At 45.2% G+C, this 57,671-nt stretch carries 45 protein-coding genes and 1 tRNA gene (1 of these 46 cut by a window edge); 21 read left to right on the forward strand and 25 right to left on the reverse strand.

All coding sequences use genetic code 11. The features are described 5' to 3' along the window. Positions 1-242: 242 nt before the first annotated feature. Positions 243-668, reverse strand: coding sequence for a hypothetical protein (locus J7I42_RS14550; protein WP_209139552.1), 426 nt, complete (start codon positions 666-668; stop codon positions 243-245). A 183-nt stretch (positions 669-851) separates the two neighbouring features. Between J7I42_RS14550 and J7I42_RS14555 the strand changes: the two genes are divergently transcribed. Then, entirely contained in the window at positions 852-1,769 is a 918-nt protein-coding gene (locus tag J7I42_RS14555; RefSeq protein ID WP_209139553.1) for an alpha/beta hydrolase, read from the forward strand. Between the two features lie 175 nt (positions 1,770-1,944). On the opposite strand, the gene J7I42_RS14560 is transcribed toward J7I42_RS14555, so the two are convergent. The 3 genes from J7I42_RS14560 to J7I42_RS14570 all read right to left on the reverse strand — a co-directional run bounded on the left by J7I42_RS14560 (position 1,945) and on the right by J7I42_RS14570 (position 6,191). Next, complete coding sequence (locus J7I42_RS14560; RefSeq protein ID WP_209139554.1) at positions 1,945-3,270, reverse strand: aspartate kinase; 1,326 nt, start codon at positions 3,268-3,270, stop codon at positions 1,945-1,947. A 222-nt stretch (positions 3,271-3,492) separates the two neighbouring features. Beyond that, a complete protein-coding gene (locus J7I42_RS14565; protein WP_209139555.1) occupies positions 3,493-4,572 on the reverse strand; it encodes an Ldh family oxidoreductase in 1,080 nt (359 codons plus the stop codon). A 215-nt stretch (positions 4,573-4,787) separates the two neighbouring features. Continuing rightward, the gene (locus J7I42_RS14570; protein WP_209139604.1) at positions 4,788-6,191 is read right to left on the reverse strand and encodes a Gfo/Idh/MocA family protein; all 1,404 of its coding nucleotides are present in this window, start codon (positions 6,189-6,191) and stop codon (positions 4,788-4,790) included. Positions 6,192-6,504: 313 nt separating this feature from the next. Between J7I42_RS14570 and J7I42_RS14575 the strand changes: the two genes are divergently transcribed. From J7I42_RS14575 to J7I42_RS14585, 3 genes are all read left to right on the forward strand, one after another. Further along, positions 6,505-7,818, forward strand: coding sequence for a hypothetical protein (locus tag J7I42_RS14575; RefSeq protein ID WP_209139556.1), 1,314 nt, complete (start codon positions 6,505-6,507; stop codon positions 7,816-7,818). A 152-nt stretch (positions 7,819-7,970) separates the two neighbouring features. Beyond that, the gene (locus J7I42_RS14580; RefSeq protein WP_209139557.1) at positions 7,971-8,198 is read left to right on the forward strand and encodes a DUF433 domain-containing protein; all 228 of its coding nucleotides are present in this window, start codon (positions 7,971-7,973) and stop codon (positions 8,196-8,198) included. Beyond that, entirely contained in the window at positions 8,195-8,539 is a 345-nt protein-coding gene (locus J7I42_RS14585) for a DUF5615 family PIN-like protein (RefSeq protein WP_209139558.1), read from the forward strand. The genes J7I42_RS14580 and J7I42_RS14585 overlap by 4 nt, the downstream gene beginning before the upstream one ends. A 92-nt stretch (positions 8,540-8,631) precedes the next feature. Here the strand turns inward: J7I42_RS14585 and J7I42_RS14590 are convergent, their stop codons facing one another. Next, positions 8,632-9,069 carry a single-stranded DNA-binding protein gene (locus tag J7I42_RS14590; protein ID WP_209139559.1) on the reverse strand — a complete coding sequence of 146 codons (438 nt, stop codon included), beginning with the start codon at positions 9,067-9,069 and terminating at the stop codon, positions 8,632-8,634. Between the two features lie 138 nt (positions 9,070-9,207). Further along, positions 9,208-11,811, reverse strand: coding sequence for a M14 metallopeptidase family protein (locus tag J7I42_RS14595; protein WP_209139560.1), 2,604 nt, complete (start codon positions 11,809-11,811; stop codon positions 9,208-9,210). A gap of 173 nt (positions 11,812-11,984) precedes the next feature. Here J7I42_RS14595 and mnmA point away from each other — a divergent pair, with 173 nt between their 5' ends. From mnmA to J7I42_RS14610, 3 genes are all read left to right on the forward strand, one after another. Next, positions 11,985-13,088: a tRNA 2-thiouridine(34) synthase MnmA gene (gene mnmA / locus J7I42_RS14600; protein WP_209139561.1), complete on the forward strand. Its 1,104-nt coding sequence runs from the start codon at positions 11,985-11,987 to the stop codon at positions 13,086-13,088. A 138-nt stretch (positions 13,089-13,226) separates the two neighbouring features. Beyond that, positions 13,227-14,000, forward strand: a complete 774-nt coding sequence (locus J7I42_RS14605) for a hypothetical protein (protein WP_209139562.1) — start codon at positions 13,227-13,229, stop codon at positions 13,998-14,000. Positions 14,001-14,037: 37 nt separating this feature from the next. Continuing rightward, positions 14,038-16,029 carry a S8 family peptidase gene (locus J7I42_RS14610; RefSeq protein ID WP_209139563.1) on the forward strand — a complete coding sequence of 664 codons (1,992 nt, stop codon included), beginning with the start codon at positions 14,038-14,040 and terminating at the stop codon, positions 16,027-16,029. A gap of 4 nt (positions 16,030-16,033) precedes the next feature. On the opposite strand, the gene J7I42_RS14615 is transcribed toward J7I42_RS14610, so the two are convergent. Then, positions 16,034-17,269, reverse strand: a complete 1,236-nt coding sequence (locus J7I42_RS14615) for an RsmB/NOP family class I SAM-dependent RNA methyltransferase (protein WP_209139564.1) — start codon at positions 17,267-17,269, stop codon at positions 16,034-16,036. Positions 17,270-17,487: 218 nt separating this feature from the next. Between J7I42_RS14615 and J7I42_RS14620 the strand changes: the two genes are divergently transcribed. Together J7I42_RS14620 and J7I42_RS14625 are read left to right on the forward strand one after the other, a co-directional pair. Further along, on the forward strand, positions 17,488-20,559 hold the full coding sequence (locus tag J7I42_RS14620) for a ligand-binding sensor domain-containing protein (RefSeq protein ID WP_209139565.1): 3,072 nt from the start codon (positions 17,488-17,490) through the stop codon (positions 20,557-20,559). A 78-nt stretch (positions 20,560-20,637) separates the two neighbouring features. Further along, positions 20,638-21,264 (forward strand): response regulator transcription factor, encoded by a 627-nt coding sequence (locus tag J7I42_RS14625; RefSeq protein ID WP_209139566.1) that lies wholly within the window; start codon positions 20,638-20,640, stop codon positions 21,262-21,264. Between the two features lie 364 nt (positions 21,265-21,628). Here J7I42_RS14625 and odhB read toward each other — a convergent pair whose 3' ends face one another. Together odhB and J7I42_RS14635 are read right to left on the reverse strand one after the other, a co-directional pair. Beyond that, entirely contained in the window at positions 21,629-22,876 is a 1,248-nt protein-coding gene (gene odhB, locus J7I42_RS14630; protein ID WP_209139567.1) for a 2-oxoglutarate dehydrogenase complex dihydrolipoyllysine-residue succinyltransferase, read from the reverse strand. Positions 22,877-22,933: 57 nt separating this feature from the next. Next, positions 22,934-25,684 (reverse strand): 2-oxoglutarate dehydrogenase E1 component, encoded by a 2,751-nt coding sequence (locus tag J7I42_RS14635; protein WP_209139568.1) that lies wholly within the window; start codon positions 25,682-25,684, stop codon positions 22,934-22,936. Between the two features lie 311 nt (positions 25,685-25,995). Between J7I42_RS14635 and rpsT the strand changes: the two genes are divergently transcribed. Both rpsT and J7I42_RS14645 read left to right on the forward strand, forming a co-directional pair. Then, entirely contained in the window at positions 25,996-26,253 is a 258-nt protein-coding gene (rpsT, locus tag J7I42_RS14640; RefSeq protein ID WP_209139569.1) for a 30S ribosomal protein S20, read from the forward strand. 492 nt (positions 26,254-26,745) lie between these two features. Next, positions 26,746-28,479 carry a M14 family metallopeptidase gene (locus tag J7I42_RS14645; RefSeq protein ID WP_209139570.1) on the forward strand — a complete coding sequence of 578 codons (1,734 nt, stop codon included), beginning with the start codon at positions 26,746-26,748 and terminating at the stop codon, positions 28,477-28,479. 128 nt (positions 28,480-28,607) lie between these two features. Here the strand turns inward: J7I42_RS14645 and J7I42_RS14650 are convergent, their stop codons facing one another. Then, positions 28,608-29,378 (reverse strand): AMP nucleosidase, encoded by a 771-nt coding sequence (locus J7I42_RS14650; protein ID WP_209139571.1) that lies wholly within the window; start codon positions 29,376-29,378, stop codon positions 28,608-28,610. 78 nt (positions 29,379-29,456) lie between these two features. Here J7I42_RS14650 and J7I42_RS14655 point away from each other — a divergent pair, with 78 nt between their 5' ends. Both J7I42_RS14655 and J7I42_RS14660 read left to right on the forward strand, forming a co-directional pair. Continuing rightward, a complete protein-coding gene (locus tag J7I42_RS14655) occupies positions 29,457-29,897 on the forward strand; it encodes a type I restriction enzyme HsdR N-terminal domain-containing protein (protein ID WP_209139572.1) in 441 nt (146 codons plus the stop codon). Between the two features lie 52 nt (positions 29,898-29,949). Next, positions 29,950-32,244, forward strand: a complete 2,295-nt coding sequence (locus tag J7I42_RS14660) for a DUF2339 domain-containing protein (protein WP_209139573.1) — start codon at positions 29,950-29,952, stop codon at positions 32,242-32,244. A 75-nt stretch (positions 32,245-32,319) separates the two neighbouring features. On the opposite strand, the gene J7I42_RS14665 is transcribed toward J7I42_RS14660, so the two are convergent. The 7 genes from J7I42_RS14665 to J7I42_RS14695 form a co-directional block, all read right to left on the reverse strand. Continuing rightward, entirely contained in the window at positions 32,320-32,505 is a 186-nt protein-coding gene (locus J7I42_RS14665; protein ID WP_209139574.1) for a hypothetical protein, read from the reverse strand. A gap of 42 nt (positions 32,506-32,547) precedes the next feature. Next, positions 32,548-33,102: a DUF6934 family protein gene (locus J7I42_RS14670; protein WP_209139575.1), complete on the reverse strand. Its 555-nt coding sequence runs from the start codon at positions 33,100-33,102 to the stop codon at positions 32,548-32,550. A gap of 134 nt (positions 33,103-33,236) precedes the next feature. After that, positions 33,237-34,646, reverse strand: coding sequence for a Glu/Leu/Phe/Val family dehydrogenase (locus J7I42_RS14675; protein ID WP_209139576.1), 1,410 nt, complete (start codon positions 34,644-34,646; stop codon positions 33,237-33,239). Positions 34,647-34,802: 156 nt separating this feature from the next. Then, positions 34,803-35,021, reverse strand: a complete 219-nt coding sequence (locus J7I42_RS14680; protein ID WP_209139577.1) for a CcmD family protein — start codon at positions 35,019-35,021, stop codon at positions 34,803-34,805. Between the two features lie 8 nt (positions 35,022-35,029). Then, a complete protein-coding gene (ccsA, locus tag J7I42_RS14685; RefSeq protein ID WP_209139578.1) occupies positions 35,030-35,728 on the reverse strand; it encodes a cytochrome c biogenesis protein CcsA in 699 nt (232 codons plus the stop codon). Between the two features lie 208 nt (positions 35,729-35,936). Then, positions 35,937-36,587 (reverse strand): heme exporter protein CcmB, encoded by a 651-nt coding sequence (locus J7I42_RS14690; protein ID WP_209139579.1) that lies wholly within the window; start codon positions 36,585-36,587, stop codon positions 35,937-35,939. A gap of 56 nt (positions 36,588-36,643) precedes the next feature. Next, a complete protein-coding gene (locus tag J7I42_RS14695) occupies positions 36,644-37,213 on the reverse strand; it encodes a thymidine kinase (protein ID WP_209139580.1) in 570 nt (189 codons plus the stop codon). Positions 37,214-37,306: 93 nt separating this feature from the next. On the opposite strand from J7I42_RS14695, the gene J7I42_RS14700 reads away from it, so the two are divergent. Further along, positions 37,307-38,122 carry a hypothetical protein gene (locus J7I42_RS14700; protein ID WP_209139581.1) on the forward strand — a complete coding sequence of 272 codons (816 nt, stop codon included), beginning with the start codon at positions 37,307-37,309 and terminating at the stop codon, positions 38,120-38,122. Here the strand turns inward: J7I42_RS14700 and J7I42_RS14705 are convergent. Beyond that, positions 38,095-39,489 carry a 3-deoxy-D-manno-octulosonic acid transferase gene (locus J7I42_RS14705; protein WP_209139582.1) on the reverse strand — a complete coding sequence of 465 codons (1,395 nt, stop codon included), beginning with the start codon at positions 39,487-39,489 and terminating at the stop codon, positions 38,095-38,097. The two genes, J7I42_RS14700 and J7I42_RS14705, sit on opposite strands and share 28 nt — an antisense overlap. 249 nt (positions 39,490-39,738) lie before the next feature. Here J7I42_RS14705 and J7I42_RS14710 point away from each other — a divergent pair, with 249 nt between their 5' ends. The 7 genes from J7I42_RS14710 to J7I42_RS14740 all read left to right on the forward strand — a co-directional run bounded on the left by J7I42_RS14710 (position 39,739) and on the right by J7I42_RS14740 (position 49,688). Next, complete coding sequence (locus tag J7I42_RS14710; RefSeq protein WP_209139583.1) at positions 39,739-40,875, forward strand: DegT/DnrJ/EryC1/StrS family aminotransferase; 1,137 nt, start codon at positions 39,739-39,741, stop codon at positions 40,873-40,875. Between the two features lie 36 nt (positions 40,876-40,911). Then, positions 40,912-42,240 (forward strand): UDP-glucose dehydrogenase family protein, encoded by a 1,329-nt coding sequence (locus J7I42_RS14715; protein ID WP_209139584.1) that lies wholly within the window; start codon positions 40,912-40,914, stop codon positions 42,238-42,240. A gap of 14 nt (positions 42,241-42,254) precedes the next feature. After that, positions 42,255-43,238, forward strand: coding sequence for a UDP-glucuronic acid decarboxylase family protein (locus J7I42_RS14720; protein WP_209139585.1), 984 nt, complete (start codon positions 42,255-42,257; stop codon positions 43,236-43,238). Positions 43,239-43,302: 64 nt separating this feature from the next. Further along, positions 43,303-44,376 (forward strand): dTDP-glucose 4,6-dehydratase, encoded by a 1,074-nt coding sequence (gene rfbB / locus J7I42_RS14725; protein ID WP_209139586.1) that lies wholly within the window; start codon positions 43,303-43,305, stop codon positions 44,374-44,376. 34 nt (positions 44,377-44,410) lie between these two features. Then, complete coding sequence (gene rfbC, locus J7I42_RS14730; RefSeq protein ID WP_209139587.1) at positions 44,411-44,971, forward strand: dTDP-4-dehydrorhamnose 3,5-epimerase; 561 nt, start codon at positions 44,411-44,413, stop codon at positions 44,969-44,971. A 9-nt stretch (positions 44,972-44,980) separates the two neighbouring features. Continuing rightward, positions 44,981-45,856 (forward strand): dTDP-4-dehydrorhamnose reductase, encoded by an 876-nt coding sequence (gene rfbD / locus J7I42_RS14735; RefSeq protein ID WP_209139588.1) that lies wholly within the window; start codon positions 44,981-44,983, stop codon positions 45,854-45,856. A 373-nt stretch (positions 45,857-46,229) separates the two neighbouring features. Beyond that, entirely contained in the window at positions 46,230-49,688 is a 3,459-nt protein-coding gene (locus J7I42_RS14740) for a T9SS type A sorting domain-containing protein (RefSeq protein WP_209139589.1), read from the forward strand. A gap of 171 nt (positions 49,689-49,859) precedes the next feature. On the opposite strand, the gene J7I42_RS14745 is transcribed toward J7I42_RS14740, so the two are convergent. The 7 genes from J7I42_RS14745 to J7I42_RS14775 form a co-directional block, all read right to left on the reverse strand. After that, positions 49,860-50,540, reverse strand: coding sequence for a TapB family protein (locus tag J7I42_RS14745; protein ID WP_209139590.1), 681 nt, complete (start codon positions 50,538-50,540; stop codon positions 49,860-49,862). Between the two features lie 275 nt (positions 50,541-50,815). After that, the gene (locus J7I42_RS14750; RefSeq protein WP_209139591.1) at positions 50,816-51,343 is read right to left on the reverse strand and encodes a Spy/CpxP family protein refolding chaperone; all 528 of its coding nucleotides are present in this window, start codon (positions 51,341-51,343) and stop codon (positions 50,816-50,818) included. Next, entirely contained in the window at positions 51,340-51,684 is a 345-nt protein-coding gene (locus J7I42_RS14755) for a hypothetical protein (RefSeq protein WP_209139592.1), read from the reverse strand. Before J7I42_RS14755 ends, J7I42_RS14750 begins: the two co-directional genes overlap by 4 nt. 64 nt (positions 51,685-51,748) lie before the next feature. Next, positions 51,749-52,333: an RNA polymerase sigma factor gene (locus tag J7I42_RS14760; protein ID WP_209139593.1), complete on the reverse strand. Its 585-nt coding sequence runs from the start codon at positions 52,331-52,333 to the stop codon at positions 51,749-51,751. Positions 52,334-52,994: 661 nt separating this feature from the next. Next, positions 52,995-53,065: transfer RNA gene (locus J7I42_RS14765), tRNA-Gln, on the reverse strand. Between the two features lie 262 nt (positions 53,066-53,327). Beyond that, positions 53,328-54,734 (reverse strand): SusD/RagB family nutrient-binding outer membrane lipoprotein, encoded by a 1,407-nt coding sequence (locus J7I42_RS14770; RefSeq protein WP_209139594.1) that lies wholly within the window; start codon positions 54,732-54,734, stop codon positions 53,328-53,330. Positions 54,735-54,767: 33 nt separating this feature from the next. Beyond that, on the reverse strand, positions 54,768-57,671 hold the 3' portion of the coding sequence (locus tag J7I42_RS14775; protein WP_209139595.1) for a SusC/RagA family TonB-linked outer membrane protein. Its footprint extends 162 nt past the window's final position; 2,904 of the gene's 3,066 nt are visible here — the last part of the coding sequence; the start codon falls outside the window, past its right edge; it ends in the stop codon at positions 54,768-54,770.

Consider the following 57,671-nt stretch of genomic DNA (forward strand, 5'->3'; position numbering starts at 1 on the left):
GGGAGCCTCAGCGTGTAGCACATAAACACTCATGATAGGGGTGGGGTATTGATTTGATTAAACTGGAATGAAACACAGGGAGTAATATTGACATTATAAACCCACCCCCTGCCTCCCGCAAGGCGCGAGAATTCCTTAAAACAAGCGTTTACTAAACAACATTGACAGCCTTCTGGCTTTCTCCCATTGCCCATTGGCCATTGCCCATTGCCCATTGCCTTTCACTGCGGTCTGCCTTAATCTCACCGCTTAAACTTACAGGTATACGTGCGGCTGCCACTGCTGAGGTTGGCCTTGAAACGATCGGTACCGGTGAACTGCATGTCATCAAAGAATTCCGAGATCACGTCCTGGTTTTGAAAATTAATAACACTGATGGCAAGCCTTTGATAATGCTGGTCATCCTGGTAGTCGTGCCTGATGTCCCAACTACCTATGTATTCTTCACCATCGTTATTGGTATACGTGACGTCGCCATTGGGTTCAAATACAAAACGGCCGCTGTTGAATGCAGGTCTGTACCCACTGCCTAGCCCAAAACTGTTTACGTCATATAATTCCCAGGTGCCACCGGTTATGCGCTTCTCGTACGATTTTAAAAAGTCTTTGCTGCAGGCTGAAAGGAGGAGAAATGTAAGCGGAATGAATGTAGTATAAATTTTATTCATATCTCAGGATTGTTGGTTCACTAACAAAGTTGGAGGTATTGCCAGCCACAGAAAACAAACCGGGTGACCATTTAACTTAATATTCAGCCAATTCCGGCTTTGGAAAGAGAATTTGCCCATCGGGGAAAGAATGGCTGGCAATTTTTAAATCAAAAAAGTAAATTTGATTATAAGTAGCTATGTATGAAAAAACTACTATTTCTTTCTGTAACCTTAATTTGCTTTGTCTTGATCACTTGTGCGCAAACCGTTATACCGCTGTATCCCGATTCGGTCCCTAATTCAAAGCCGGTACCTGATGAAGAAAAAGCTGATACGAATGCTTCGGGCAGGATCATGATCAGTAAGATCAGCCGGCCCACGATCACTGTTTATCTTCCTCCAAAAGAAAAAGCCAATGGTGCTGCCGTGATTGTAATACCAGGTGGAGGCTATCGGATGGTGGCTGCAGTGCATGAAGGTAGTGAAGTGGCCAAACGGTTTAACGACATGGGCGTAACCGCTTTTGTTTTAAAGTACCGGTTGCCCAGCGATGTAACTATGGTGAATAAAGAGATTGGTCCGGTACAGGATGCCCAGCGGGCTATTCAACTGGTGCGCGACCGGGCAAAAGAATGGGAGATCGATAAGAACCGCGTTGGGATCATCGGTTTTTCAGCAGGTGGTCACCTGGCGTCTACGGCCGGAACCCATTTTAATCATGTGTACATCGATGCGGGTAAGAAAACCAATCTGCGTCCCGATTTTATGATCCTGGTTTATCCGGTGATCAGTTTTGCTGATACGATTTGCCATATGGGCTCGCGGGATAACTTAATAGGGAAAGACCCTTCGCCCGAAAAGAAAGAAGAATACTCCAATGAATTGCAGGTGACTAAAAAAACACCGCCCACTTACCTGGTGCATGCCGAAGACGACAGCACCGTAAAAGTGCAGAATATGTTGTTGTTTGCTACCGCCCTGCAAAAAAATAAAGTGCCTTTTGATTTTTACCTGTATGAAAAAGGCGGTCATGGTTTTGGATTGACCAACAAAACAAGTGACGTGAAATGGATGGACCTGGTGCAGGAATGGATGGGAAAGAGTGGATGGTTGAAGTAGAGGTAAGTTGATCAGTTTGATCATTAATAAGTTATTTAGTTTGTGAGTTATTAGGTTTTTAAAACAAAAAAGCCTGTGCTATCGAAAGATAGCACAGGCTTTTATAATTAGTAAGACTGTTTAAAATTCGCAATAATGGCGCAAGCGACCGCTTGTGCCAGGTAGTGTATACTCACTATTCCAACCCAAACAACCCTTTGTTCAACAATTGCAGGGTTTGTGTTTTGTAAGAAGAAGGCACGAGCATAGACACGTTGTGTTTGCTGCCGCCATAGCTTACCATACGCACGGGGATGGGTGTTAAGGCGTCGAACAATTTGCTTAGAATGTCTTTGGTTTGTGCAATTTCATTTCCAACAACAGAAATGATGGTGTGATCATTTTCCACGCTGATGGTGCCAAATGGTTCCAGCTCTTTAACGATAGAAGTTAAATTACTGCCACTGTCGATAGTTACAGATACAGCTACTTCAGAAGTGGTGATCATATCGATAGAGGTGCGGTATTTTTCAAACACTTCGAAGATCTTTCTCAGGAAGCCATAAGCCAGCAGCATACGGCTGCTCTTTATGTTGATAGTAATGATGCCATCTTTTGCTGCAACGGCTTTCACGCCTACAGAACCTGCTTCCTGGGTGATAGTAGTACCCAGTGCTTCAGGCGCCATGGTATTCAACAGTTTTACGGGGACCTTCTGTTGTTGGGCAGGCCAAATACAGGTAGGGTGTAAGATCTTGGCGCCGAAGTAAGCCAGCTCAGCAGCTTCTTCAAAGCTTAGTTGTTCAACAGGTACTGTTTTTTTAACGATACGGGGATCGTTGTTGTGCATACCGTCGATGTCAGTCCAGATCTCACAAACAGAAGCATTTGCTGCTGCAGCTATCAAAGAAGCGGTATAGTCACTGCCACCACGTTTCAGGTTGTCAACCTCACCGCGTGAATTGCGGCAGATATAACCCTGGGTGATGAATAATTTTTTATCGGTGTTCTGTTGCAGAATGCGATTCAATTTTACCTTGATAGTGCTCAGCTGTGGTTCATCCTGTGCATCGATGGTCATGAACTCCAATGCTGGCAACAGCATGTGGTCAATGCCTTTTTCTTCGAGGTATACGCTGAATAATTTAGTAGACAGTAATTCTCCCTGTGCCAGGATGTCCTTGCTAAGGGCTTCACTGAATGATATTTTTAATATGATGTTCAGGAACTCGAAGTGCTCAGATACAATGCTCTTTGCCTTAACATAGAGCTTGTCCGTCTTCACCAGTTCCTTTATAAATGACTGATAATGTGCTTCCAATGTATCGATCAATTGCTTGGCCTGCTCGCGGTTTCCGGAGGCCATTGCATCGCCAATAGCTACTAATGAATTGGTGGTGCCGCTTAATGCGCTCAACACTACAATTCTTGGCTCGCTAACGTCTTTGGTGATCAGTTGCGCTACCTGGTGCATCCGCTCGGGTTTGCCTACTGAGGTACCGCCAAACTTCATGATTTTCATCTGAGATATATTATTTAGGGCTGCAAAGATAAGGCACAGAAATTTGTTTGGGGCCTGTATTTGCACGGTTCTGCGGCTTCTACAGGACGCTCCGGGATGGTTGGGGGCAGGACCTGAGCGAAGCGAAGGTCCCGTTTGTCGTCTGCCGTCTGCCTCGCCCGCCAAAGCCTTGGCGTAGGCGATCCCTGCCTTTCACCACTGCCCATTGCCCATTGTCTTTTCCTACAACGTAACACCAAATTTCTCACCAACTGCTTTCAAATCAGCTACTACCACATCGAGAATAGGGATCCCTTCCTTCATCCGGATGGCTTCCATTTCGCGTTCGGGGTCGCCGGGAATGATCACTTTTTCTTCCCCTTCAACGGTTTTGGCGCTGCGGAAACGACGGATCCAGTTGTCCATATGTTGTTTGAAATCGGCGGCGGGACGGAAAGCATCTACCCGCATGGCGCCAAAAAAGTGACCGATGCCTTTACCTGGCATACCGGTAGGCATGGGCACATAGGCAGGGAAGGGAGGCACCCAGGGACCATAGTTGGCACCACTTAAAACAGCGGAGAAAATATCTACCACGGCACCCAATGCATAACCCTTATGACTGCCATGTTCACGGTCGCCACCCAGTGGCAGCAAGGCGCCGCCGGTCTTTAATTCATGGGCGTTGGTAGAAGGCTGGCCCTCTTTGTCCTGGATCCAACCCAGGGGAGCTTCCAGATTTTTGCGTTGCAGGATCTCCAGCTTGCCATTGGCCGCAGTGGTGGTGGCCAGGTCGGCCACGAAAGCAGGCTCTTCGCCAGCCGGAATGCTTACACAAATGGGGTTGGTACCCAGCAGCCGTTCGGTAGAGAATGTAGGCGCTACAAGCGGACTGGCATTGGTCATGGCCATCCCGATCATCTCATATTCAAGGGCCATCATGGCATGATAGCCGGCTATGCCAAAGTGATTGCTGTTTTGCACACTTACCCAGCCAGTTCCTACTTTTTTTGCTTTCTCAATGGCTACCTGCATGGCAAAGGGAGCCACCACCAATCCTAATCCGCTATCGCCATCTACTACAGCCGTGGAAGGCGTTTCATGTATAATGCGGATATTAGGGGTGGCGTTCACCCGTTTTGCTTCCCACAAACGAACATACCCGCTAAGGCGGGCAACTCCGTGTGAGTCAATACCCCGCAGATCGGCGTTTAACAATACTTCCGTGGCCAGTGCGGCCTGTTCTGAAGGGCAACCTATGTGTTGAAATATCTTTTCGGTAAAATTGAATAACTGTTGGTACGAGTATATTATTTCTGCCATGCTGCAAAGAAACAAAGTTTCTCCCTTCCGTGAATCGGCAAACGTGAAACGGCAAATAGCTCGCGAGCTTTGAAATTAATAAACGACCTTGCTTCACCCGATCTCTCTGCCCTCAGCCTCGCCTGCTGCGCTGAGGTGTTTTCCTGCCGCGATGAAGTTCTGCCGTTTGCCTTCTGCCTTTTCCCATTGCCAATTTGCCATTGCCCTTCAATTACTCACGCTTTCAGCCTCATATTTACCGGGTCCCAATAAATGATCCTTTTCTGAAAATAGCTGTCATTGGCAGCCAGGCAAGGGGCAGCGGCCCGGAAAGCGAATTCTGGTCCTTCATTGGCCTGGGTGCCATTGCGGATGGCATCGAAAAAATTGGTGAAATGATCGAGGTGTTCACTATAGCCATCGTGCACTTTATATTTTACCGGTGCTTTTTCAGGTCGTTTTTGATCATCAGACGACCAGCGGTCGCTGTATTGTTTTTTCAATTCTTCCTGCATAGCGGTAGGGAAGGTGTTCAGGGAATCGTACCCGCCAATACCCGGCGCTTTGGACAATAGGCTGTGGGTAATGGTAAAACCATTGCCATCCAGCTCAATCATCCCTTCGGTACCATACAGCCGGATGTTACTTTTATTGCCACCACCACTGATGAAATTCACCCGCAACATTACCTGAAAGGCCGGATGTGTTTTGGTTTGCGGATAATCCATAATGGCTGTCATTACATCAGGTACATCCCGGCCGTCTTTCCAATAAGAGAGTTGTCCGCTCGATACAATACGGGTAGGGCCATAAGAATCGGTGATCATATGAATGCCTGAGATGAGGTGCACAAACAGATCACCTGCCATCCCGGTACCAAATGCTTTATAATTGCGCCACCAGAAAAACTTCTTGGGATCGAAAGCTGTTTGCGGCATCCCGGTCAAATAGCGGCGCCAGTCAACCGTTTGCGCCGAAGCATCGGTTGGGATGGTGTATTCCCAGGCGCCAATAGCGCTTTGCCGGTCGTAGGTGGCTTCTACGCAATTAAGCGCGCCTATTTCGCCTGCATTGTATAATTCTTTTGCTTTGATATAGGCAATGCTGCTTACGCGCTGACTGCCCACCTGCATTACTTTTTTGCTCAATCGCTGCGCACCTATCAACGGCAGACCTTCCCATAATTTATGCACCATGGGTTTCTCGCAATACACGTGTTTTTGTTTGCGAAAGGCATCGGTAGCAATACGGGCATGCCAGTGATCGCTGGTAGCAATGATCACTGCATCGATGTCTTTTTTATTAAGTAGTTCGCGATAGTCTTGTGTAGTGTATAAACTGCTGCCATGCAATTCTTTCATTCTTTCCAACCGGCCGGTGTACAGGTCACAGGCGCCGGCGAGTTCAACACCCGGTACTTTCAGGGCCGTTTGCAGATCGTTGTGGCCCATAATACCCGTACCAATAAGGCCTATTCGAATGGTGTCATTAGGACTGATAGGCCGTTGGTATCGGATGATACGTTCTTCCAGTTGTTCGGGATTGGCAACAGAAGCAAAGGGACCAGCAGCCAGCATGGCGCTGGTGGCAGTTAACTGCTTTAAGAATTTTCGGCGGGTTGATGCGTAATCTTTTGACATAGAGTTAAGGTTAACGAGTTGAAAAGTTAACGAGTTAATTAGTTGAAGGTTGAACAGGTGAAAGGGGCAAAATGAAATACAGGTCAGCTTGGAGGATATTCTGCAGGATATTGAAATGTTGGCGTATTGCCGGGCTGGCTGCGTGGTACAAAAACCAAACCACAAACAAAAAATCCCGGCTTGGACTTAATAAATTAATAACTGCACGTTTCTTGCTGAATACCCGCCAGTAAGCATTTTTAATCGCGTACTGGTTGCTGAAGTTACAGATTATTAAAGATTTTTTTTCAGCAGGTAAAGTATATTTACAATTATGATTGGTAGGGCCGTACTTCTTTGTTTACTGATTTTTTTACAATATGTTTCTGATGCGCAACCGCGCCGTGAAGACATTTATAGCGATTTTGTGCTATATAAAAAACGGCAACTACTGTTAAAAGACCTGCACGAGAATGTAGTGGCCAAAGCTTTTTTAGCGCCCCTCGACAGCAATACAGAATATAAGTATGAAGCCGCCTGCCGCGCCATAGTTCAGTTCATGCTCGACAACGATACTACGCAGCAGGGTATTACTCAATTATTTGTTCAGTACGATTCCTTACAATACGATACCAAACGCGCCCTGCTCGAAACCGTGTATGGCGTATATCCCGAACAGTATATTCAAAGCATTCAACTGCTGCTGGCAAAAGAGACCAACCCCATGTTGTTTGCCATTGCAGCAGCTTACAGTTTACGGTACGATAGCGCTGTAGTAAATGCCGCCACCATCAAAAAAAGGATCAGGGAACAGTTTCCCAATTACAGCAGCAATACCCTGCTGGCCGAGCTGGATAAATACCTGAACAATTATACGCACTATAAACCGCCAACTACCAATGACCTTATTGAGCTATTCAGGTATCAGCAGGTGGTAAAGAAAAAAGTGATCTACTCTTTTCAGCGGCATAGCCGCGATTATGGCGGACTGGCCATTATTCAAAATGCAGACGGCAGTTTTATGCGAACGGCCGAAGGACGGTTACTGGTATTTGAACAGTTAGCCCGCTCTGCCTCCGGTCTGCCGTATTTTATCCCTGATGGCAATACACCACAGGGTGTATATAGCATTCAGGGCACCGCTGTAACTTATAATAAATTGATTGGCCCAACGCCCAATCTGCAACTGATCATGCCTTATGAGCGTAAATGGCCTGCTTATTTTCATGCGGGCGACAGTACGGTATGGACGCCGTCCAGCGATATGTTATGGGCCTACCTGCAATTATTACCACCGACCATGCGTACGAGTGCTGCGGTTACAGAAGCCTTTTATGCGGGTAAGCTTGGGCGTAATTCTATAATAGCGCATGGCACTACTATAGATCCTGAGTATTTTAAAAACAAACCCTGGTATCCGTTAACACCAACCATGGGCTGTTTGTGCGCCAAAGAATTGTGGAATGTATCGAACGGGCGATTGCTGGTAAGCGATCAGTTTAACCTGGTAAGCGCTTTTACTTCCACAATGGGCAATAAAGGCTATTTGTATGTTATTGATATAGATGATCAGAAGAAAACGGTGAGCAGGTTGGAGGTGGAGAAGTTGGTTAAGGAGTTTGAGGCGAAACAGGTGGTTCACAATTGAAAGATCGCTGTTCACAGTACAAGAACTACTGCACAGTTTACAACTTCATTATTAAGAACTAATATATTGTAAGTGTTGATGAGTAAATAATTTTCTCTAACTTTATAAAGGCCAGATGTTATAAAAATTATTAACTTGTGTTTTAATATTTTATGGACTACAAAGATTATATAGAATCGAATGCAGCGATAATGTTGGGTAAACCCATCGTTAAGGGAACCCGAATTACTGTCGCCCTTGTTTTGAAAAAAATGTCAGAAGGGGCTACTGCAGAAGATTTAATTGCGGCCTATCCACAGCTTACTTTCGCATCAATCAGCGCCGTTTTAGCATATGCCTCAGATATGGCAGCAAATGAAACAATAATACCAGCTGCATGATTTTAGCAGATGAGAACATTCATGGTTTTATAATTAAAACTTTGCGCGAAGCAGGCTTTGAAGTTCTTTCTGTTCAGGAAACAACAAGAGGTATTAAGGATGAAAGTGTAATTCAAATTGCACTACAAAATAATTACTTGCTTTTAACAGAAGATAAAGATTTCGGTGAATGGGTGTTTGCCCATCATATAAAAGATTTAAGTGTATTATTCCTGCGATATTCGTTTCATGAATACCAGGAAATTTCCAAGGTAATTGTGCATCTTTTGAAAACTCAAACTTTGGAACGTCCTTTCTTTGCAACTATTACAACAAAAAAAATCAGGATAAGGAAGTTATAGATAAACTCGTTATTTTATTGGCAACAGAGCTAATGCCTTTCAAAAAAAAGCCCCTTGCAAAGCAAAGGGCTCTCAATTTCATCAACCTACAACTAAAACGGCAGATCATCAACCGGCTCATTAAAACCACCGCCACCAGAAGGCGCTTGGGCTTTTGGTGCAGCAGGGGCTGAGTATGAATTATCGCCACCACCAAATCCGCCACCGCCTTCAGGGCGACCACCTAATAATTGTATAGTAAGCACCCGCAAAGTAAGCGAAGCGCCATATGTTCCATCTTGTTTTGTAAAAGTTCTTACCTCAGGGTTCCCTTCCACATATACCTGGGTGCCTTTGCGCAGGTAAGGCGCAATACCCGTACGGTCACTCCAGTAAGCACAATCCACCCAAATGGTCTTGTCTTTCTGGTTACCCTGGGCATCACGGAATCTTTCAGTGTGTGCTACCGTAAAATTCATTACAGTTTTCCCATTCACATTGTTGGTAACACAATCTTTACCCAGGTTGCCGATTACTTGTAACTTAATCATACTTAATAAATTTAGCGTCGTACTTAAATATTGTTTTGTCTGGCAATTTACGGCTTCCCCCAATAGTGGCAACGTTCTGTTTTTGAGGTGGGGAAAAGTTGTCAATGGACGCCTAAAGCATTGCGTAACAGGTACGAGCTATTCATTGCGCCCCGAACCCGGTTCAATTATGCGCCCAAAGAAAATGGCATTCATAAATAACCGGGTGCCGCCCAGCCAAAAAGCCCTGAAATTAGGATTGTCGGCAATGGAGATCACTCGGCCATTGCCCACGGTATTCACCAGCACCGCCGCTGAATTTTTTATGGCATCATAATTTTCTTTTGTCACAAAGCCACTTTGTAAGGGTCTGTCACCATACACAAATGGGTTGGAATAAGGGTTTTTATTTCGCTCAGGGTAAACGGCATTGGCCTTGAACAGGTCAACAAACGGATAGTTGTAACCGTACGCAAGCGGGTGGCTCAGGTCGGTAGCTGCCCTGAAGATGGCGCCATTCATTTTTTGCGCACCGGTGCGGTACTCGCGTTCTGTATAAGCGATCTGTTTGGCGGTATCTTCTTTTGGCTTCTTGAACGTAATATTGGTGAACCCATTTTGTGCAGCCCATTGTACCGCTTCTTCTGTAACAATTAAAGTGCCGCCGGCTTGTATCCAGCTGCGAAGCTTTTCTTTGTCGAGGTTGTTGTACGGGGTGCCATACGTGGCGCCTACCATGATCAGGGTATTGTATTTACTCAGATCGCAGCGGTTAAAGGTAGGCACTTCCAAATGAGTGGATGGGATGTTGAACTGCTGATCGAGCAGATACCAGATCTCGCCGGCATCGGTAGCATTTACGCCAGTACCGGTTATCATAGCAATGGAGGGTTGAGCTACGGGCCGCATTTTCCAGCTGCCCAGATCGCTGCCGCTGATGGCATTGCCCGTTTGCAATGCATAAGCGGTAATACCATTGGGTTCTACCGCATTTTTGATCAACTCGTATAATTTGTCGGCATCCATGGTTTGGCTTTTTACCGGAATGCAGATGGTGCCATAATTAAATTTGTGGGTACCGTTGTTAACGGGTATTTCAAAAATGCCGGCGGAAGCACGGGTAATAACGCCTGCTTCCTGCAAGGCATACAAAGCACGGGGTGCATAATGTTCATCCCATTCAAACAGGTAGGCGTAATTGCTTTTGCCACCCGCTACACTGCCGGTGGGCGCAACAGGTTTATCAACCCTGGTTCCCATAAGGGAGTTGGTAAAGCGGGTAGCGTTCAATTCTGCATAAGGTAATCCAAAGGCCAGTGGCAGGGTCCAGGCGGTGATGTCGTAAAACAGACTGTCTTTGTAAGAAAGCGTTTTATCAAAAATGGCCCTGATCACTTTGTACTGGTTTTGATTGGCAGGCACTACATAGGCATTTCCTTTTTCAAAGGAATAACCATCAGCTTGCAGCGGGTTGTTCAGTTCGTATACGTCTATTTGTTGACGGCGAAGCATCTCCACAAACAGGTTGGTTTTACTTTTATCGCGCGTGCTTCCAAATACATACCCTCTTACCGGCGCTGTGGCGGCTTCTGCTAAGACATTCTTATAGAAATCGCGCTGGTAATTGAGGAATTCTTTTCGTAATGCTTTGGCGCCTTCGAGTGTTGAGAGGGTAGTGGTGAACTGGTTTTTGATGGTAAAAGGAAAACGCAGAATGCCATTCTCCGTTTTTTGCGCATGACCGCGTGAAGAAGCCTGTTCAAACAAAATACCAATGGCCCCGTTGATATCAGGAAAGGTAGAACCTTTTCCATAATAGAAATCATCGTAATTCTCTTTGGTAAAATATAACGAACCAATACGATCGAGGAATGCCGCATGATATTTGGCGAGTTTACCAGTAAGCTCCTGATTGCCGGCAGGTGTTAACGGATTAACCCGCGATGGTACACCGGGTTGAAAAAAGAAAGTGGCATTGCTGCCCTGTTCGTGGTGATCGGTTAAGATATTTGGTCGCCATTTATAGAACCATTGCAGGCGGTTCCTGCTTTCTACATGTACCAGTGGCAGCCAGTCGCGGTTCAGATCGAACCAGTAATGGTTGAACCGGCCGCCCGGCCATACTTCGTTGAATTCCCGGCTATCCGGGTCGGTAACCAGGTTCTTGCTTTTATGCTGGTTCACCCAGGTGGAAAAGCGTTGCAATCCATCGGGGTTAAAAGAAGGGTCAAAAAGGATCACCACATTTTGCAGCAGGTCATCTATTTGTTTTCCCTGGGCTGCCGCCAGGTAATAAGCGCTAACCAGTGCGGCATTGGCCCCGCTCGATTCATTGCCATGAATGGAGTGACCAATATATACAACAACAGGCATGTTTTCGATGTCAACGCCGGCCGACCGTTGCGGATCGCTTAACTGAACGTGCTGTTCACGGATGGCTTCCAATCGCTGATGGTTTTGGGGCGACGTAATGATCAGCAACACCTGCGGACGGCTTTCATAAGTAAAGCCCATCATTTCCAGCTTTATCCGGTCGGGAGCCGCCTTGGCAAGGGCCTGCATATAATTCACCAGGCGATCGTGGGTAACATGCCACTCGCCCGGTTCATGATAAATAATGTCTTTGGGTTTGGGAATAGCGGGGTTATATGTTACACTGTCGGGTAAATAATAATTGAGGTCCTGGGCCGGCGAGAAATGGAAAAAGAGCAGCAAACAGGATACAATCGCCGCTACGCGACTGTACAGATCGGGTTTTCTCATAATTTTTTTGGTTGTTAATGTTGCAATGGGAAGATAACACAAAAGAGACTAAAAAAACCTTTAAATCAACAATCTAAGGGCTTTTGTGTTATTACCTCTGAAAGCCTGCCAGGCGGCGTAATTCCCCCCTTTGGGCTATTAATTGTATATTTGCAAGCTAATTTTTTAAGGTTATGAGCCGGAAAGGAAAAGTTTTAGTGGCGATGAGTGGCGGTATCGATAGTACCGTTACTGCCCTGATGCTCAACGATCAGGGATATGAAGTGGTAGGTATTACCATGAAAACATGGGATTATGCCACCAGTGGCGGCGGTAAAAAAGAGACCGGCTGTTGTAATATCGATTCTTTCAACGACGCCCGCATGGCTGCCGTGCAGCATGGGTTCCCCCACTATATTCTCGACATTCGCGACGAGTTTGGTGATTTTGTGATCGAGAACTTTGTTGATGAATACCTGGCTGGCCGCACACCCAATCCCTGCGTAATGTGCAATACCCATATTAAATGGCGCGCCCTGTTAAAAAGGGCCGATGCACTGGGCTGCGATTTTATTGCCACTGGTCATTACGCAAATGTACATCAACATGATAATGGCCGCTTTTACATCAGCAAAGGGCAGGATGAGACCAAGGACCAGAGCTATGTACTGTGGGGCCTGCAACAAGACCTGCTGAGCCGTACGTTATTACCCCTGGGCACTTATCATAAAACGGCCATTCGCCAAATGGCGCTTGACTATGGTTATCCCGAACTGGCCAAAAAGAGCGAGAGCTATGAAATTTGCTTTGTTCCAGATAATGATTACCGTGGCTTTTTGAAAAGAAAAGTGGAAGGACTGGAAGAGCAGGTAGCGGGCGGTAATTTTATTGATAAAACAGGCAAAGTGTTGGGTAAACATAAAGGCTATCCATTTTATACCATTGGTCAGCGTAAAGGCCTGGATATCACTTTTGGAAAACCAGTATATGTAACCAACATCATTCCTGAGACCAATACGGTGATGCTGGGGGATGAAGATGACCTGAACCGCCAGGATATGGTGGTCAGCAAAATAAACTGGATAAAATACGAGGGAATAACGGATGGTATGGAAGCACTTACCAAGATCCGTTATAAAGATCAGGGCGCTATGGCCAGCTTGTACAACCATCCCAACGGGGTGCAGGTACAGTTCTCCCATTATGCCAAGGGTATTGCCCCCGGTCAGAGCGCGGTATTTTATGAAGGAGATGATGTGATCGGCGGCGGTGTGATACAGCGCGGACAAATAGCCTGATTTACAGGCAATAAATAAGTTTTAATATACGTTACAAACCATCCCGGTTCAATCGGGGTGGTTTTTTAATTTCATGGCTGCAACAAAAGCGCCCCTATTTTTGTCCAGTAACAAACTCGCTGTTTTACAAATCGTTGTATGAAGAAATGTTTTATCTCATTAATCTCCGCCGGTATCCTGTTTGGATGCATCTGGTTAAGCAGTTGCGATAAAAAAAATGATGATCTTACCTCTGATGCAGTAACGGATTATCTGAAGCTGGAAACAGGTAAATACATATTATACCGGTACGATTCTCTCCGGTTTACAGATTATAACAGACGGGACACGATGGTCACCTACCAGGCCAAGGATGTGGTACAGGGACCAATTACCGATAACCTGGGCCGTCCCGGCTGGCGGATTGTACGCTATCTCCGCGATTGGAACAGTACCAAAGAAGTTGACTGGGTAGGCATACTCACTTACGTAGTAACCCCTTCTGACCAGAATATTGAAATGAAGGAAGGCAACTTCCGGTATATAAAACTTATAAAACCAATAAAGGACGGCGCCAGCTGGCATGGCAATGGCTTTTTACCTGATAAACCTTATGCTGAGTTTTACGAATTCAGTAATGACCAGGATATACAAAACTGGGATTATACCTATAGTGATGTAGGCGCTTCTTTAACCATCAATAATAAGAATTACGACAGCACCATTGCTGTTACGCAGATAGCCGATTCATCCAACCTGCCTATTACGGGTGATGCGGCAGCTTCTAAAAGCCTGTGGGTGGAGAAATATGCCCGGGGTATTGGCCTGGTGTATAAAGAAGTAGCGGTGTGGGAATTCCAGCCCGGAAACAACGGCCAAACGGCTTACCGGCAGGGTTTTGGCATCACCATGAGCATCCTCGATCATAATTAATAACAATAGAGGGCGGTACCATAAACAGTCACCTTCCATGAAAAGAATAGCTACGCTGGTACTAATACTGATAGCCACTACCGGGATTGCACAAGTTAAAATGTCCCGGTACCTTGTGGAGTTAACTGATAAAAAAGGAACGCCTTATACGCTTTCGGACCCCTCGGCTTATTTATCTGCCAAATCAATTACCCGGCGCATTAATCAGACAAGGCCCTTCGATTCTACCGATCTGCCGGTGAACCCGGCTTACATTCAGGCCCTTCGCAATGTCCCTTATGTTATTAGAGTAATAAACAATAGCAAATGGCTGAATCAGGTGCTGGTACAAATAGACACTACTAGCTGGATCACAATAAACTCGGCGCTGGCGGGCATCAATGCGTTGCCTTTTGTAAAAAAGGCGAGCAGCGTTGGGAAACGTGAAAGCACCAATAGCATTTCCAATATACTGACCAATAATTCTGTACAGGCGCCGGTGGCTGTTAACCAGGAATACGGACCAACCGGCAGTACTACTGCTTTTAATTATGGCAGTATGTACAACCAGATCCATATTCATAATGCCGACTTTATGCATAACCTTGGCTTTTCAGGCCGGGGGATGACCATTGCCGTCATTGATGGCGGGTTCAGGAATTACCTGAATAATCCCGTGTTTGACAGCGTGCGGTTGCAGGGCCGCATTCTGGGTACCTGGGATTATGTAACAAACGAAGCAAGTGTAAATGAAGACATACCTCATGGCGCCAACGTTTTATCCCTGCTGGCTTCAAACTGGCCGGGCGTATTGGTAGGTACAGCGCCTCATGCCAGTTACTACTTGTTAAGGACTGAAAATGATACTACCGAGTACCCGGTGGAAGAACAGAACTGGGCCGTGGCAGCCGAATTTGCTGATAGTGCCGGAGTCGATATGATCTCTACTTCCCTGGGGTATAATCATTTTGACGATGCCAGCTATGATCACTCCTATGCACAACGCAATGGCAATACTTCCATGATCACCCGGGCCGCTGACCTGGCTGCTAAAAAAGGCATCCTGGTGGTGGTGGCTGCCGGCAACGACGGTAGATTATCCGACGACACAAAATATATCTCCTGCCCGGCAGATGCAGATAGTGTGCTCACTATTGGTTCCATTGATGTAAATGGGAACATTGCAAGTTCAAGCAGCTGGGGACCCAATGGCGCCGGGTTATTAAAACCCAACGTAGTGGCCGTGGGTGAAAATGCGGTGATAACGAATTATATTACTGGTTTGCCCTATTCCGGCAGCGGAACTTCCTACGCCTGCCCCAATATGGCTGGGATGGTTGCCTGTTTGTGGCAGATGTTCCCTGAGTTATCAAATATGCAGGTCATCAATGCCGTGCAACAAAGCGCCAGTAAAAGCGCCAATCCCGATTTCAGGTTTGGCTATGGTATCCCGAACTTTAAAAAAGCCATCCCCCTGCTTACCAAACAGTTTGCCAGCGCCAGTGTGGAATTTAATAACTGCATTGTTTCCGTAAGCTGGAAAAGCAAGGATGATACCAGCTCCGTATATACCCTGCAAAGAAAATTACCAGGTGAAACAGGGTATAGCACGCTCAGTCAGATCAATGCTGCCTCCGGGGCGTTTACTACCAAAAGTTATAACTATAATGATACTTTAAAGACCGCCGGTGCCGGCCCCATGCAATACCGAATACTGCAAACTATGCGGTCTGTTGATACTACCATTGAAATAGCCAACCTGCAGCAAAACAATACGGCTGTTTGTTTCCCCGATAACACCCTGATGGTTATGCCCAGTCCTTTCGATCAGCAATTGCTGGTGGTGTTAAATACACCCGAGGCGATCCCAAACATGGGTATAAAAATTACCGATATGATGGGGCGTGTTATGTTTACCCAAAAAGCCAATAAGCCAGCTGGTTATTTCAGTACCTCCGTTATAACCACCGGTTGGAATACGGGGATTTATGAAGTGACTTTATACAACAATGATAAAAGAATGTATGGGCGCAAGGTGTTGAAGAAATAATTGCTTATCTTTTCTGAAAGACGGCACCAAACAAGGTATCGGCCTTTTGATCATAACCAGTCAGCAACGCTGTTTTTAATAACGAGAGGGATTGCTGTTGCTGGATAAATTCCACTACTTCTTCGTTTTCTTTTTTAAATACCGAACAGGTACAATACAACAAAAAGCCGCCGGGTTTTATATGCTGAATGGCCTGCTGTACGATCTTTTTTTGCAGGGAGCTGTACCGCTCAATTTGTTGGGGTTCGAAATAATACAACTGCTCCGGTGTGCGGCCCCAGGTGCCCGAACCACTACAGGGAACGTCGGTGATCACAAGGTCGAATACTTGCCCGCCGGAGCCTTGGTTGCCCTCCGAAGCTTTAGCGAAGGAGGGGCGAAGGAGGGATGTATTTTTAATGACGTTTGAGGCGGAGAGGTCTGCTACAAACGTATGATAATTCCTGATACCTGCTGTAGCAAAACGTTTCTCCAAATTGATGAGAATAGATTTGCGAACATCCGAAACAGTGAGGTCAATGCGGGGGAAGATATCACTGGCCAGAATGGACTTACCGCCACTGGCCGCGCAGGCATCCCACACCCTGAGCGGAGCCTTGGCATAGGCGCCCCTGATAAACTCCATCAATTCTCCAATTCGCTGCGAGCTAAAATCCTGGACCACCGCTTCGCGGTCTGTTTCAATAATTGTATCTATTTTAGAAGCATTGGGCAGGGCCAGACAGAAGGGGCCTATTTCCCGGAAAACGATTCCTCCCTGTTGCAATTTATTTTTTACCACCGCTTCCTTGCCGGGGCGCAACCGTAGGAAAAGATCGGGCTGGGTGAGAAAGGAGGCGCAGAAAGATTCATAATTTAGACCTTCGCTTATTTCATCCTTCCAGGGAAAAAGATCATAAATCGTGCATGGGGAGTGGTGAGTTTCAATAAGTTGAATTTTTTCTGCTAATGGCAGCTGTGCTTTCCCGTTCCAGTCTGGCTGCAGGTGCTGCAGCAGTTCATTTGGTTCGTTGCTGCACAGGAACAAACCGGTGATGATCCGTTCTTCCGCCGGTAATTGTGGCAACGCTTTTCCCAACCGGAAAAAGGCATAACACAGGTGCGAAATATTCTTGCGGTCTTTGGAACCGTATTTCTTGTGCTGGCTAAAGAATTGTTTTATAAAACTCCCAAACGGTTGGCTGCCATTGTATTGTTGCAGTATTTGAACCGCGGTGTTTAAATGGGAGAAGTACTTCATGCGGGTGCAAGATACTGAAGTAAGGGTATGAAACAGTATGTATACAGTATGGGAACAGGCCTAAATAGGCTTAAAACCCGCACTGAACCCGCACTGGACTCGCACTGAAACCCCATTATCAGTGCGGGTCTGTATACTGGATAAACGCAGTATATACGCGGACCTCATCCCTTTTTGCCCAAAATGTAATAACTTAAGCGTTCAATCTTACTGCTGAAATGCGCAAATGGTTGTTGCTATCATATGTGCTTGTACTGCAACTGCCTGTCTGGAGCCAGGCTGTTCCTTTTTCCTTCCGGAACATGAGTATCAATGAAGGTCTTTCGCAAAGCAGCGTGATTGATATTGCTACCGACGATGCCGGTTTTTTATGGCTGGCCACCCAGGATGGCCTGAACCGCTATGACGGTCGTGAACCCGTTATTTTTAAAAAGAACTTCGACGATATTACCACCACTACCGGTGGCAGGCTGGGGAAGATCGTAAACGGCCTTCATAATACGCTGTGGCTGATCACCAGCGGCGGGAGGTTGGAAAGATTCAATCTGTATGATGAAACATTTACCCCCATTAGAACTATCGGTGCTGACAATCTGGTGCTGCCCCCGGTGACCTGTGTATTCCATGAAGATAATAATTGTCTGTGGATTGGAACGGAGAACAACGACTTGTACCGATATGATCTTACTGGCAATAAGGTGGATCATTATGAATATGGGAATGTAGATTGCCCTAACAGGGTTATACAATACCTTTTTAAAGACAGTCAGCAAAACATTTGGGTGTTAACAAACAGCGGCTACGCTTTAATTAATTTGTCCGGAGCTCCGTTTTCTGAGGTAACACCACCTTCGAGGGAGGGTATTTCATACAGCGCGATGGATGAGGACCGACACAAAACGTTGTGGTTAGGGAGTTATGGTAAAGGCCTGTTGATAAAAAGAGAAGGGTCGCCAGGTTTCTCTCCCTTTACCGGTTATGGTGGCAGAAATACACTACCTGCCACTCTGGTGATCGAATCGGTAAAAGTTGATGCCACGGGCCAGGTTTGGGTAGGCACCTATGGCAATGGGTTGTATGTGATCGATCCGGATAAAACTACCGTCAGTCATTATGTAACCAATAAGAAGGACCCCTTTTCCATCAGTTATAACGATATTTTATCCATAGAGCAAGACCGGCATGGCGGCATCTGGATCGGCACCGATGGGGGCGGGGTGAGTCATTACGATAAACGACTGAATAATTTCGCCTTATTGACCAGTAATAATGTGCCGGAAAAAATTTCCATTGAACAGGTACGGGCCATTACTACCGACCGCCAGGGGGCTTTATGGATTGGGACCAGCAGCACCGGGCTCACCTTTGCCGATATGCGCACCAATACGTTTGAACCCTTTCATTACCCGCCGGCGCCCAAAGCACAGGGCAATTATGACCGGGTTGTTTCCCTGTATACTGATGTACAAGGCGATATATGGGTGGGTACCCAGGGCAATGGCTTGTTGATCGTGGATGCACTCAGCAAAAAAATAAAGAACAGGTTCTATCCGGATGGCGCAGGCTTTGGCCATATACCCGATCATACCATTTGGTGTATGCTTCCCGCCCAAAACAACCAGGTATGGGCTGGTACGCGAAACAGTGGCTTGTGTTTGATAGATAAACAAAGAGGATTGATCAGGAACTATAACACAAGCAGTGCTGAAAACCGCACCCTGGAAAATAATGTGCGCTTTCTGACCCGGGTTAACGACACCACGCTATGCATAGGATATGAAAAAAGAGGTATACAGTTCCTGAATACGCAAACCGGTCAGTTATTTTCAAAACAGAATAGAACGCTGGATAGTTTGAATGCACGCGAAACTATTTTCAAATGTGGCTGGTATCAGCATCCTTTTTTGTGGATAGGGACCTTGGGACGTGGTCTTATTGCCTTCAACCTGAACACTGGTGAAAGCTATACGATCACTGATGATCAGGGATTACCCAATAACACGGTATATGGCCTGCTTCCAGATGAGCAGGGGTCTTTGTGGTTAAGCACAAATAAAGGCATTTGCCGGTTCGTGCCTCCGGTCAATTTGATGACGGTTAACCGGTCGGCCTTTACGATTTTTCTGGTAGAGGATGGTTTGCAAAGCAATGAGTTCAATACAGGTGCTTATCATAAAGCGGCCAATGGTATGCTGATGTTTGGCGGCATCAAGGGGCTTACGATCTTTCAACCGGGCCAGATCACCCTGGCCAATCAACCGTCGCAAGTGGTAATAACCCAGGCTATGGTGAATAATCAGCCACTGATCAGCGATACGGGGATGGCTTACAAAAAGATGCTGCGTCTGCCTTACCGGCAAAATGAGGTCTCATTCAGTTTTACGGCAATGGATTTTGTTTCGCCCCGCCGGTTCAATTATTATTATCAGTTAGCCGGTTACGACAATAAATGGATCGATGCGGGTAATAGAAATTATGTTGCCTATACTAACCTGCCGCCAGGCACCTATGTGTTTGAAGTAAAGGCGGCGCAGCAATTGAATGATGACAGTCCGGTTACCAGGCTTACTATTATTATTGATCCGCCTTTCTGGCGAAACGGCTGGTTTATTATTTTGTGCATGCTGATACTGGCGGGTATTCTATATGCTATTTACCGGTACCGCATTAACCAGCTGTTGCAATTACAAAAGGTACGTGACCGTATTGCCACCGATCTGCACGATGATATAGGCACTACGCTCACTAATATCAGCATTTTGTCGGAATTGAGTAAAAAGAACCTGTTGCAAAAAGAAGAGGCCGGCACTTTTCTCGATCGAATCGCTGAAGAAGTGCACAATTCAAGCCAGGCCCTGGACGATATTGTTTGGAGCATTAACACCAAGAACGATACACTGGAACAAACAGTGGCCCGTATGCGCCGCTACGCGGCGGAGGTATTTGATGCTGCCAATATTTGCTATTCCCTGCATCTGGATGAACAATTTGAACGGTATAAACTGAACATGGAGCAACGGCGCGATTGCTTTTTAATATTCAAGGAAACCATCAATAATATTTACAAGCATGCCAGTGCCAGACAGGTGCAAATAAAGGTATGGATTGAAAAGGGGTTCTTACATATGAGTATTAATGACGATGGCAAGGGCTTTGATACCAGCACCGTTACCCATCGCAATGGCATTAAAAATATCCGGAACCGGATTGAAAAATGGAAGGGGGATATAAGTGTGTCATCATTCGTAGGTAAGGGTACTGTTGTTAAAGTGTATTTTCCGCTTTCATAGGAGCTATAAGCAAAATACCTAACAAACTCACCCCAATGAGCGATACCACTTAGTTGTATAACATAGTTACATTTGTATATGGGAATTAAGATCGTTTTATTTGAAGATAATGACCGGCTGCGGGAGTCGCTGGCCTATCTGTTAAAAATGAACGGGTATGAAGTGGTAGGGGATTACAATCAGTGCACTGAGGCGGCGAATATAGCCAGGGTATATGAGCCGGATGTTGTACTGATGGATATTGATATGCCCGGTGATAATGGAATAAAAGGCGTACGCATGATCAAGGAAGCACGCCCGCAAACATCCGTAGTCATGTACACGGTATTTGAAGATGATGAGAAATTGTTTGAATGTTTGTGCGCCGGCGCCAATGGTTACCTGTTGAAGAAAACGCCGCCGGCCAAATTGTTCGATGCCATACAGGAAGTTCTGGAAGGAGGCGCTCCCATGAGCCCCGTTATTGCACGCAAAGTGTTAAACACGTTCCAGGTAAAAGTAACAAGCAATAAGTATAATTTATCACCCCGCGAAATAGAGGTGTTGCAATGGCTTATAAAGGGCTATAGCATCAAGATCATTGCTGCTGAAATGAGCCTGGCCTTTGATACCGTACGTTCGCACCTGAAAAATATTTACCAGAAGCTGCATGTGAATTGTGGCAAGGAAGCAATTGCGAAGGCGTTGAGTGAGAGAATAGTGTGATTTGGGGTATATTGGTTTCCGAAAAAGAATAACAGATGGGAAAATTGCCGGTTTCAATTGTTTTAACAGTACTTGGATTTGTAGTATTGGTATGTTGGTTATCTGGGAGCCATGGACATATCCTGTTCAGGCCATATATGCGGGAAGACTGGATACTTACCGGGTTATTAGTTGTTTTCTGGGGAATACCACTGATTTTACTTGTCAGTTGGATAATTAAAAGAATAGATCAAAAAGCCTGATAAAACAGAAACTGCTTACATGAAAAAAAGCCGGTAACCTCAAAGAAGTTACCGGCTTTATATTTCTATGTTTGACTTTGTCGTATTTCCTATTGGCTGCTGCCCATTGTCCGTTGCCTTTTTTACAACTCCAACAAGGTCTTAACCGGATCTTTTCCAAACAACAACAGTTCAGGATTCTCCAACAACTCTTTCACTCGCACCAGGAAGCTTACAGACTCGCGACCATCGATAATACGGTGATCGTAGCTTACTGCCAGGTACATCATTGGCTTAATAACTACCTGTCCGTTGATGGCCATAGGGCGTTCCTGAATTTTATGCATACCCAGGATGGCGCTTTGTGGCAGGTTGATGATAGGTGTACTCATTAAAGAACCAAATACACCACCGTTGGTGATGGTAAAGGTTCCACCTGTGAGTTCCTCCATGGTTAATTTGTTGTCTCTTGCTTTGCCAGCCAGTTCTACTACTTTCTTTTCAATGTCGGCCATGCTGAGGCTTTCTACATTGCGGATCACCGGAACAGTTAAACCGCGGGGTGTAGAAACGGCTACAGAAATATCAACATAATCGTGGTAAACCAGCTGGTCGCCATCGATGTAAGCGCCCACTGCAGGCCATTCCTGTAAGGCAATGGCGCAGGCTTTGGCAAAGAAACTCATGAAACCAAGGTTAACCCCGTGTATTTCCTTGAACTTGTCTTTGAATTTGCTGCGTATTTCCATGATGCGGCTCATGTCAACCTCGTTAAAGGTGGTGAGCATCGCAGTGGTGTTCTTTGATTCTACCAGGCGGCGGCTGATGGTTTTGCGCAGCTGGCTCATTTTTTCTCTTCTTTCTTCCCGGCTGAACAGCGGTTTGCCGCCAGTTACTTTGCCTGGGTTCGATAAGGCTTGCAGTACATCGTTTTTAACGATCTTACCGCTGTACCCGCTGGGGGTAACAGATTTGGGATCTACCTTTTTATCGGCGATCATCGCGGCTGCCACAGGTGTAGCTTTGATATCGTTTGATACTGCAGTAACAGGGGCCTGAGAAGGTTGTTGTACTACAGGTTCAGTTTTAGTGCTTGTTGCCGGCTTTGCTTCTTTGGCCGGTGTTCCGTTGGAGCCTGCTGCTTTTTCTGGCTTAGCTGCCTTTTCATCGATAGTAGCCAGGATATCGCCAATCTTAAGGGTATCACCTTCCTTGGCTGATTGTTGCAGGGTGCCTGCCTGCTCGGCATTTACTTCAAAGGTGGCTTTTTCGCTTTCGAGCTCAGCAATCACTTCATCACGTTCAACATAATCTCCGCTGTTCTTTACCCATTTTAATAAAGTGACCTCGCTAATGGACTCTCCAACTGTCGGAACTTTTATATCTATCATAAAAAACGTTTCTGTTTGACTTCAATGATGAATTATGGGCAATCGTGATAAACAAAGTTATATTGAAAATGCGGTATCAATGATCTCTGTTTGCTCCTGTGCGTGAACCTTGGCATAACCGGTGGCAGTGGCAGCGCTTGGCTGACGGCTGATAACACCATAATTAATGCTCTTCAGGTTCATTTGCAGGAAAGAAGCGGCGCCCATGTTCAGTGGCTCTTCCTGTACCCAGAACCAGGTAGCTTTATTGTATTTAGCATACAATGCTTCCAGTTGTTTAACAGGTAAAGGATACAACTGTTCAAGTCGTATAATGGCGGTGTCTTTCTTGTTTTCCTTTTGCTGGCGTTCTGCAAGGTCGAAGTAAACTTTACCACTGCAGAACAATACTTTGCGAACGAGTGAAGCGTCATCTACAAAAGTATCATCGATCACTTCTTTGAAGCCACCGGTCAGGAACTCCTGTGTGGGGGAGTAGGTGCCCGGGTGACGCAAATTAGCTTTGGGTGAGAAGTTGATCAGCGGTTTGCGGAACGACCATGTTAACTGGCGACGCAGGGCATGGAATAAGTTGGCGGCGGTGGTAATATTGGTAACTACCATATTCATTTCAGCGCACATTTGTAAGAAACGTTCCATACGGGCGCTACTGTGCTCAGGGCCCTGTCCTTCATAACCGTGAGGCAACAACATGGTGATACCGTTCATACGGTTCCATTTTTGTTCGCCAGCGGAAATGAACTGGTCGATCAGGATCTGGGCGCCGTTGCTGAAATCACCAAACTGGGCTTCCCATAATACCAGTGAATTGGGGTTGGCCATGGCATACCCATATTCAAAACCCAGTACACCATATTCACTCAATAAAGAATTGTATATTCTGAATTGACCGCTGGCGCCAGGGATGGCGCTTAAGCGGCTATAAGCCTTGTCGGTATTCTCGTCACGCAAAACAGCGTGGCGGTGTGAGAAGGTGCCGCGGCGAACATCCTGACCGCTCATCCGTACATCCTTTCCTTCCAGCAGCAGGGTGCCGTAAGCCATCAGCTCACCGGTAGCCCAGTCCAGTTTACCTTCTTCGTTGTATAATTTTACTTTGTCCTGAATGATCTTTTCCACCTTTTTCAGGGGTTTAAAATCAGCAGGCCATTTCATTATTGATTCAAATACGCTTTTGAAACTGGCTTCACTAATGGCGGTAGCCGGTGATTTTACAAAGTCTTCTTCAGTGGCTTTCCGCAGGTTCTTCCAGTCCAGTTCAGGTTGTTGGTAATGATAAGGCAGTGGTTTCTGCTTTATTTCATCGAGGCGCTCCTGCAGGTCGGCCCAGAATTTCTTTTCCATTTCCTTGGCCAGGTCCTTCGCATCTGATTCACCGTTTTCCAGCAGGAAGTTGGTATACACTTCACGCGGATTGGCGTGTTTTTCGATCAGTGCATACAGCTGTGGCTGGGTGAATTTAGGATCATCGCCTTCGTTGTGACCATGTTTGCGGTAACAAACCATATCAATGAACACATCGGAGTTAAACTCCTGGCGGTAGCGGGTAGCAATTTGTACGCATTTAACTACTGCTTCTGCATCATCACCATTTACGTGTAAAACAGGCGCCTGGATCATGGCGGCCAGTGAAGTACAGTAGTCAGAACTGCGGGCGTCTTCGAAATCGGTAGTGAAACCGATCTGGTTATTGATCACGAAGTGGATAGTTCCACCTGTGTAGTAACCATCGAGGTCGCTCATTTGCAGTACTTCGTATACTACACCCTGACCGGCTACAGATGCGTCGCCATGGATCAGGATGGGTAATATTTTGTCGAAATCGCTTTTGTACAGTACATCGGCTTTTGCCCGGGCGAAACCAATCACAACGGGGTCAACTGTTTCCAGGTGTGAAGGGTTGGGCATCAGCTTCAGGTGAATGGTTTTACCATCGGGTGTTTCCACCTCACTGCCATAACCCATGTGGTATTTCACGTCGCCGCTGCCCATGGTTTGGTCAGGCTTTGCGGTGCCTTCAAATTCACTGAAGATCTGTTCATAGGTTTTACCCATGATGTTGGCCAGTACGTTCAGGCGGCCGCGGTGGGCCATACCGATCACTACTTCCTGCACATCGTTGTTAGCGGCAGTGGTAATGATCTCGTCCAGCGCAGCAATGGTGCTTTCACCACCTTCCAGTGAAAACCTTTTCTGGCCAATATATTTTGTGTGGAGGAACTTTTCGAAGATCACGCCCTGGTTGAGTTTTTCCAGGATGCGTTTTTTCTTGTTGATGGGAAGCGCTTTGGCAAAGTTGCGCTCCATTTCATTGGTGAGCCAGTCAACTTTCTTCTGATCGCTGATATATTTGAACTCGATACCTACATGCCCGGCATAGGTCTTTTGCATGTGGGCGAGAATGTTGCGCAGGGTAGTGGTACCCAATCCGATCATATTGCCTGCATTGAGGGTTTTATCGAGATCAGCCTCGGTAAAACCATAGAAACCCAGGTCGAGATTGGCGCCACGGTCTTTACGCTGGCGGATGGGATTGGTTTTAGCGATCAGGTGGCCTTTATTACGGTAACCCAGAATAAGGCGGTAGGCGCCCACTTCTTTTTTCCAATCGAAGCTTTCGCCCGTAGCTGCGGTTGTTTCTGCCGTTCCGCTAGTCGTCCCATTTTTGCCTTGTCCCACGGCAAAGTCAAATCCTTCAAAAAATTTTTTAAGGTCGGGATCAACACTGTTTGGGTCTTGTAAGAAATCCTGATACAGGTTTTCAATAAAGGCCGGGTGGGAATTGGTGATATACGAAAAATCCTTCATGAGGATGCAATTGAAACTTAAAGTGTATTGAGTTATTTAAAATCGGGGTACAAATATCGGTCAAAAACGGTAGGAATAGTACTCAAATTATCTGAATTTGTGATTTTTGGCGCTATAAAAAAGGATAGGCTGCTAAAACCTGCAAGGGGCGGGCATTCTATGGTAAATTGGTGGAAAAAGAAATGGTTAATTTGCTGTTATTCATGACCTAGAGAAGGCGGGCAAGATTTTTTCTGTATTATTTTTCGTTTTCTTGTTCAAATCCTTACCTTTGCACTCCCCTAAATTTTTGGGGAGTAAATTAGAACGAAATGGCAAATCATAAAGCTACTAAGAAAGACGTACGTCAAGCTGCTAAAAGACGTGAAAGAAACAAGTATTACGGAAAAACTACCCGTAATGCCATCCGTGATTTGAAGGCACTGAAGACAAACGCCGAAGCTACTAAAGAGTTTCCTGATGTAGCTTCTATGATCGACAAACTGGCTAAAAGAGGTATTATCCATAAGAATAAGGCGGCTAACCTGAAAAGTAAGCTGGCTAAAAAGATCAATACCCTGGCAAAATAAGTGGTGTGTCCTGTGGCCATTTGACATCTGGCTGACAGGTATTTTATAAGATATTATTTTTTTTGTTTTTTCCTCCCGTTTACGCGGGAGGTTTTTTTGTTTTTATATAGTGCCCACCCCCCGGGTCAGGAAAGCACATACTTCCCGAACGGAAGTTTAATTTTGCCGTATTTTTAGTTAGACACTCTGCACGTATACAAACATTCCCTTCAGATACTTACCGGCTATATTGAAACAAGCCTGTTTACGCCTGGTGATCTCTCCAGGATGCCACCCAAATGCCATCCGAATCCCATAGCCTATGGCATTCGGATGGGATTTGGATGGGATTCGGATGGGATTATGACCGGGGAAATGGCCTGTTTTAGTATGTCTGGAGAGAATCAGGTAGGATGTAGGCTAGAACTTCAGTGCAATTTCAACCGGATAGGATCTGTCTTATACAGCTCAACCGGTAACTTTTCCTATATTTAAGCTCCCAACAGTCACATTATGAGAATACTATCGGTACTCTGCCTCCTTTTATTGCCCGCATTTATTTTCAGCCAGTCAATTACCACCAAATACGAACAAACCCAGGCCAAAGAAACGCCCACCTACAGCGAGATCATTAACTGGTGGAAGATGATGGACGACCGGTTCTCTACCATAAAAATGCAACCCATGGGGCCCAGCGATGCCGGTTTTCCCCTGCACCTCGTGGTAGTGTCGAACGATGGTGATTTTGATATGAACAGCCTGCGCCGGAAGAACAAACGCATCATTCTGGTGAATAATGGCATTCACCCCGGTGAACCCGATGGAATTGACGCCAGTATGCTGCTGGTGCGCGATATTGCCGCCCACAAAATAAAACTGCCCGATAACGTAGTGCTGGCTATTATCCCCGTTTATAATATTGGGGGGTGTTTGAACCGCAGCCCCTGGTACCGCGTTGATCAAAACGGACCGGCCAATTTTGGCTCCCGTGGTAATTCACAAAACCTCGACCTTAACCGCGACTTCATAAAATGCGATTCCAAAGAAGCCCGCTCTTTTGCGGCCATCTTTCATCTGTGCGACCCCGATGTGTTCGTTGATAACCACGTAAGCAACGGGGCCGATTACCAGCACATCATGACCCTGCTTACCAGTCAGCATAATAAGTTAGGCGGCCCAATGGGCGAATTCCTGCATACGGCGTTTGAGCCGGGACTGTATAAACTAATGAAAGGAAAAGGGTACGACCTGGTACCCTATGTGGATTTTGCCGGCAATACCCCCGAGTCGGGGATGGAGGCTTATTTTGATGGTCCCCGCTACAGCAGCGGTTACGCCACCTTGTGGCACACTTTTGCCTTTGTACCCGAGACCCATATGCTGAAACCCTATAATCAACGCGTGGAAGCTACCAAAGCATTAATGGAATCGTTTATCGCTTTCACTGCTTCGAACAGTGCCACCATTCACCAGTTGCGGGAGCAAACCAAAAAAAGTGTAGCTACCCAAACCAGCTTTCCTGTAAGCTGGAAACTCGATACTACCCGGGCCGATCAGGTGCAGTTCAAAGGGTATGAAGCAGGGCATAAACCCAGTGAGGTATCGGGACTGCCACGGTTGTATTACGACCGTAGTAAACCATATGAAAAACAGATCCGGTATTTTAATAATTACGCAACCCGTACTGCTATTAATAAACCACTTGCCTATATTATTCCTCAGGGCTGGTGGACAGTGATCGATTTGCTGAAGATCAATAAAGTGAATATGCAGGTGCTGGCAAAAGATACCAGTATTGAAGTGGAAGTATACCGGATCGAGGATTACAAAACCTATCCCCGTCCGTACGAGATGCACCATTTAAATACCGATGTAACGGTAAGTGCACATAAGCAAACAATATCGTTCAGAAAAGGAGATTTTTATATCCCGCTTAATCAGCCCGCCAATCGGTTTTTGGTAGAAGTGCTGGAGCCTCAGGCCGATGACTCCTATTTTGCCTGGAATTATTTTGATGGCATTTTGGGCCGTAAGGAAGGATACAGCGCTTATGCTTTCGAAGACATTGCGGCGCAGTATCTCAATGAGCATCCAGATATAAGAAAACAGTTGGAAGCACGCCGGTCAACTGATACTGCTTTTGCCAAAAGTGCCAGCGCGCAGCTTGATTTTGTATATCGAAACTCACCTTATTATGAACCGGATCATATGAAATATCCGGTGTATAGAATAGTGAGTGGTGAGTAGTGAGTGGTGAGTGGGTTCCCGATTGTTCGGAAGTCTGATCAATTGACAGGCGCTCACAGATTCTGTTCGCGCTATTGTTCGGGAAGTTTGAGCCATAGCGAGCCAACTCACAACTGACAACTCACCATTCAAAACTTAAGGTGTCTCACAGTTAATCCATCATTGATCAACTGTTTCAATGAATCTATTCCAATGCGTACATGGCGTTCAACAAAATTGGCGGTGACTTTTTTGTCGCTTTCTTCGGTTTTTACGCCTTCGGGTACCATCGGCTGATCACTTACCAGCAACAAGGCACCGGTAGGGATCTTGTTATAAAAGCCTACTGAAAAGATGGTAGCTGTTTCCATATCAATGGCCATGGCCCTTATCTTTTGCAGGTATTCCTTAAAGTGTTCATCGTGTTCCCATACCCGGCGGTTGGTCGTGTATACGGTACCAGTCCAGTAGTCAACGCTGTAATCGCGAATGGTGGTGGAGACTGCTTTTTGCAGGGCGAATGCCGGCAGCGCAGGTACTTCAGGCGGGAAGTAGTCGTTGGAGGTACCTTCACCGCGAATGGCCGCAATGGGTAAGATCAGATCACCGATATTGTTACGCTTTTTCAGGCCACCGCATTTGCCCAGGAAAAGCACGGCTTTGGGTTCAATAGCTGTTAACAGGTCCATAACAGTAGCAGCAGTGGGGCTACCCATACCAAAGTTAATGATGGTAATGTTTTCTGCCGTGGCGCATTGCATGGGGCGGTCAAGGCCGGTAATAGGTACGTTGTTCCATTCGGCGAACATCTTTACGTAATTGCTGAAGTTGGTGAGCAGAATGTATTCACCGAAATTTTCGAGGGTTTCTCCGGTGTAACGGGGCAGCCAGTTCTTTACTATTTCATCTTTTGTTTTCATAATCATTAAATTTCGTTTATTTTAAGCAAACCGGCTGGTTTTTAGTAATAAGAAATGGTAAATAGTAGCTTTGACAATATGATCAGGATTGAATATCCATTGTTCCCTTTTCGGATGAAAAGGGTAGAAGGGAAAGAATTTATTTTTGATGAATGCCGGCGGCAATGGATCCGGCTGACTTCGGAAGAATGGGTCAGGCAGAATTTTCTGCAATATTTATTACAGACAAAAAAATATCCCGCGGCCCTTATTGCTGTTGAAAAAGAGATCAGGCTGGGGGAATTGAAAAAGCGGTTTGATATACTCGTTTACAATGCACAACACCAACCCTGGTTAATGGTTGAATGCAAGGCTATGGAAGTGCCTTTAGAAGATAGCGTTTTACACCAGGTGTTGCGGTATAACATAGCCGTGCCCGTTCCTTACCTCGTAATTACCAATGGAGCGGCGAGCTTTGCATATATTAGAAAAAACAACCAGCTGCAAATGCTTGAGAATTTGCCGGAATATGGGAATTAAGTTGCTTTTAACGGATTTTATGCTTTCTTTAGCTTAACCAATAAAGCTGTTTATGGATAAGAGTATCCATGAGAAAATTGAATTCCTCAGTCGACGAGTCCAGGAGCTGTCGCGCCAGCAAACTATGGTCAGTAGTCAATTGATACAACTGATCGATGAACTGGAAGCGCTGAAAAGAACGGCAAATGCTTCTGCCGAAATAGTATCGGAGTCTGTAGAGCAGGTGGAAATAAAAACGGTACCACCACCGCCGCCGCCACCTCCACTGCCACAACAGAAGGCAGTTAAAACAACAACTACCCATTCGTCCTCCTCCTTCGAAGAGTTTATTGGAAAGAACGTTGCCAGTAAGGTAGGGATACTAATTACCATCATAGGTATTTTCATTGGCGCCAAATATGCCATTGAACATGAGATGGTAAACCCGCTGGTGCGGGTATTATTCGGATATCTTGCCGGTATCGCGCTGGTTGTCGTTGCTATCCGCTTAAAGAAAAAGTACGAAGCCTATAGCAGTGTGCTGATGGGGGGCGGACTGGCCGTCTTGTATTTCATTACCTATACTGCCTACAGTTTTTACCAGTTGATGCCGCAAATGGCTGCCTTTGCCCTGATGCTGGTTTTTACAGCGGGCACTGTATACGCGGCCTTGTTGTACAACCGCGTAATTATTGCCCACCTGGCACAGATAGGTGCATACGCTATTCCATTTTTATTGAGCGATAATTCGGGACGCTATGCGGTTTTCTTTGGCTATGTGGCCATCATTAATGCCGGTATTCTTATAGTCTCCCTGCGTAAATACTGGAAGTCGCTGTTTTATTCAGCTTTCATTCTTACCTGGTTCATTTATGGGTTCTGGTATATTACCAGCTTTCATTATCAATTGCACAGGTACATTGCCTGGACATACCTGGTAATTTTCTTCCTGATCTTTTATGCCACCTTCCTGGCGTATAAGATCATTAAAAAAGAACAGTACGGACTGAGCGATGTATTTGTGTTATTAAGCAATGCATTTATCTTTTATGGTTTTGGCTTTAGCCTGCTGAATTATGAATCGCCCGATACTGCTTTTAATTATGCCGGCATTTTTACCCTGGTGAATGCGGCCATACATTTAAGTGTAAGCCAGGTGATAAGAAGGTTACAACTGGCCGACCGGTCATTGTATTATTTATTGCTGGGGCTGGTGATCGTATTCTGTACCATTGCAATTCCTGTACAGCTCGATGGCAACTGGGTAACCCTGTTATGGACGGCCGAAGCGGTGCTGGTATTCCTGATCGGTCGCATGCGGCGTGCAGGCTCGTATGAAAAACTGGGTGTGGGATTAACGATCCTGAGTTTTTTAAGCCTGGTGCAGGACTATTACAGTTATTACGGCCAATTTACATCGAACACAGGCTCGCAGGTACATCCCTTTGTAAATATTGTATTTGTAACGGGGCTGCTGGTGGCTGCCGCACAGGGCGCTATCATCTTTTATCACAGGAGTAAAAACTATCAAACAACATTAGGGCCTTCGAGCCTGTTTCTTGGGTTTTATAATTATTGTCTGCCGGCTATTTTTCTGGTAACCACCTTTTCTCTCTTTTATATAGAGATCGACCATTTCTTCAATCGCTTGCAGGAAAGCTCCGAGGTTCTTTATTTATCAACCAGTGATTTTGCCGTTGTTGTATTGTTATTGTATGCTATGGTATTTTTTATTGCCGTGATGATGGTCAATCAGCGTTGGGGCCGCAATAAAATGCTGGCTGCGTTCCTGCTTTCCGGAACGTCTTTACTGATGGTTATGCTGATAATGCATACGCTGGAAGTATTAAATGACCTCACCCGTGCGTACTACCAAAACGGCGGGGGATATTTCGGCGCGCTGGAATTTTACATCCGGTACATAGTAATAGCAGTGACCGCTTTATTACTTTATAAAGGACAGCAGACCCTGCATGAATTTGGGCAGGAGCCGGCAATAAAAAAGTCGTGGACGTTGATGATATACGGCGTAGCATTGGCTTTTATCAGTGCCGAATATCTTTGCTGGACTGCTTTCACCGGTGCGGGAAAACAATACAAGTTGGGCTTGAGCATTGTGTGGGGCATATATGCCCTGATGCTTATCGTGCTAGGGATCCGGAAAAAACAAAAGCACCTGCGGCTGGCAGCCATTGCCTTGTTTATGATAACGCTAATAAAACTGTTCTTTTATGACCTGGCCGGTTCCAGCACCATTACCAAAACGATCTCGTTTATTTCTTTAGGCGTGTTGTTGCTGGTGATGTCGTTTTTGTATAATAAATATAAGGAGGTATTGTTTGGCGATGGGGAGAAAGAAAACTTATAAACAAATAGTATTAAAAAGCAAGAATGCCATCGCGCGCTTTGCGGGATGGCATTCCTGAATATAGTTTCAATTAAATTATTTCTTCTTGCTTAATGAGTTCAGAAGCGTCATAAATATGTCCGCTTTCTCTTTTGTATTGATAACTTCATGCAATGAACTTCTACCACCAGAAGTAAAAGTTATTTTTTTGAGTTCTTTCTCGTCGACTTTTTCGGCAGTTGACCAAAATTCGGCTATTAATTTTTTGAGTTTTTCATCCATACTATTAAAGTTAAATAAAATTATAATAAAAATGAATGCTTGTTACACCAGGTTAAAAATGAAATAATTGTATAGTTTTTCAGGTCTTATCTGGGTTCCCTTGCTTACCACGTTGGGGGTAGCCAGAATGTCTTCTACATCAAAAGGAAGATCCCCTTCTTTAAATTTGCGTAACATTCTTATGTAGTAATTCACGCCATAAATATTAAGGTATTGACGCAGGTAGTCGTTATTATTTAGAATACATCGGTAATACAGGTATGCCCTGGCGTTATTGGACCCGTCAATACCCAGCAATTTATCGGGATTGTTTTTCAGGAAAGATATTCCGGATAATATAATAGTCGAGAACAATCTGGAATAGTTCTGATGATACAGCTTTATCTTATCGTCGATTCGATTGTCTGGTCCTAATGGACCAAAACCAAGGTTATAAACGTTAGGTAACAACGGATGTGACACATCGCTTATTTTAACTGCAATTGGAACAACATCCCCATTCTTTAATGTAGTATCAAATGTCGTTAATAACGAATCCTGGTATAAAGATCTCCTCGTATAACTATCGTCAAGATCGATCTTAATATTCAATGCCATTGTACAAGCAATTAGGTTAGATTAAAATGGTACGAATGGCGAATATATTAATACATGTTGAACTGATAATCATAATAAAAAAGCCTCCACCCGGTAAACCGAATGGAGGCTTCGTATATAAGTTTTGGCCTTAACTATGGGAAGATACCCAGCTCATTATAGCTGGTACCTACTTTATTGATGGCTACCACGTAGGCAGCTGTACGCATATCGGGGATTTGCGGATTGGCTTTCCATACTTCCATGATCTCGCGGGTAGCGGTGATCATAGTTTCTTCCAAACCACTGCGCACCAGGTCAACCTCATCAGGACCGTGCATGATCAATTCTTTTTCTGAACCATTTACCTTTTTACCGGTCAGCTCTTCAATTTGACCAAGTATATGGGTGTTCAGGTTTTCAGTAAAGCGTTTTTCCATACGGCCATAACGCACATGGCTAAGGTTCTTCAACCATTCAAAGTATGATACGGTTACACCGCCGGCGTTGAGGTACATATCAGGTACTACCAGGATGCCTCTTTTTGCAAAGATCTCATCGGCTTCAGGTGTAAGTGGTCCGTTTGCCGCTTCACCAATGATCTTGGCTTTTACATTGGGTGCATTTTTACCATTAACCACAGCTTCCAGTGCAGCAGGGATCAGAATGTCGCATTCCATTTCCAGTGCATCGGTATTTTTAGCAAAGTTGGTACTGCCGGGGAAGTTCAGGATAGAACCTTTGGCTTTACGGTGTTCAACAACCTTATCTACATCCAGGCCATCGAGGTTATAAATAGCACCTTCGTACTCGCTTAAACCAACGATCTTAGCGCCGTGTTCCTGGAAGAATTTGGCAGTATGGTAACCCACATTACCCAATCCCTGTACTACTACGCGTTTGCCTTCAACACCCACTGGTAATCCCAGTTTATCCATTACTTCTTTCATGGAGAGTACTTCACGCAAACCATAGAATACACCCAGACCGGTTGCTTCGCGACGGCCGCGAACGCCACCCTGGGTAACAGGTTTACCAGTTACGCAACCAAGGCCATCAATTTCGCCAGGGCGCATGCTGGTATAGGTATCAACGATCCACGCCATTTCACGTTCGCCGGTACCGTAGTCGGGGGCGGGTACGTCAATGCCGGGGCCTATAAAGTTCTTTTTGATCAGTTCTGAGGTATACCGCCGGGTGATCTTTTCCAGTTCGTACGGGGTATACTTTTTAGGATCGATGGTGATACCGCCTTTGGCACCTGCAAACGGTACGTTCACGATGGCGCATTTATAGGTCATAAGAGCGGCAAGGGCCATCACCTCATCGAGGTTCACTGAAAGGGCAAAACGAATACCGCCCTTACAGGGAAATTTGTGATGGGAGTGTTGAACGCGATAAGCTTTAATAACTTCGATCTTATCGCCAATTTTTACTGGAAAATGCATGCGGTATACGGCATTGCATTGTTTGATCTGTTCCAGAATGCCTGGATCCCAGGTGGTGAATTGCGCGGCTTTATCGAAACTCTTCTCCACCGCGCCAAAAAAACTGTAATCTGACATGACTAAGCTGTTTTTGTTTATGTTTTGAGCAGTATATAGCAAGCTTGTAGCCAGTAGGTTGGTTGCTACCGACTATTTCGTTAATTATTTTAATAGTTAAGAGACCGGAAGGGCTGGCGAGGCCTATTCACCATTGACCTTTCACCATTCCCTTTTTTAAGAACTTTGTTTTTCGAGCTTTGAGATCTTTCTATCGAGCCGGATCACATACAGGAACAACCCCACAAGAATAGTTACGGCAACAGCCAGCACAACATAGATCTTGTTTCCTGCGCCCAAACCAGTTGGCGTTTGCGCTACATGAGTGGCAGAGTCCTGGGCACGGGCCATTAATTGGACAAATAAAACGATCAGGGTTACAATTAGTTGCTTCATACAAAAAATTATGCGGAATGTTTTTTCTCTTCCAGTAATCGAACACGCAACCTGAGGGTGGATATCCAGGTACCTAAAAGGCTCCAGCCTATTACGGCAGGCCAGAAAACCAGTCGCATAGTAGCGTCGAGACTGCTGCCACCTAAACCGGGGTTCCCTTCCGTTCCTTTTCCGCCGGGGTGTAACGATTCCGTTAGCCGGGGTAGTATCAGGATCATGGGTATATAAATAAAATAGGCGAAAATGTTATAAACAGCCGCTACCCGGCTTCTTTTGTCCATATCTGTCATGGAATTGCGCAAAACAAAATAGGCAATGTAAATAAGCAGGGCGATGGCTGCGCCTGTTTGTTTTGGATCGTTGCTCCAGTATGTTCCCCAGGTGTAGTTGGCCCAAATTGAACCGGTGATGAGGCCCAGGCAACCAAGTACCGTTCCGGTACGTGCAAATTCTGTGGCGTAAATGTCATAAATGGGATCGGGGTTGCGCAGGTATTTTATGGAGTAAAACAACGAAACAGAGATCAGGACCAGCTGGCTGAACCACATGGGCACATGAAAGAAGAAATTGCGCATGCTTTCGTACAGGTTGCTGTTGGCATATGCCGTTTCATATGGAAGCGGAATTAAAAGACCCGCAATAAAAGTATAGAGCAGTAATACAATACTCAATATTTTCCACCATTTCCGGTGTATAAGCGCCTGCATAACGTCCTGTAGTTTGTTGAGTGATTATTGGTACCAGAAAGTAAAGAATGACCCAATAATCCAAAATTGGTGGGGCAAAATTAGGGGAAAGAAACTAATTAGGAGGGGGTTTATGGATTACCTGCCTGTTCTTTGGATGAATTGTTGCTATCGGCTTACCAATTTATTACCGGTTGCCGGTTTCCGGTTCCCGGGACCCGGTAACTGGTCAATCTTTCCAGAGAAACGGAAATAAAATGACTGCCAGAGCAATAACGAGCACATCCAATGCCACCAGCAGCAAAACGATCTGCCAAAGGCCAACCTGGATAATATCTGCAAAAGCGGTATTCGACATTTTCATCAGTAACAATACCTGCGGGATAATTAAGGGAAAACCCATAATGGCCATCAGGGCGGCGCCCTGGCGGGCACGGGCGGCAATGGCTGCCAGAAAGGTAAATACCAGGCTCAGGCTGCAACCGCCCAGGCAAACAAAACCAATAAACCGGATGGGGTTTTGCAAGGGATTACCCATCAGCAATTGAAACAGCAGCAGGCTAACCAGGCTCATAATGATCATTAACCCGGCATTGAATAATAGTTTGGAAAGAATGAAATCACGTGCGCCCGCAATGGTATAAAAATATAACATGCGACCCTGGCTCTCCTGCAGAAAACTTTTCGCAACTGCATTCACGCAAATAAATAGCTGTATCATCCAGAACAAGCCATTCCATACTTTTTCTTCGGGCTGGTTCATGGCAAGGTATAAAACAAAGATGGTGGAGGCTATATACAACAGAATACCATAAAAAGTGTATTGTTGTCTGATCTCCAGCAACAGGTCTTTCTTAATAAGCGCAATTATGTGGTTCAAGGAATTGATAAATGTTTAAGTTATGCGATGCAATATTAACATTCATTTGCAAATTGCTAAGGAACTTCATAATAACACTTTCTGCACCGTGGTTCATACAAGTCCTTTTCGCCAAGCAATACCTGCGCCGTATCGGCCTTTTTGCGAAAGGAATAATTGGCAATATTGCCACATCGTACACAAATGGCGTGCAGCTTGGTAATATAATCGGCTTTGGATAGCAGAAAGGGAATTTGTCCGAACGGTTTACCCGTATAATCCATATCCAGTCCCGCCACAATGACGCGTATCCCTTTTAAAGCCAGCTGATCACAAACATCAGGTAATTGATCGTCGAAGAATTGCGCTTCGTCAATGCCAATTACATCAGCTTCACCATGCAATAATAATATGGTTTGTGAGTTATCAATAGGAGTACTCAGAATGGCGTTTTCGTCGTGCGATACAATGTTATGAACATCATAGCGCACGTCAATCTTAGGCTTAAAGATTTCTACCCGCAGGTTGGCGATCTTTGCCCGTTTTAGTCTCCGGATCAACTCTTCGGTTTTTCCGGAAAACATAGACCCGCAAATTACTTCAATACTGCCCCGGCGCTCACCCGATATATTAGGTTCTATAAACATCTTAACGGAAATAGGTACAATAATTGTTAACTTTATCCATTAGCTCTAACCATCAATCAATTAACTCTAACCATAAAAAAGTACCCGCTTATTATGGAACGTTTAGCACAACTTATTGGCAAATTAAATGAACAATTTGCACAAAACGCCGATCCGTTTCAACTATTAGTAACTGCCCAATTAATTGAAACAGAATTGGTACAGATGTCGACGTCCACACACCGAACCGTCAACACGTCAAAAGTAGCAGTGGTAATGCCTGCGGCTAATGGTCATAGCTACCAGGTTCGTCAAACAGCGGAGGAAAAACCTGCTCCCAAGGTAGTAAATACCCCTGCAGCGGCTGTGGAACAACCTCCGGTTGAAGTAAAAGCACCTGTTGTGGAAGACACTCCGGTTGTAGTGGAACAAGCGCCACCTGTGGTTGTTACGCCTGCAGTGGTGAACGGGAACGGCATGAATGGAACTGTGGATAAAAATAATGGTAATGGTCATCACCATGAAGTTCATACTGAAAACGGGTGGAAAATTGATCCATTACGCGAAGTCCCCACTTTAGCGCATCAACAGGTTGTGAAAGAGCTTAATGAAGTGATGGCAACTCCAACGTCTTCCCTTAATGAAAAGTTAAAAGAAGAAGTGAAGGAAGTGGCGCATGTATTGAACGATGCACCTGTGCGTGACCTTCGCCGTGCCATTGGTATCAATGACCGCTTCGTTTTTATCAGTGAACTCTTCCGCAACGACGAAGTGATGTATGAACGCAGCATAAAAACCATCAACAGTTTTCGCATATTACCCGAAGCCCAGTACTGGATTGAAAGAGAATTAAAAGTAAAACTGGGTTGGGACGAAAACAAGGAAAGCACCCGCCACTTTTATCAGCTGGTCAAAAGACGGTTCTCCTGAATGTAAAGTATTATCTTTTCTGTTGCTCCCTTATTATTATATACGTAATTACGGGCTGCCTGACAGCTTACCTGGTATTTGCCGGTATCTGTCAGCAGGTCGTTACACGTTTTCTCCAGTTCCAGCGCAGTATTGATCACAAAAGCGCCGCCCTGTTGTACCAGCTCCACCGCTTCAATGTATTTTTCGTACACCGGTCCATGTACCACGGGTTTACCATAAACAGCCGCTTCCAGCACATTGTGTACGCCATCGTCGCCAAAGCCACCACCTATATACGTGATCGTAGCATATTTGTACAGTTTTGAAAGCATGCCAATATTGTCGACGATCAACGTATTGGGTACTTGCTTTTCAGAGGGCAATTGACGGTTCCTGGCCACTGGTTTGGGCGAAGGGGAGAAGAGCGCTGGTAGTTTTGAAAACCGGATGCTGTTTTTAAATAACTTCTCTATTTCCCTCAAATGCTCTTCATTTATTTCATGCGGCGCTATAATGAATTTTATTTCGGGGTGCGTATTGGCATAATGGTCCATTTCTTCTTCATCCTCAGGCCAGGTGCTTCCCGCAACAATAACCGGGCTGTCGCCGCAATATTGTTCAATGTGATCAATGGGTTTAAATTGTTCGGCTATCTGAACAACCCTGTCGAAGCGGGTGTCACCACTTACACTTACATTTTTGGTAAATCCGATGGTACTCAGTAACTCTTTAGAACGTTCGGTTTGAACAAACAGGTGATTAAAGCTCTCCAGCATATACCAGTGCAGGCGGCCATACCATTTAAAGAAAGGCTGGTCGGTCCTGAAAATACCCGATACCAGTAACAGCGGAATTTGTTTCTTTTTTAATTCAGTTAAATAATAGAACCAGTATTCGTATTTGATCCAGATTACCAGACTGGGCTGCAGTATGCTGATGAATTTGCGCGCATTGGCTTTTGAATCCATCGGCAGGTAAAGCACATGATCGGCACCGGAATTGTTCTTCCGCACCTCGTACCCGCTGGGGGAGAAGAAGGTAAGTACTATTTTGGCAGTGGGGTATTGTTGTTTGATCGATTCCATCACCGGCCGGCCCTGTTCAAATTCGCCCAGGGAAGAACAATGCATCCAGATCAGTTGCTGTGCGTCGCCTAAAGCCTCGTCCGCCGGAGCCTTGTCGGCGGAGGGCCCGCTGCCGGCTGTCTCGCCCGCCGAAGTCTTTGTGTAGGAGGGCCTTCCGCATGCTGCCGCAATTTTGTGTAATTCAGCCCAAATGTCTTTCCGGCCATTACGCCATAAACGGGCCTTGGGGTTCCACAGGGAGGTAATACGGATTCCAACAGAGTATAAAAACAAAAAGATATTATAAATAAACAGGTGCACGGTGATAATTTGATTTCAGAAAAAACAAATGTCGTTTTTATCGTCAGAATTGTCAAATAGGTAAAAACGAGCAGTTTTAAATATGTGTCAACTACAGGAACGAAATTACCCCGGCCCTGATTATACACCACAATAAATTTGCATATACTTATGGGATGGGGTTTTTCTATAGCCGCTCCTCCTGATAAGCTTGCTCACACCATTTTTTTACTGTACGTTTGTGCCCGTTTTAACAAAACAAGGATAGGTATGCAGCCCATACAAATGGTTGATTTAAAGCAGCAATACGCAAAAATAAAAACTGAAGTAGATTCAGCGATCCAGGAAGTAATGGACAGTACCTCGTTCATAAACGGAAAAGCTGTGCATGACTTTGCTGCCGGATTAAGTAAATATCTGGGGGTTAAGCACGTTATACCTTGTGCCAATGGAACTGATGCCCTGCAGATAGCACTAATGGCATTGGACCTGGAACCAGGTGATGAAGTGATCATTCCCTCATTTACTTTTATAGCCACCACCGAAGTTGTGGCCCTTTTACAGTTAAAACCTGTATTTGTAGAAGTAGATCCCAAAACATTCTGTATAGATCCCATTGCTATTGAAAGGGCCATAACACCCAAAACAAAAGCAATTATTCCGGTTCACCTATACGGACAGGCAGCCAATATGGAAGCCATACTGGAAATCGCCAGCCGTCATAATAATATACCGGTTATTGAAGATAATGCACAGGCTATTGGAGGCGACATTACGCTGAGCAATGGCACTGTTAAAAAAACCGGGACCCTGGGTACTATAGGTACCACTTCTTTCTTCCCCTCAAAGAATCTTGGTTGTTATGGAGATGGCGGGGCCATCTTTACCAACGATGATACCATTGCTGAGGCGTTGAGAATGATCGCTAATCATGGCGGGGCTAAACGATATTACCACGATCGCGTTGGCTGTAACAGCCGGCTCGACAGTATACAAGCGGCTGTTCTTAATGTAAAGCTGCCCCGTTTGGATGAATATATTGCTGCCCGCAACAATGCCGCTGCCTTTTACGATAAGGCATTTGCCGGGCATTCAAAGATCACTGTTCCCAACAGGGCTTCTTATTGCAATCACGTATTTCATCAATATACTCTGTTGCTGGAAGGTGTTGATCGCGATGGGTTGAACCAGTTCCTGGCCGGGCACAACATTCCTTCAATGATCTATTATCCAGTACCTGCACATCGCCAGAAAATGTTTGAGGCTTTTGGTGGCGCCAAATATGAGTTACCAATAACCGACTGGCTCACAGAACGTGTAATATCCTTACCTATGCATACCGAACTGAGTAATGAACAGCTCCAGTTTATTACCAGCAAAGTATTGGAGTTTATTAATAAACAATAACAATTAGCGTTAAGGCACCTTTAAAACATCCTCAAAATGAAAATCGCAGTTGTAGGCACTGGCTACGTAGGCTTGGTAACGGGAACGTGTTTTGCTGAAACAGGTAATGATGTTACTTGCGTAGATATCGACAAAAAAAAGGTTGAAAAATTATCTTCAGGCCAGATCACTATCTATGAACCTGGACTGGAAAAATTATTTCTTCGTAACGTAAAAGAAGAACGTTTACGTTTTACGACCAGCTTGTCTGAAGGTATTAGAGACGCAGAGATCGTTTTCCTCGCATTGCCAACACCTCCCGGTGAAGATGGAAGTGCTGATTTGAAATACATTTTGGGTGTTGCCAAAGACCTTGGCGAACTGATGACCGATTATAAAGTAATCATTGATAAAAGTACTGTGCCCGTTGGTACAGCTGAAAAGGTATATGCCGCCATTGCAAAAAACTATGTAGGTGATTTTGATGTGGTTTCAAACCCTGAGTTCTTACGCGAAGGGGTAGCGGTAGAAGACTTTATGAAACCCGACCGGGTGGTTATAGGTGCTGCTACTGAAAGAGCCCGCAAAGTAATGGGCGAACTGTATGGTCCGTTTGTACGTTCAGGTAACCCTATCATTTTCATGGATGTTCGTTCTGCCGAACTTACTAAATATGCCGCCAATTCTTTCCTGGCTACTAAAATATCTTTCATGAACGAAATAGCCCAGTTGTGCGAACGCCTGGGTGCTGATGTTGATATGGTGCGCCGCGGTATTGGCAGCGACGACCGTATTGGAAAACGTTTCCTGTTCCCGGGTATCGGGTATGGTGGCAGCTGTTTCCCAAAAGATGTACAGGCACTGGTTAAATCATCTAAAGAAGTGGCGTACGATTTCCAGATCCTGAATGCGGTAATGGATGTGAATGAAAAACAAAAGCTGCATTTGTTGCCCAAGATCAACAAATATTTCAAAGGCAACCTTAAAGGAAAACGCTTTGCCCTGTGGGGACTGGCGTTCAAGCCAAATACCGACGATATTCGCGAAGCACCCGCTTTATATATTATCGATGAACTGTTGAAAGCAGGTGCTTCTGTATCTGCCTATGACCCTGAAGCTGTAAATAATGTGCGTGCGTTGTTAGGTGATAAAATTTCATTCACCGAAAACCAATACGATTGCCTGGAAGGCGCCGATGCATTGATCATTGCCACTGAGTGGAATGAGTTCCGCACGCCTAATTTCCTGAAGATCGTAACGGCACTTAAAAATAAAGTGATCTTTGACGGACGCAACCTGTTTGAAACAGATGCCATTAAAGAGTTAGGATTTTATTACGAAAGCGTGGGCCGGGCAGTAGCTGACCCCAATGAAAGTGAAAAATAATTAAACCTTTTCCCATGTCAAGAAAGAGAGTACTTATCACCGGAGCTGCCGGTTTTTTGGGGTCACACTTATGCGACCGGTTTATTAAAGAAGGTTTCCATGTTATTGGGATGGATAATCTGATCACCGGCGACCTTCGCAATATTGAGCATTTATTCAAGCTGGAACAGTTTGAGTTCTATCATCACGATGTATCGAAATTCATTCATGTTCCCGGCGAACTGCATTATATATTACATTTTGCTTCACCTGCCAGTCCCATTGACTATCTGAAAATACCTATTCAGACATTGAAAGTGGGATCACTGGGGACCCATAACTGCCTGGGCCTTGCCAAAGCAAAAGGTGCCCGTATACTGGTGGCTTCTACTTCAGAAATTTATGGTGATCCATTGGTGCATCCGCAAAATGAAGAATATTGGGGTAACGTAAACCCTGTAGGTCCTCGTGGTGTGTACGATGAGGCCAAGCGTTTTCAGGAAGCCATGACCATGGCCTACCATACATTCCATGGCGTGGAAACCCGCATTGTGCGTATCTTCAATACGTACGGTCCCCGGATGCGTTTGAACGACGGACGAGCCCTGCCCGCATTTATTGGCCAGGCGTTACGCGGAGAAGACCTGACCGTATTTGGCGATGGGTCACAAACCCGTAGCTTTTGCTTTGTAGACGATCTTATTGAAGGAATATACCGGTTGTTAATGAGCGATTATCATCAACCTGTTAACGTTGGTAATCCTGATGAAATATCACTGAAAGAATTTGCCGAAGAGATCATTGCCCTTACAGGGACAACTCAAAAAATTGTGCATAAACCACTTCCGGTTGATGATCCCAAACAACGGCAGCCAGATATTACCCGGGCAAAAGAGATACTGGGTTGGACACCTAAAGTAAGCCGTAGAGAAGGTTTGAAGGTAACCTACGAGTATTTTAAATCATTGCCAAAGGATGAATGGTTTAAACAGCCCAAAGAATTTGTAGCCAAAGCTTAAAGAAAAAATACCGTACGCTTGATGGCCGAAAGGACGTTAAGCGTACCTCTTTAATTAATATACTATGAGCACCTTTTCAAAAACCATCATGATCACTGGTGGCGCCGGTTTTATTGGTTCGCATGTGGTGCGGTTGTTTGTAAGTAAATACCCTGAGTATTTAGTTGTGAATGCAGATGCACTTACCTATGCCGGTAACCTGGAGAATTTGAAAGATGTGGAGCATGCTCCCAATTATAAATTCGAAAGAGCAGATATTACCGATGCTGCCAGCATTGAAGCCCTGTTCGATAAATATGCATTTGATGCCGTGATCCATCTGGCGGCAGAAAGCCATGTTGACCGGTCGATCCTCGATCCGCTGGCTTTTGTAAAAACAAATGTACTGGGTACTGCTACCTTGCTTAATACCTCCCGCAAATATTGGGCGCAATCACCTGCTAAAATGGAAGGGAAACGTTTCATGCACGTTTCAACCGACGAAGTATACGGTTCCCTGGGCCACGAAGGTTTTTTCACTGAAGAAACAGCATACGATCCCCGCTCACCTTATTCCGCTTCAAAAGCATCATCAGACCACTTTGTAATGGCCTGGTACCATACATACGGTTTACCGGTGGTAATGAGCAACTGTAGCAACAACTACGGTTCTTACCATTTCCCCGAGAAGCTTATTCCGTTAATGATCAACAACATCAGGAATAACAAACCATTGCCAGTATACGGCAAAGGTGAAAATGTTCGTGACTGGTTATTTGTTGAGGACCACGCCCGCGCCATCGATGTGATTTTCCATAAAGGAAAAACCGGTGATAAGTATAATGTGGGTGGTTTTAACGAATGGAAGAATCTAGACATCGTTCATTTGTTGTGCAAGGTCATGGATTCCAAACTGGGCCGTCCTGCAGGAACCTCTGCCAAACTGATCACCTTTGTAACGGACAGGCCGGGTCATGATATGCGGTACGCCATTGATGCAACAAAGCTGAATAAAGAACTGGGTTGGACACCATCCCTGCAGTTTGAAGAAGGTCTGGAAAAAACAGTTGACTGGTACCTTCAAAACGAAGATTGGATAAAGCATGTAACTTCGGGCGATTATCAGCATTATTATGAAGAGCAATATGCAAAGAGATAATGCAATAACGATAATTTAAAATCTGCAATATCTAATGTCTTTTATAGAAACAGGACTTCCTGGTTTATTGGTATTTGAACCAACAGTGTTTAATGATAGCCGCGGTTTTTTTTTCGAAGCCTATAACGAGAAAATGTTTGGTGAGGCTGGCATTGAAAACGAATTCGTTCAGGATAATCAATCCCGCTCCACATATGGGGTGATTAGGGGATTACACTACCAAGTTACACCATTTGCCCAGGCTAAACTGGTGCGGGTATTAATAGGGACCATTCTGGATGTAGCCGTTGATATCAGAAAAGGCTCACCCACGTTTGGCAAAACTTTCTCCATTGAATTGTCTGCTGAAAATAAAAAACAATTATTCCTCTCAGCCGGTTTTGCACACGGGTTCTCGGTATTGAGTGAAACAGCTGAAGTATTGTATAAATGCGATCGTTTTTATAATAAGGCCAGCGAACATGGTATCGTATACAATGACCCTGCTTTAAAGATCGATTGGAAAATACCAATGGACAAAGCCGTAGTATCAGATAAAGACCAGGTACTGCCTGTATTTGCCAATTGTGTAAATCCCTTTGAATTTAAAGGATAATCGTTATTTATGTCGAAACCAGTTATTATAGTCACCGGTGCCAATGGTCAGGTAGGACAGGAATTACAGGTATTGAGCGCGTCCTATACTGCGTTCGAATTTGTTTTTACAGATGCCGACAATATGCCGATAAATGAAGAGGCAGCTGTACAGGAAATATTTGCAACCCATCGCCCGGCTTTTTGCCTGAACTGTGCGGCATATACCGCTGTTGATAAAGCCGAAACGGACCAGGAGCTGGCGTTTTCTGTAAATGCAGAAGGCGTGCGCATTCTGGCTCTTGCCTGCAAAAACTATAATACCCGATTCATTCATATTTCAACCGATTATGTATTTGATGGCCAGTCGCCGGTGCCATATAAAGAAGATGCTCCCACCGACCCGGTGAATCAATATGGCGCATCCAAATTAAAAGGTGAACAGCTTTGCCAGCAGTATAACCCCGATGCCATCATCATCAGAACGGCCTGGGTGTACTCTTCCTTTGGTAAGAACTTTGTAAAAACCATGATGAAGTTGATGGCCGAACGGCCCGCTATCAGCGTGGTGAATGACCAGGTGGGCGCGCCTACTTATGCGGCCGATCTGGCAGGCTGTATGATGAAAATAGTGGCCAATACACAGGCCTCAACAGCTAACTGGCATTCCGGCATGTATCACTACAGCAACCAGGGACGAATCAGTTGGTTTGATTTTGCCGTTGCTATTAAGGAATTGACCGGCAGCTCCTGCACGGTTAATCCCATTCCTTCCGAACAGTTTCCCACACCCGCCAAACGGCCTTCATTTTCATTACTCGATACCAACAAGATCAGACAAACATTTGGTTGTACTATTCCAGATTGGAAAGAGTCATTGAAACTTTGTATAAGGTTGTTGAATTAATGAGTTGACTGGTAGATTATAAGGCTGATAGAGTTTATAAAGTTGACTGGTTAACACATTGCCACGTTAACTCGCAAATACGAGTAATTAGAAGCATTTCGATATGGCGAGCCTACTCACAACTGACATTTCCTCCTTCCCATTCTAATCGCCCCCTGCTACAATTCAACCTATCAATTCTGCATTCCATGTTAAAGCCGTTATAACGCGGTCAGTTACCTGCTACATTTGCTCCCGCATACCGGTTATGACGATCCCATTTAAGGTCCAATGATGCTATAAGACAATCGTGAACAGATTGCGTGGTATCATTTTATTCATTGTCCCTGCATCAGGGAGCAACCAATCTATTATTATATAACCAAGTTTACCCATGAGACAGATATATACACTATTATTATTTGTTTTAGCCGGAAGTTTTATCACAGCGCAAGCTCAACCCACTGTGCCGGCCAGTAACATTAAATTTACTTCAATCGATGGTGGAAGTATGACCATTTCCTTTGACAATGGTAATGGGACCTACCGCATTATGGTGGTAAAAGAAGGCAGTCCGGTTACCGGCATGCCCGAGAATGGAAAAGAATATACAGCCAACTCAAATTTTGCAACAGCCGGAACGGAGTTTACTGCAGCAGGGGAATATGTAGTGTTGAAAAGCAGTTGGAACAGTGTAACTGTTGATAAATTAAAGCCAGCAACAACCTATTATGCGGCTGTATTTGAATATAATGGTACAGGCGCCGCTGCAAAATACCTGATGATACCGTTAACCGGTAGTAAGGCTACGGTATCGGCTCCCGATGTACAAGCAAGCAATGTAGTTTTTTCTGAAATTACCGGTAATTCGGTAAAACTTAACTGGGCCAACGGGAACGGTGCCGGCCGGCTTATTCTGGCCCGCAAAGCTTCACCGGTAAATGGCGAGCCGGTTGATCTGAAAGCTTATTATCCCTATAACTCCGGCGAATATGGTACCGGTAATGTGATCAACCTTGATAATTATACGGTTTACAGGGGCGCCGGTAATTCAGTTCCTATTAGTAAACTGGAACCCAACACCAATTACAATTTCTCCTTTTTCGAATATAATGGTAATACTACACCTGTATATTTTAAACCAGCGTTCATGGGAAATATAACTACCAACGCTGGCCCAACAAAACCAACCCAATCAATTATTTTCTCCAGTATTGAAGGAAGTCGCCTTACTGTAGGCTGTTCACCAGGCAATGGAAGCAAACGATTGATCATTGCCCGGAAAGGATCGCCGGTAACGGCAACACCCATCAATGGAACGGTTTATACAGCCAATGCGGTATTCGGTTCAGGGCAGGAGATTGCCACCGGGGAGTATGTGGTAAGCAATAACAATACAACGAATTTGAATGTGACCAACCTGGAGCCTGGCATTGTTTATTACTTCAGGATATTTGAATTTGATGAAACCGCAGGCAACTTTACTTATTATCTAAATACACCCACTGATGGCAATAAAAGCACGGCGTTACCGCCTACTACCATTGCTACCAATTTAACTGTAAGCAATATCACGGGCTCTACTGCAACGATTGGATTTACTCCCGGTAACGGCAATTACCGGTTGGCTGTGGCGAAAGAAAGTAGTGCGGTGAATGCAGTGCCTCAGGACCTGACGATATACAGCGGTAATCAAACTTTTGGCTCAGGTACCCAGATAGCTCCGGGCAACTATTCCATAGCCGGACAAATGAATGGCGCCGGTTTTACTTTGAATAATTTAAAAGCGGGTTTCACTTATCATGTTGGTGTTTTTGAATTCAATGGTACCAATTATCCGGTATATAACAAAACGCCTGCTACTATCAGTTTTTCTATTCCGTTGGAGCCTACACTGGCAGCAACTGCTTTTAGCCAGATCTCAAAAGATGGCGATCGCGTGCGGGTTGTCTGGACAAATGGGAATGGCGGAAAAAGAATAGTGATCGCACGCAAAGGGGCGGCGGTAACTTATAAGCCAATTGATGGCACCAACTATACGGCAAACGCTGTTTTCGCACAGGGCACTCAGGTTGCCACCGGTGAATATGTGGTGTATGATGGCACCTCTACCAATGTTGAATTAACGGGTCTTGAGATTGGCGCTACATACTATTTTGCCGTGTTTGAGTACAATACTTCAGATGCTGGTGTGAATGACTATTTAACAACCAGTTTTTTAACGGGTAATGCTCCCACTGTGAGCTGGCCCACTATACAAACCAGCGGGTTAACAGCCTCCAATATTCAGGGAACACAGGCTACCATCAGTTTTACAGTAGGTAATGGCAGCAACCGTCTGTTCTTTATGAAGGCTAATTCACCCGTTGATGCAGATCCCAATTTGGTGTCTGGCAATGCAGGTTATGGTCTTGCGTATGGTGCTGTTCAGGTTGGCAGTACCGGTAATTATTTTGTTTTCCGTACAAATGGGGTAGGGCCTTTTACTGTGACCAACCTGGCACCCAATACAACTTATTATGTATCGGGATTTGAACAAAACGGTTCATCGGCGCCAGCTTATTTATTGCCAGGCAGTAGCTTTAGCTTTACCACTACCGATCTGCCCGGGGCCACGGTGCCTACTGTGGCTGCATCTGCGCCCGTTGTATCGGCAGTGGACGGCAATAAATTCAACTTCAAATGGACAAACGGAAATGGCGATGGTAGAGTAGTGGTGATGCGTGCCGGCAGTGCAGTGAATTTTACCCCTGCCAGTGCCACCAGCTACACGGCCAATGCTGCGTTTGGTACAGGCACTAACCTGGGGAGTGATCAATATGTAGTGTATAATGGGACCGGTAATTCAGTAAGCATTACCAATCTGTTACCGGCCACCACCTATTACCTCACCGTTTTTGAATACAATGGCACAGGCTCCTTGCTGCGGTATTTAACCAGCTCTGTGCTGAATGCTACCGGCGCCACTGCCGCCGCTCCTTCTGTTGCCGCCAGCAATGCTGTAACCGCTACTACTGGTAACAACATGACCCTGAGCTGGACCAATGGAAATGGCGAAAACAGGTTGGTTGTGGTGAAAAAGGGCAGTAATGTATTGGCGGCGCCGGCCGATCTGGGTGTATATCCTGCCAATACAGTATTTAAATCGGGTGCCCAGATTGCGGTAGATGAGTATGTAGTGTATGCAGGCAATGGAAGCACTGTTACCGTGACGGGATTAACCCCTGGCGATCTATATTACTACAAAGTATTTGAATATAATGGAAACGCTGCCCCTGTTTATAATACCAGTGCCGTACTAAGTGGCAGCGTTACAACCGGGACCCTGCCCGTAACCTGGTTATACTTCAATGCTACTCAAAAGAGTGATAAGGTATTATTGAGTTGGGGAACTTCTGCAGAAGTGAACAGCGCCTGGTTTATTGTGGAAAGAAGTACCAATGGAATTGACTTTCAGGAAGCTGGTCGTGTGGCTGGCAGCGAATATAGCTCCAGTGATAAACATTACAGTTTTAGTGAGCCTGTAATAAGCCAGCAGAAATTATACTATCGTCTCAAGCAAACAGATAAAGATGGCGCATACAGTTATTCAAAAATTGTTACCCTGCAAACAGAAGAACAGACAAAGGTTAGTTTACAACCTAACCCTGTTCAGAATTTGGTGCGCATTCAATTACCCGATAGCCGGCAGAATGCAACGCTGACCATTTATAATGCTTCGGGCATATTGATGCACCGTCAGGTTATTAGTAACTGGCAATCAGTAAATGTGCAACAGCTGTCTACAGGCACGTATTATCTTCAGGTACAGCAAAACAACAAAATGTACAACCTGAAAATGGTAAAACAATAAACAAGATCAAGAGGGCGTAATTCATACATACACAAGTAAGAACCAGCGGGGCCATTTTTATGGCCCTGTTTTTTTTGCCTCCTACGCTAAAGCTTCGGCGGGCGAGGCAGAAGGTAAATAAAAAGTCCCCCGACTTGTCGGGGGACCTGGTTTCCGTACTGAGGATATTACTTATTTGATGGCTGTAATGGCCGTGCCGCCATGTTTGCTTTCCGTTTTTACAATGCCGAATCCGGGAGCGAACCATTCTGTTCCTTCGATATTAAAAGGCATTCCAATGCCCATCGTTTTTATCGTAACCTTGCTTTTGTATGTTATCTTGAAACAATCCCAGGTACCGGCAGTAGTGGTTACACTTTCTTTGGCAGCCACGGTGCGATCGCTTGTAACCATATTTACGTTCTGTTTCATGCCCGAGTTGTCTATGTCCATATTTAAAGTAGCATCTTTTAATTTATCACCCGGCTTCATATTGTTAGGGTATTCAATATAGATCTTGTCTGCCTTTACATCGGCCCTGGCAAATTGTTCCTGTTGTTGCTGAGGCAACTGCATGGTCATATCGATCATCATAACGCCCCCGTTGCAAACAATTTGGGTGTGCCCTTTGGCTATTGATTTCCCCTTTTTATCAAACATTTCTGAATTAACGGTGCCAGTAATATTATCACCGCTATTGGTGACATCTGATACAGTATATACCTGCTTGCCATTGGCCTGGCCCTTTTTATCAAAGATGGTCATTTCAACAGTCTTGTTCTTTTGCAGGAAATAGTAGTTGTTGCAATCCTGGGCCAGCGTGGCATTTGAGAGGAGGCAGCTGAAAGCGGCAAACAAAATGGTAGATCGCATAAACAATTTTTTGGTGTTACTATCAATAGCAAAGTAACAACCAAAAATAGTACATCCTAATACCCTTTTCGTGGTAAATTATTCGCTGGAATCCTTATGTATCGGGGCTTTTGGGTAGAATGGGAGTTATATTATTGTACGCACTAATTTGCAAATAATGCTTAATGGATTTAGTGGGACGTATAGTTTGCTTTTAGTTGCTAACGTTTATTTTTTGCTGTATTAGATGACAGCAAAAGGTGCGAATGCTTAAATAATTGTGAGTTCACCATTACCTATTGCCTATTGCCCTTATCAGTAGAATCGCCTTGTTTATTAAATCTTCTAAAAGGATTGGTCATCCGGTTTACGATCTCTTTGATCACTGTATCGAATTTTTGCAATTGATCGGGACGGCAAAGTGCCCGCACATTTTGAAAGTGACGGAAGGTAACGAGATCGAGCTTTTTTTGAAGATCAGCTATTTCATTACTGCGGGAGATTAAAGCAGAATCTGTTGCATTGGGTTGGTTCAACAGATCAAAAAAACCTTTTTTAGCATTGCGAATGCTGTCCATTACCGGTCTTTGGATAGTGATCATGGAATCGCGCAGCTTCCAGTAAGCGGTTTCCTGGGCAGCATCGAACTTCATTTGATCTACCATGAACTGACCCATTTTTTTTTCCCGGCTACCGGGTTCGCGACCAGGCCCACCATCATGGTCAGGTTTTTTAAACCAGTAAATAGATAGGGTGGCAATATTGGTCAATAATAAGATCGCTACAAGTACCAAAAGCCATCTTTGACGGGGGGGCCTAATCATGGTTCCAGTGAATTTTCATTATATACAGGGTACATACCACCTGCTGGGTATTCAGCAGCTACTATTTGACCTGATTCGTTGTTTATATTTGAGGAAGCCGTATTTTGCTCCCACATTTTTAACACGGTGGTAGCGTTTGCAATGAGAATAATTACTGCAATCGTTAAGGCCAGTACCGGCTTGGTAAGCCAGCGGCCAAGTGGACCACCCTGGTCAAATTCTCGCTCCATCCTTCCTTGCAGACGGGTATACAGGAAATCAGGCGCTTTAGCCCGCTGCATCCCATCCAGGCTATTCAGCACTGAATCAATCCGGGAGTCGTTATTTGAATCGATTGACATAAATGTAATTTACGATGTAAACTTATACATTTGACGCTAATAAACCCTAAAACCTTCGAACCGCTTATTTGTCTTGTGGATTATTCTGTTGATAATATTTTTCCAACAGTTTCCGCAGATTCTGCCGGGCCCTGAACAAAAGCGATTCCACCGCCGATACCGATAATTTCATTACATCGGCAATCTCCTGGTAACTCAGCTCCTCAGTTTTATGTAAAGTGAATGCTACTTTCTGATTTTCAGGCAATTGATCAATCATCCGGAACAACAGGGCCGCTTGTTCCTTTCGGTCTAATGCCACGCCGGGGTGTTGAAAATCAACCGGTTCATGCACCAGCTCGTCATTCGGGCCAAAAAGACTGGTAATAAAGGCAAAACGCTTCTTGCGTTTGCGGCTGCGAATGTGGTCCAGTGCTTTGGTGGTGGTAATGCGGTAAATCCAGGTAGAGAGCCGGGCATCACCTTTAAATTGATCGATGGAGCGGTATACCTGAATGAATACTTCCTGAGCAACGTCTTCGGCATCCTCACTGTTTTGAACTACCCCCAACGCCGTATTATATACCAGGTCCTGATAGTTTGCTACCAATGATTTGAATGCCCCTTCATCTCCAGCCCGGAGTTGTTGTATCAGATCCAGTTCGTTCAAAAAGACGGCCGTTTAAATTTGAGGCTACAACTTACGAAATCCTGAGATATGATATGGCAAATCGAGGTAGACAGGCCAAAAGTGTAGATCACCCGGCTATTTTGGGACCTGAAAAATTTTATTAAATGTTCCGGCCTGGATTGCCTTTGGCGATCCAAACCGTTTTGTATTACTCATTGCGAATTGTTAACCCGACCTGGGTTGGCTTCGCCGATCCAGTACCGCTTTGTATTACCCAAAGGCCCAGTCCCGACGAATATCTGCTCCACCGAGCAAGCTCGTGGCGCCGCCAAATAAAAAAGCCCCCGCACTGCGTGCGAGGGCCTTTGTTACCCGACCTGGATTGGCTTCGCCGATCCAGTACCGCTTTGTATTTCCCAAAGACCCAGTCCCGACGAATACGTCGGGACTGGCTTTTTTATTTGTCTGCTCCACCGAGCAAGCTCGGGGCGCCGCCAAATAAAAAAGCCCCCGCACTGCGTGCGAGGGCCTTTGTTACCCGACCTGGATTGGCTTCGCCGATCCAGTACCGCTTTGTATTACCCAAAGACCCAGTCCCGACGAATACGTCGGGACTGGCTTTTTTATTTGTCTGCTCCACCGAGCAAGCTCGGGGCGCCGCCAAATAAAAAAGCCCCCGCACTGCGTGCGAGGGCCTTTGTTACCCGACCTGGATTCGAACCAAGACAAACAGAACCAGAATCTGTGGTACTACCGTTATACTATCGGGCAATCTGCTTAAGAGCGTGATTTCAATTTTCTCAAAAGCGACTACAAAGGTAAAATTTATCTCAATGGCCACAAAATCAAAATCGGCCCCCTTTTAAAAAAATACTGAACTCCGATTAGGTAAAGCCATTGTGTCCGGTGATGGATAGAGATTATTTTATCAAATTTGCGAAGCAGCGGGAAACAGGTAGCAGTCAAGTCGCGACCCGGGTACTCAAAAAATAATAAACTCAGAACCAACTACCTGTTACCCATTGCTTGTTGCTTATTTATCCCACCAAACCCGATCCGTTAATTTAGCCGATTGGATCGTCTGCGGATTTGAAGTGAGTTCCACCTGCGGATACAACATCCGGCGGGGTATATCCGAAAGAGAGTTGGGTACTTTCGTCAGCAAAGGAAATCCCGTCCGCCGCCAGTCGTTAAAGTTTTCAATTGATAAAAAATTAGCTATCTTCTTTTCTTCCATGATCCGCTGCAAGGCATTAGCGGCCGTTAAAGTACCTCTATTGGCGAGATAGGTATTTATATTGGTTGTGGTAATACCCAATTTTTCCATATGCGACTTTATGGCCTCCTGGTAAACCGGCTCAGCTGCGGCAAAACCTGATTTTATCAATGTAGCTTCCGCTTTCAGAAAAAGCGCTTCTGAATAATTAAGTACATACACCGGCGAGCTGGCTTCCCCAACGGCCACACCGGGAAGTGAATAAACATCCAGGCTTCCGCTGATATTGATTGACCCAATGGGCCGGCCATTGTACAGTCCCGTTTCTTTGGCTTTGGCTATCAGTTTGGGCAGGCGTGGATCATTACGTGCAACCAGCGTGTCAACACAGGCGGATGACAATACGATGGTTGATACGGACTGAAAATTCAGAAACCATGGATTCTCAAAACCGGGGCTGCCGGGATATTCCATTTTCAGATCATCGTCATTGTTATCCATCCCGTTTTGTAAAGCCGCCAGGGCCAATGTGGCCTGATTGACCGCCGTATAACCAGGTGCTTTGGTAAGATGCATATAGTACCGGGCCTTCAAGGTATAGGCCAGCCGCTTCCAGGCATCCATATTACCACCATAGAAATAATCATCCTTGCCTGGTTTTAGGGTACCATTCTTGTTGATGTCGGCAATACCATCATCGAGTAATTGTTGAATGATTTTGTAAATACTTTCCTGCGAATCGTACACCGGTTTCAATTGCGTGTTACCATTAAACGCTTCTGTATAAGGCACATCACCCCAGTAATCAGTTGCAATGCCCAAACAAAAGGCACTCAGGATATTGGCAATCCCTGAATAGTTATAATTATTGGTGGTGATGGCTTTATCATGCAAGGCCTTCAGGTTGTTCAGGCTCACTACGTAAATACTCTTCCAGGAATCATCAAGGGCTATATTGAATAATTGATAAGTGCCTTCATTGGGCACAGGCTGGTTCAACGCAATATTCTGCATATAATGATTTACGAGTATAGCCGCCATTCCGGTTGAGGCGTAGAAGGAGCCGCCGGTGAGCACGGTGGCTACATTCAATTCAACCGGCGCCAGAATCAGTGCTTCCTGTACGCTGGTTGGATTATTGGGGTCGTTGTTTACATCAATAAATTTTTTACATCCTGTGGTAATGCAAAAAACGAGCAGGAGGGTATATGTTATTATGCGCATAATGATCTTGTTTAAAAGTGAATGGACGGCTGTTTATAATCCGATCTTTAAACTGATATTTACCGAGCGGGCTGTCGGTGTTGAAAAGGAGTAAATGCCCAGTGAGCCGTTGGAGGAACCAAATGAATTGGTTTCCGGATCTCCGCCGGTAAAATGCGGACTGTGTATCCACAGGTTTCTGCCAGTTACAGTTAATGATGCTGATTTGAGTGGTGTTTTTTGAATCAGTTTGGCCGGTAGCACATAGCCCAGACTTACATTCCGAAGTTTAATATAGGTGGCGTCCTGTATTACCGATTCTACAACGCCCGATACCTGACGCCAGTAGTCCTGCCCCTTTACAGGCACCGTATTGGCTTTGCCATCTACCGTGCTGATGCCCGGCACAACACGTACCTCGCGATTCTCCGTTACTTTAGGAGTGCCGTAGAAGTAGCCATATCCATCTACGTTATTTTCGGTGACCCCGCCCTTTTTCATATCAAAAAAGAAGCTTAAGCTAAGGGGGCCATAACTCAGGTTATTGGTTAACCCGGCCAGCCAGTCGGGTGAAATATTTCCAAGAATGCCCTGTTGGGGATCAGCGAAGGGAAGGCCGTTGGCGTTGATCAGCCATTGGCCGGTAACGCTGTCGCGGGCAAAGCGGGTACCAAATTTAACCCCATATGGCTGGCCAACTATGGCCTGCGTAAAGCCAATGTTTACACTGGTAAGGTCTTCGCGCAGGGCCAGTACTTTATTATTAAGTTTGGTAAAACTGAAAATAAGGTCCCAGTTGAATTTACCGGCCTGCACGGGGTTGGCATTCAACAATATTTCTACTCCTTTTGTCTGCATACGGGCAGTGTTGATGGTAGTTTGGTTATAGCCGGTAGTGGGAGAAATGGTAACCGGTATAAGTCCATCCTGTACTTTTTTATTGAACCACGATACTTCAGCGCCAATGCGATTGTTCAATGCTTTTACCTCAATACCGGTCTCAAACTCATGTACCAGTTCATTCTTTAGGTTAGGGTTGCCGAGTATATCTTTCAGTAGAAAACCATTTTGTTCCTGAAAAGGAAAGGAGATGCCACCAATAGTATTGTTATTGGTATTGCTTACATTCTGATAAGGAGTAGACAATGAATAGACGTCAACATTATCGTTGCCAACAGTAGCATATGACACGCGTATTTTACCAAAGTTGAAAATGGAAGATAGCCGGGGGGTAAATAACTCAGAAAACACAAAACCCGCAGCAGCAGAACCATATGGGTAAAAGCTGTTGCTTTGTGCCAGGACCGAACTACCGTCGTACCGGCCGGTTATCGCCAGGTTCAGAATATGATTGTAATCAAAGTTTGCCTGGGAATAGAAACCAGTTTTCCGGGTTTGATAATGTTTTTCACTATAGGTTTGGGTGGAGGCATTGGCCACATTATCATAGCTACCGGTAATTGATAATCCTACACCTCGTCCTTCCACCTCCTGGGTGTAGGTGGATAATACATTGTTACCAAGCAATAACTGCACATTGAATTTATTGAACTGTTTATGTGCATCGATAATGAGGTCATGATTATACTGGCGGAATGTATTGGTGCGGTCAACGATCACCCCATTAGGATTGGCAACAGAACCGCGGGCCTCAAAATATTTCACCTGCTCGGTGTACAGATCGGCGCCCATTCTTTCGGTTAAATTCAGCCAGTCGGTAACCGCATAATTTAAAGTGATCACCGGTAAAAAGCGGTTCACTGTGCCATGTGTGTAAACATTATCCAGCACCCAATACGGATTATTACGTCCGAAACGGTAAACGCGTTGCGTGCCATCCGCATTCAGATAGGGCAATGGGTTCCAGGAAATAGGGGCCGCGTATATTGTCCAGATGGGGCTTTCTAGGTTATAGCCTTCAGGCACGCGGTTGCTTCGGTTATTCGCATAGTTGAATTGAAAAGTGCCCGCTATTTTATCGGTGAGTTTGGTGGTGAATTTGGTAAACAGGGAATGCCGTTTTAAATAGGCGGTAGGAACAATGCCTTTTTGATCGAGATAGGAGTAAGAAACGAAATAGCTGGAGCCTGGGCTGTTAGAGCCGGAAAAACTGATGGCAGAGGTAGACGTTACGCCTGTTTGAAAAAAGTCTTTTAGCTGGTTTCTTTTTTGAACGGGCTGGCCATTCATCCGTAAGGTATCCAGCAGCGGTCCCCATGAACTACTGGCCTTATTGACATCCCCGTCATAAAATACATTGTCGTAGGTGACGCCGTTAATTTCCTTACGATCACCTTGTGCGTATTTGTCCTGTACTTTGGCAAAAATGCCGTTTTCAAAGGAGAGGTCCTGTGAAATAGTAATGGCAGGTTTTTTACTGGTGTTCCCGGTTTTTGTGGTGATCATTACTACACCCCTGGCGCCGGCTGAACCATACAGGGCGGTAGCAGCTGCGCCTTTCAAAACGTTCACACTTTCAATAATGGCCGGGTCAATATCAAGCAACCGGTTACTGCCAGGGCCATTGTTCACGGCGCCGGTTTCTGAATTGTTTATGGGAACACCGTCTACCACAATAAGGGCTTCGTTGTTCCTAAAGATAGAGGTGACACCCCGCACCACAATGCGGCTTGAAGAACCGGGTGCACCCGTACTGCTGGTGATCTGCACCCCGGCCACTTTGCCTGTCATCGCATTCAAAATGTTCGGTTCTTTAGCGCGGACCAGTTCCTCGGATCTTATTTCCTGCGAACTGAAGGTGAGGTTTCTTTTCTCGCGTTTAATACCCAGGGCCGTAACCACCACCTCATTCAGGGAGCGTCCGTCAGGTGAAAGGGTGATCGTTACAAAGTCTTGTGCTGCGATCTTTACTTCGCTTTTATTATAGCCAATGGCAGTAACGACCAACGTGGTATTGGCAGACACGTTGATCTCGAAACTTCCATCGTCACTACTGCT

The sequence above is a fragment of the Niastella soli genome, assembly GCF_017742245.1.
Lineage (GTDB): Bacteria > Bacteroidota > Bacteroidia > Chitinophagales > Chitinophagaceae > Niastella > Niastella soli.

Coding starts and splice junctions, on each gene's coding strand:
- J7I42_RS14550 (WP_209139552.1), bottom strand. CDS start 668: ATGAATAAAATTTATACTACATTCATTCCGCTTACATTTCTCCTCCTT.
- J7I42_RS14555 (WP_209139553.1), top strand. CDS start 852: ATGAAAAAACTACTATTTCTTTCTGTAACCTTAATTTGCTTTGTCTTG.
- J7I42_RS14560 (WP_209139554.1), bottom strand. CDS start 3,270: ATGAAAATCATGAAGTTTGGCGGTACCTCAGTAGGCAAACCCGAGCGG.
- J7I42_RS14565 (WP_209139555.1), bottom strand. CDS start 4,572: ATGGCAGAAATAATATACTCGTACCAACAGTTATTCAATTTTACCGAA.
- J7I42_RS14570 (WP_209139604.1), bottom strand. CDS start 6,191: ATGTCAAAAGATTACGCATCAACCCGCCGAAAATTCTTAAAGCAGTTA.
- J7I42_RS14575 (WP_209139556.1), top strand. CDS start 6,505: ATGATTGGTAGGGCCGTACTTCTTTGTTTACTGATTTTTTTACAATAT.
- J7I42_RS14580 (WP_209139557.1), top strand. CDS start 7,971: ATGGACTACAAAGATTATATAGAATCGAATGCAGCGATAATGTTGGGT.
- J7I42_RS14585 (WP_209139558.1), top strand. CDS start 8,195: ATGATTTTAGCAGATGAGAACATTCATGGTTTTATAATTAAAACTTTG.
- J7I42_RS14590 (WP_209139559.1), bottom strand. CDS start 9,069: ATGATTAAGTTACAAGTAATCGGCAACCTGGGTAAAGATTGTGTTACC.
- J7I42_RS14595 (WP_209139560.1), bottom strand. CDS start 11,811: ATGAGAAAACCCGATCTGTACAGTCGCGTAGCGGCGATTGTATCCTGT.
- mnmA (WP_209139561.1), top strand. CDS start 11,985: ATGAGCCGGAAAGGAAAAGTTTTAGTGGCGATGAGTGGCGGTATCGAT.
- J7I42_RS14605 (WP_209139562.1), top strand. CDS start 13,227: ATGAAGAAATGTTTTATCTCATTAATCTCCGCCGGTATCCTGTTTGGA.
- J7I42_RS14610 (WP_209139563.1), top strand. CDS start 14,038: ATGAAAAGAATAGCTACGCTGGTACTAATACTGATAGCCACTACCGGG.
- J7I42_RS14615 (WP_209139564.1), bottom strand. CDS start 17,269: ATGAAGTACTTCTCCCATTTAAACACCGCGGTTCAAATACTGCAACAA.
- J7I42_RS14620 (WP_209139565.1), top strand. CDS start 17,488: ATGCGCAAATGGTTGTTGCTATCATATGTGCTTGTACTGCAACTGCCT.
- J7I42_RS14625 (WP_209139566.1), top strand. CDS start 20,638: ATGGGAATTAAGATCGTTTTATTTGAAGATAATGACCGGCTGCGGGAG.
- odhB (WP_209139567.1), bottom strand. CDS start 22,876: ATGATAGATATAAAAGTTCCGACAGTTGGAGAGTCCATTAGCGAGGTC.
- J7I42_RS14635 (WP_209139568.1), bottom strand. CDS start 25,684: ATGAAGGATTTTTCGTATATCACCAATTCCCACCCGGCCTTTATTGAA.
- rpsT (WP_209139569.1), top strand. CDS start 25,996: ATGGCAAATCATAAAGCTACTAAGAAAGACGTACGTCAAGCTGCTAAA.
- J7I42_RS14645 (WP_209139570.1), top strand. CDS start 26,746: ATGAGAATACTATCGGTACTCTGCCTCCTTTTATTGCCCGCATTTATT.
- J7I42_RS14650 (WP_209139571.1), bottom strand. CDS start 29,378: ATGAAAACAAAAGATGAAATAGTAAAGAACTGGCTGCCCCGTTACACC.
- J7I42_RS14655 (WP_209139572.1), top strand. CDS start 29,457: ATGATCAGGATTGAATATCCATTGTTCCCTTTTCGGATGAAAAGGGTA.
- J7I42_RS14660 (WP_209139573.1), top strand. CDS start 29,950: ATGGATAAGAGTATCCATGAGAAAATTGAATTCCTCAGTCGACGAGTC.
- J7I42_RS14665 (WP_209139574.1), bottom strand. CDS start 32,505: ATGGATGAAAAACTCAAAAAATTAATAGCCGAATTTTGGTCAACTGCC.
- J7I42_RS14670 (WP_209139575.1), bottom strand. CDS start 33,102: ATGGCATTGAATATTAAGATCGATCTTGACGATAGTTATACGAGGAGA.
- J7I42_RS14675 (WP_209139576.1), bottom strand. CDS start 34,646: ATGTCAGATTACAGTTTTTTTGGCGCGGTGGAGAAGAGTTTCGATAAA.
- J7I42_RS14680 (WP_209139577.1), bottom strand. CDS start 35,021: ATGAAGCAACTAATTGTAACCCTGATCGTTTTATTTGTCCAATTAATG.
- ccsA (WP_209139578.1), bottom strand. CDS start 35,728: ATGCAGGCGCTTATACACCGGAAATGGTGGAAAATATTGAGTATTGTA.
- J7I42_RS14695 (WP_209139580.1), bottom strand. CDS start 37,213: ATGTTTATAGAACCTAATATATCGGGTGAGCGCCGGGGCAGTATTGAA.
- J7I42_RS14700 (WP_209139581.1), top strand. CDS start 37,307: ATGGAACGTTTAGCACAACTTATTGGCAAATTAAATGAACAATTTGCA.
- J7I42_RS14710 (WP_209139583.1), top strand. CDS start 39,739: ATGCAGCCCATACAAATGGTTGATTTAAAGCAGCAATACGCAAAAATA.
- J7I42_RS14715 (WP_209139584.1), top strand. CDS start 40,912: ATGAAAATCGCAGTTGTAGGCACTGGCTACGTAGGCTTGGTAACGGGA.
- J7I42_RS14720 (WP_209139585.1), top strand. CDS start 42,255: ATGTCAAGAAAGAGAGTACTTATCACCGGAGCTGCCGGTTTTTTGGGG.
- rfbB (WP_209139586.1), top strand. CDS start 43,303: ATGAGCACCTTTTCAAAAACCATCATGATCACTGGTGGCGCCGGTTTT.
- rfbC (WP_209139587.1), top strand. CDS start 44,411: ATGTCTTTTATAGAAACAGGACTTCCTGGTTTATTGGTATTTGAACCA.
- rfbD (WP_209139588.1), top strand. CDS start 44,981: ATGTCGAAACCAGTTATTATAGTCACCGGTGCCAATGGTCAGGTAGGA.
- J7I42_RS14740 (WP_209139589.1), top strand. CDS start 46,230: ATGAGACAGATATATACACTATTATTATTTGTTTTAGCCGGAAGTTTT.
- J7I42_RS14745 (WP_209139590.1), bottom strand. CDS start 50,540: ATGCGATCTACCATTTTGTTTGCCGCTTTCAGCTGCCTCCTCTCAAAT.
- J7I42_RS14750 (WP_209139591.1), bottom strand. CDS start 51,343: ATGATTAGGCCCCCCCGTCAAAGATGGCTTTTGGTACTTGTAGCGATC.
- J7I42_RS14755 (WP_209139592.1), bottom strand. CDS start 51,684: ATGTCAATCGATTCAAATAACGACTCCCGGATTGATTCAGTGCTGAAT.
- J7I42_RS14770 (WP_209139594.1), bottom strand. CDS start 54,734: ATGCGCATAATAACATATACCCTCCTGCTCGTTTTTTGCATTACCACA.